This window comes from Kitasatospora sp. NPDC053308 (genome assembly GCF_055585785.1).
Window position 1 is genome coordinate 1,058,642 of record NZ_JBVJJY010000001.1, and the last position, 55,872, is coordinate 1,114,513.

Below are 55,872 nucleotides of genomic sequence, written 5' to 3' on the forward strand. Positions count from 1 at the left end.
GCGGCTGGTCCGCGCCGAAGGACCTCGGCGCGCTCCGCTGACGACCACGAAGGCCCCCGCCCGATCCTCGGATCGGGCGGGGGCCTTCGGGTTGTCGGGCGGTGATCAGAAGCGGCGGGTGACCAGCGCCCGCTTCACTTCCTGGATCGCCTTGGTGACCTCGATGCCACGCGGGCAGGCCTCGGAGCAGTTGAAGGTGGTGCGGCAGCGCCACACGCCCTCGCGGTCGTTGAGGATCTCCAGGCGCTGCTCGGCGCCCTCGTCGCGCGAGTCGAAGATGAAGCGGTGCGCGTTGACGATGGCGGCGGGGCCGAAGTACTGGCCGTCGTTCCAGAACACCGGGCAGGACGACGTGCACGCGGCGCACAGGATGCACTTGGTGGTGTCGTCGAAGCGCTCGCGGTCCTCGGCGGACTGCAGGCGCTCGCGGGTCGGCTCGTTCCCCTTGGTGATGAGGAACGGCATGACGTCCTTGTACGCCTGGAAGAACGGGTCCATGTCCACGACCAGGTCCTTGAGGACCGTCAGGCCCTTGATGGCCTCGATCGTGATCGGCTTCTCCGGGTTGACGTCCTTGATCAGGGTCTTGCACGCCAGCCGGTTGCGGCCGTTGATCCGCATGGCGTCGGAGCCGCAGATGCCGTGCGCGCAGGAACGGCGGTAGGTGAGGGTGCCGTCCTGCTCCCACTTGATCTTGTTGAGCGCGTCCAGGACGCGCTCCTTCGGGTCCATCTCCAGCTGGTAGTCGACCCACACCGGGTCCGGGTGCTCCTCCGGGTTGAACCGGCGGATCCGGAAGGTGACGGTGATCAGCTGCGTGCCGCCGGCCTCGGCCGCGTCCAGAGCGGCCGAGTGCTTCTCCACGGTCGGAGTGCTCATCAGTACTTACGCTCCATCGGCTGGTAGCGGGTCGTGACGACCGGCTTGTAGTCGAGGCGGATGGAGGTGCTGCCGTCGGCGGCGACCTCCTGGTACGCCATGGTGTGCTGCATGAACTTCACGTCGTCGCGGGTCGGGAAGTCCTCGCGGTAGTGGCCGCCGCGGGACTCCTCGCGGGCCAGCGCGGAGACGGCCAGCACCTCGGCCAGGTCGAGCAGGTTGCCCAGCTCGATGGCCTCCAGGAGGTCCGTGTTGTAACGGAAGCCCTTGTCCTGGATGGAGACGTTCTTGTAGCGCTCCTTCAGCGCGGCGATGTCCTCGACCGCCTGCTTCAGGGTGGCGCCGGTGCGGTACACCATCGCGTTGGCGTCCATGGTCTCCTGCAGCTCCTTGCGGATCTGCCCCACGGACTCGGTGCCGGTGGACTCGCGCAGCTGGTCCACCATCTGCTGGACGAGCTGCTCCGGGTTCTCCGGGAGCGGCACGAACTCGTTGGCGTTGGCGTAGTCGGCGGCGGCGATGCCCGCGCGACGGCCGAACACGTTGATGTCCAGCAGCGAGTTGGTGCCCAGGCGGTTGGCGCCGTGCACGGACACGCAGGCGACCTCGCCGGCCGCGTACAGGCCCGGGACGATGTCCGTGTTGTTGCGCAGGACCTCACCCTCGACGTTGGTCGGGATGCCGCCCATGGCGTAGTGCGCGGTGGGCTGGATCGGGATCGGGTCCGTGTAGGGCTCGATGCCGAGGTAGGTGCGCGCGAACTCGGTGATGTCCGGGAGCTTGGCGTCCAGCTGCTCCGGCGGCAGGTGGGTGAGGTCCAGGTAGACGTGGTCGCCGTCCGGACCGCAGCCGCGGCCTTCGCGGATCTCGGTGTAGATCGCGCGGGAGCAGACGTCACGGGACGCGAGGTCCTTCATGACGGGGGCGTAGCGCTCCATGAAGCGCTCGCCGTCCTTGTTGCGCAGGATGCCGCCCTCGCCGCGGGCGCCCTCGGTGAGCAGGATGCCCATGCGCCAGATGCCCGTCGGGTGGAACTGGAAGAACTCCATGTCCTCCAGGGGCAGGCCGCGGCGGTAGGCCACCGCCTGGCCGTCACCGGTGAGGGTGTGGGCGTTCGAGGAGACCTTGAACATCTTGCCGGTGCCGCCGGAGGCGAACACGACCGACTTGGCCTGGAAGACGTGGATCTCGCCGGTGGCCAGCTCGTAGGCGACGACGCCGGCGGTCTTGCCCTCGTTGATCAGCAGGTCGAGGACGTAGAACTCGTTGAAGAACTCGACGCCGTGCTTGACGCAGTTCTGGAACAGCGTCTGGAGGATCATGTGGCCGGTGCGGTCGGCCGCGTAGCACGAGCGGCGGACCGGGGCCTCGCCGTGGTTGCGGGAGTGACCGCCGAAGCGGCGCTGGTCGATCCGGCCCTGCTCGGTGCGGGAGAAGGGCAGGCCCATCTTCTCCAGGTCGAGGACGGCGTCGATGGCCTCCTTGCACATGATCTCGGCGGCGTCCTGGTCGACCAGGTAGTCACCACCCTTGACCGTGTCGAAGGTGTGCCACTCCCAGTTGTCCTCCTCGACGTTGGCGAGGGCGGCGCACATGCCGCCCTGGGCCGCGCCGGTGTGGGACCGGGTGGGGTAGAGCTTGGTCAGGACCGCGGTGCGGCTGCGCTGCGTGGACTCGATGGCCGCGCGCATGCCGGCGCCGCCGGCGCCGACGATGACGGTGTCGTACTGGTGAATCTGCATGGGGGGTTAACTCGCCTCTGGCCTCTGCCGATGGTCGATGGTGCTCGCGGCTCAGATGTTGGGGTCGAAGGTGAAGATCACCAGGGTGCCCAGCAGCACGGTGAAGACCGTGGCGGTACCCATGAGCCCCTTGAGCCAGAGCCGGGTCGAGTCCTTCTCGGCGTAGTCGTTGATGACCTGACGCATGCCGTTGGCGCCGTGCAGCATGGCGAGCCACAGCATCAGGAGGTCCCAGCCCTGCCAGAACGGCGAGGCCCAGCGACCGGCCACGAAGGCGAAGCCGATCTTGGACACGCCGCCGTCGAGGATCAGCATGATGATCAGGTGGCCGAGGATCAGCGCGACCAGGACGACGCCGGACAGGCGCATGAAGAGCCAGGCCAGCATCTCGAAGTTGGTGCGGGTGCGGCGCGGGGTCTTCGCGGTCCGCTTGCGCGGCGGCTCGATGACGAACGCGTCGGCCGGGTTGCCGGTGCCGAGGCCCTTGCCGGTGTGCGCCTGCTTCGAGGGGACGACGACGGCGTCGGAGATTTCCGTGCTCATGTCTCAGCTCACTTCCCGAACCAGGAGATCAGCGTGTGCTGCAGGATCCCGTAGAAGGAGCCGGCCATCAGGACGACCCAGACGCCGACGACGGTCCAGAGCATCTGCTTCTGGTACTTCGGGCCCTTGGACCAGAAGTCCACCGCGACGACCCGCAGGCCGTTGAGGGCGTGGAACAGGATGGCGGCCACCAGGCCGTACTCCATCAGGTTCACGAGGGGAGTCTTGTACGTCTGGATGACGGTGTCGTAGGACTCCGGCGACACCCTCACCAGGGCGGTGTCGAGGACGTGGGCGAACAGGAAGAAGAAGATGAGGACGCCGGTGACTCGATGAGCCACCCAGCTCCACATGCCTTCCCGGCCGCGGTACAGCGTTCCAGCCGGCACGGAAAAACCCTCCGGAAGCGATTGGGGGCTCGGCCGGCTTCGGTGTCGGTCAGCCCGGCCGGGTACGGTCCACCGGCCGCGAGCATCCTATCGACGCCTTCTCGCGTACCGCCTCCGGGGGCCCCAGGTGTGATCAATCAGGCACTTCTGGCCTAGTGGGGCGGGAACCGAACCGGAATTCGCCACGGGGGGTGACGGCGCGACCGCGCCCCGCACCGGTGGGTGCGGGGCGCGGGGGTCGGCCTTCATCCGTCCGGGCGGATCACTCGCACGGATGAACGGAGGGCGAGGGGGGCCGGTTCAGCGGGCCCCGGCCTCCGAATGGGTGGCGACCAGGTGCTCCAGGCGGGTGAGGGCGATCCGGCGGAGCTCGTCCGCCGCGATCAGCCGTTCCTCGTCCGGGTCGTTGGCCAGCCGGGTGCGGATGGAGGAGAGCACGGCGTCGAGCATCTCCTCCGGGGCGACGCCCTCCAGGCAGACCACGAAGACGTGGCCGAACCGGGCCTCGTACGCGGCGTGCGCCGCCCGCAGCGCGGTGTGCGCGGCCTGGCTTCCGGGGGCCCGCATGCCGAGCAGCGGCTGCGGCATCCAGCTCTCGTCGGCCAGCGCCTCGGCGAGGTCGGCCGGGCGGAGGTCGTAGGAGGCCTCGCTGGCGGCGGCCAGCAGGGACTCTATGTCGGGGTACGGCCGGTGCGCGGTGAGCCGCAGGGCCCAGCGGTGGCTGCCGCAGCAGGCCAGCAGGGCCTCCTCGGCGGCGCCGGGGTCGGCCTCGTTGAAGCGGTGCAACCCGAGGAGGGTCGGCTCCGTGCTGACGTCGAGCCGCTGTGACGGGATGTCGCTGGCCAGCGGGTCCTCCTCGTGAGGGCGGGAAGGTGCCGGTGGGGTGGGGTGGTGGGGCAGCTGAAGTATGGGGCTGCGGGGCGGCGCCCGACGCCGGTCGGGCTGCGCCTCCAAGGTAGTTGAGGCGTCATCAGTTGGGGAGGGCGCGCGCCGAATTCATCCGGACGAGCTATCAAGTTGTGACGTTGACACCTTCGCGTCAGCGCCCTCCCCGCGTTCATCTGCTAACCGCCGGTGCCGCCGGGCCGGGCCGGTTCAGGAGCAGCGGGTGCCCGCGGCCGGCATCGTGCCCTCGGTCAGGTAGGCCTCCAGGGCCCGGTCGATGCAGACGTTGCCCTTGCCGAAGGCGCCGTGGCCCTCGCCGACCCGGGTGAGCAGGGTCGCGTCGGCGAAGCCCTTGGCCAGCGACTCGGCCGAGGCGTACGGGGTGGCCGGGTCCCCGGTGGTGCCGACCACCAGGATCGGGGCGCTGCCCTCGGCCCGGATGGTGTGCGGCTTCTCCGACGTCTTGAACGGCCAGTAGGCGCAGCCGGGCTCGCTGTAGTCGTCCACCGTGACGCCCTTGGACAGCAGCGGCGCCTCGGCGAGCAGCCGGTCCACGGCGGCCTTGGCGTGCTCGGGGGTGGGCGCGGGGCGGGCGGCGTCGGCGCAGCTGATCGCGCTGTTGGCCTCCTCGATCGGGCTGTAGTGGCCGTTCGCGTCGCGGCCGTTGTAGTCGTCGGCGAAGGCCAGCAGCAGGTCGCCGCGCTTCGCCTGCATCGCCATGACGAGGGCGGCCCGCAGGTACGTCCAGGAGGTCTTCTCGTCGCCGTAGAGCGTCTGGATGGTGCCGGTCCAGGCCTGGTCGCTGCCGAGCTTGCGGCCGTCCTTGGTGGGCAGCGGGCCGTCGCGCAGGCCGTCCAGGAAGTCGGCGGCCTTCTTGGCGGCCGCGGACCTGTCCTTGCCGAGCGGGCACTCGTCGGCGTGGTTCTCCACGCAGTCGGCGGCGAAGCGCTCGAAGGACTTCTCGAAGCCGATCTGCTGGTCGACGCCGTGGTCCAGGGTGTCCTGCGCGGGGTCGACGGCGCCGTCCAGGACCAGTCGGCCGGTGTTCTTCGGGAACTCCTCGGCGTAGAGGGCGCCGAGGTAGGTCCCGTAGGAGATGCCGAGGTAGTTGAGCTTCCGGTCGCCGACCACGGCGCGCAGCACGTCCAGGTCGCGGGCGGTGTTGCGGGTGCCGACGAAGGGCAGCAGCTTGCCGGACTTGGCCTGGCAGGCGGCGGCGTGCTCGGTGGACTGCTTGATGTGCGCGGCCTTGCGCTCGGCCGGGTCCAGCGGTTCGTCCTGCTGCTCGGCGGCGTCGTGCTGCTTGTCGTCGTAGCAGACGACCGGCGAGCTGTCGCCGGTGCCGCGGGGGTCGAAGCCGATCACGTCGAAGCGGTTGTGCAGGGCGCCGACGAAGTCCTTGGCGCCGTACTTGACCATCTCGACGCCGGAGCCGCCGGGGCCGCCGGGGTTGACCATCAGCGAGCCGATCCGCTGGTTCGGCTTGGCGGCCGGGTACTTGATCAGCGCGAGGTCGATCGCGTCGTTGCCGGGGTTGGCGTAGTCGAGCGGGACGTGCAGCTTTCCGCAGGTCATCGCGGAGGTGTCGACCCTGGCCTGGCCGGCCTGGGGGTCGGCCGGGCAGGCCGCCCAGGTGATCTGCTGGCCGTAGAAGGGCTTGAGCGCCGGGTCGGCCTCGCCGCCGGGCCGGGTGGTCGCCGTCGGGGCGGCCGCGCTGCTCGCGGCGGCGGGCGCCGAGGCGCCGGCGGCCTTGTCCTGGGCCGGGGCGCTGGTGCCGTCGCAGGCCGTGGCGAGGAGGAGGGTGCCCGCCGCGGCCGCGGTCAGCAGGACTCGTGGGCGGGCGGCCCGGAAGGTTCTCATCGCACGTGTGTACCACCGGGTGGTGACGCGTTCGATCTTGACCCCCCGCGGGGCCCGCCCGCCCGGCCGGGCTCAGCCGCGGTGGACCTTGTGGTTGGCGGCCTGCGCCCGGGGGCGGACCACCAGCAGGTCGATGTTGACGTGCGAGGGCCGGGTGACCGTCCACGCCACGGTGTCCGCGATGTCCTCCGAGGTCAGCGGCTCGGCCACGCCCGCGTACACCGCGGCCGCCTTCTCCTCGTCGCCGCGGAAGCGGGTGACCGCGAAGCCCTCGGACTTCACCATGCCGGGTGCGATCTCGATCACCCGGATCGGCTCCCCGCACAGCTCCAGCCGCAGGGTGGCCGCGATGGTGTGCGCGGCGTGCTTGGCGGCGACGTACCCACCGCCGCCCTCGTACGCGGCCAGGGCGGCGGTCGAGGAGAGCACCAGCACCGTGCCGTCGCCGGTGGCCCGCAGGGCCGGCAGCAGCGCCTGCGTCACGTGCAGCACGCCGAGCACGTTCACCTCGTACATGGCCCGCCAGTCGGCCGGGTCGCCCTGCTCGACCGTCTCGGCGCCGATCGCGCCGCCGGCGTTGTTCACCAGGACGTCCACCCGGCCGACCTCGGCCGCGAAGGCGTCCACGGCGGCCCGGTCGGTGACGTCCAGCGTGACGGCCCGCGCCGAACCGCCCCGGTCGGCGATCTCCTTGGCCAGCGCCTCGATCCGCTCGGTGCGGCGGGCGGTCAGCACCACGTCGAAGCCCTCGGCGGCCAGCCGGCGGGCGGTCGCCGCGCCGATTCCGCTGCTGGCACCGGTGACCACGGCCACCTTCTGCTCGGTCATTGCCACTCCCTGGGGCTCATCGGTCGTTCACCCGATCATCTCAACCGCGTCGGCGCCCCCGCCGCCCGGTCGCGCTCTACATTGCGAGGACCGCCTCCCTCCCCCGCCGACCCGTGGAGAGACCCATGGCCGCCGCAGAATCCGCCCGCCGTTCGGAGTCGGGCCTCCCGATCGAGCCCCTGTACGGCCCCGAGGCGCTGGCCGACTGGGACCCGGCGACCCGCCTCGGCCGGCCGGGGGAGTACCCCTTCACCCGCGGCGTCCACCCGACGATGTACACCGGCCGGCCCTGGACGATGCGCCAGTACGCGGGCTTCGGCACCGCCGCCGAGTCCAACGCCCGCTACCGGCAGCTGATCGCGGGCGGCGGCACCGGCCTGTCCGTCGCCTTCGACCTGCCCACCCAGATGGGCTACGACTCGGACGCCCCGCTCGCGGCCGGGGAGGTCGGCAAGGTGGGCGTGGCGGTGGACAGCGTCGAGGACATGGCGGTCCTGTTCGACGGCATCCCGCTCGGCGGGGTGTCCACCTCGATGACCATCAACGCGCCCGCCGCGCTGCTCCTGCTCCTCTACCAGCTGGTGGGCGAGGCCCAGGGCGTGGCGCCGTCCGCGCTGACCGGCACGGTCCAGAACGACGTGCTGAAGGAGTACATCGCCCGGGGCACGTACATCTTCCCGCCGCAGCCCTCGCTGCGGCTGGTCGCCGACCTGTTCCGGTACTGCCGGGCCGAGATCCCGCGCTGGAACACCATCTCCATCTCCGGCTACCACATGGCCGAGGCCGGGGCCGATCCCGCGCAGGAGATCGCCTTCACCCTGGCCAACGGCATCGCCTACGTCCGTACCGCGATCGCCGCCGGGATGGCGGTGGACGAGTTCGCGCCCCGGCTCTCGTTCTTCTTCGTGGCCCGCACGACGCTCCTGGAGGAAGTGGCCAAGTTCCGTGCCGCGCGCAGGATGTGGGCCAGGATCATGCGCGAGGACTTCGGTGCGCGGGAACCCCGCTCGCAGATGCTGCGGTTCCACACCCAGACCGCCGGGGTGCAGCTCACCGCCCAGCAACCCGAGGTCAACCTGGCCCGGGTCACCGTGCAGGCGCTCGCCGCCGTGCTCGGCGGCACCCAGTCGCTGCACACGAACAGCTACGACGAGGCGATCGCGCTGCCCACCGAGAAGGCCGCCCGGTTGGCCCTGCGGACCCAGCAGGTGCTCGCCCACGAGACCGACGTGACCGCCACCGTCGACCCGTTCGCCGGTTCGTACGCCGTCGAGTCGCTCACCGACGGGCTGGAGGCCGCCGCGCTGGCGCTGATGGCCCGGATCGAGGACCAGGGCGGCGCGGTGGCGGCGATCGAGCGGGGGTTCCAGAAGGGCGAGATCGAACGCACCGCCTACCGCGTCCAGCGGGAGACCGACGCCGGGGAGCGGACCGTGGTCGGCGTCAACCGGTTCCGGTCGGACACGGAGGAGCCGTACCAGCCGCTGCGGGTGGACCCGGCGATCGAGCGGCAGCAGGCCGGACGGCTGGCCCGGCTGCGGGCCGAGCGCTCCGCCGGCGAGGTGGCCCGGGCGCTGGACGCGCTGCGCCGCGCGGCCGAGGGCCCGGCGAACGTGCTGTACCCGATGAAGGAGGCGCTGGCCGCCCGTGCGACCGTCGGCGAGGTGTGCGACGCGCTGCGCGGGGTGTGGGGGACGTACGCTCCGGTGGAGCGCTTCTGATCACCGCCTGAACGGCCGTCAACGCCCGGGAGGCGCCGAGGTGGTGGTGGCCGTGACCACCGCCCGGGGGGATCGTTGCACAGGGCAAGCAACCCCGGGGAAGGCGGCTGAAACGAGATGTCATACCCACCTGTCCGGCCGGTATGCGCCCATCCGGGGACTGGTTTTCCGGAAGTCGGGCCAAATCCCCCCAACAGGCCTACGATTAGCGGGATGAACCGTCCTGAGCCCGCTCAGCCGGGCGCCACTCTCGCCGACGCACGCCCCGCCGTCGAACTGCGCGACCGGGTGCGGGCGCTGGAGCCCGAGCTGATCGCCTTCCGCCGTGATCTGCACCGGCACCCGGAGCTGGGCCGCCAGGAGTTCCGCACCACCGGGCTGCTGCGCGACCGACTGGTGGCGGCCGGCCTCGACCCCCGGGTGCTGCCCGGCGGCACCGGCCTGCTCGTCGACATCGTCCCGGCCGGCACCGCCCCGGACGCCCAGATCCTGGCCTTCCGCGCCGACATCGACGCACTGCCCATCGACGACGCCAAGACCGACGTGCCCTACCGCTCGACCGTCCCCGGCCGGGCCCACGCCTGCGGCCACGACGTGCACACCGCGGTGGTGCTCGGCGCCGGCCTGGTGCTGGCGGAGGCCGCCCGCACCGGCGAGCTGCGCCGCCCCATCCGACTGGTCTTCCAGCCGGCCGAGGAGGTCATGCCGGGCGGCGCGCTGGACGTGATCAAGGCGGGCGGGATGGACCGCGTCGGGCGGATCTTCGCGGTGCACTGCGACCCCAAGGTGGAGGTCGGCCGGATCGCGCTGCGCACCGGGGCGATCACCTCGGCCTGCGACCGCCTGGTGCTGCACCTGGACGGCCCCGGCGGGCACACCGCCCGCCCGCACCTGACCACCGACCTGGTCACCGCGGTGGCCCGGATGGCCGCCGACCTCCCCGGCGCGCTGGCCCGCCGGATGGACCCGCGCTGGGGGGTCAGCCTGGTCTGGGGACGGATCGCCTCCGGCTCCGCGCCCAACGTCATCCCGCAGCACGCCGAGCTGGAGGGCACCGTCCGCTGCCTGGAGCTGGACGGCTGGCGCGAGGCGCCGGACCTGCTGCACGAACTGATCGCCAAGCTGGCCGAGACCTACCGGGCCAAGTGGACGCTGGACTACCACCGAGGGGTGCCGCCGGTGGTCAACGAAGCGGTCTCGGTCGCGCGACTGGACGAGATGATGCACGCGCGTTTCGGGTCCGACACGGTGGAGGGGACCGAGCAGAGCCTCGGGGGCGAGGACTTCTCCTGGTACCTGGAGCACGCCCCGGGCGCGCTGGCCCGGTTGGGCGTCCGCGCCCCCGGTGACACCACCGTCCGGGACCTGCACCAGGGCCGGTTCGACGTGGACGAGCGGGCGATCGGCATCGGTGCCGAACTGTTCGCGGCGCTGGCCCTGGAGGCGCCGGGCGACTGACGCAAGACCGGCGGGTCGGGCGCCGACACGTGGGCGGACGGTGGGCCTCCGGGGTTCAAGGGTGGTTCCGTAAACTGGGGCGCACCGACCTCGGACCACCGTCGTGCAGGGGAGAGAGCCTCGGGACGACCGTCAGACCACGGTTTGATAACAACCCGAATGCTCTGGCACCCCGTAACCCAACCGTGTTCTACGCGCGTTACGGTGGCGTCCGACCACGCCAAACGGTTGCGTGTCAGAAGGAGAAACTCCCTTGCGCCGTTCAATGAAGCTCGCCGCGGTTGTGCTCTCGGGTTCCCTGGGCATCGCCTCGCTCGCCGCTTGCGGCGCAAAGAGCACCGACAGCACCTCCTCCTCCGCCTCGGGCGACGGCTCGCTCAAGGTCGGCATGGCCTACGACATCGGCGGTCGCGGCGACCAGTCGTTCAACGACTCCGCCGCCCGTGGTCTCGACAAGGCCAAGGCCGAGCTGGGCGCCTCCGTGACCGAGGCCGAGGCCAAGGCCGGCGAGGCCGAGGCCGACAAGGAGACCCGCCTCAAGAACCTGGTCGACGCCGGCTACAAGACCATCATCGCGGTCGGCTTCGTCTACCAGCCGGCGGTCGACAAGGTCGCCAAGGACAACCCGAACGTCAAGTTCGCGATCATCGACTCGAACGACAAGGACCAGCCGTCCAACGTCACCTCGCTGCTCTTCGCCGAGCAGGAGGGTTCGTACCTGGCCGGTGTCGCCGCCGCCAACAAGTCGAAGGCCCACCACATCGGCTTCATCGGTGGTGTGCAGTCCGAGCTGATCAAGAAGTTCGAGGCCGGTTACAAGGCGGGCGCCAAGTCCGTCGACCCGAACATCGTGATCGAGACCACCTACCTGACCACGCCTCCGGACTTCACCGGCTTCAACTCGCCCGACAAGGGCAAGGAGGCCGCGCAGGGCCAGCTCGACAAGGGCGCGGACATCATCTACTCCGCCGCCGGTTCCTCCGGTGCCGGCGCCATCGAGGCCGTCGCCAACAAGCCGGGCGCCCTGGCCATCGGTGTCGACTCCGACCAGGCCAGCCAGCCGGCCCTGGCGAAGTACAAGAACAGCATCATGACCTCGATGGTCAAGAACGTCGACAACGCGGTCTACGCGTACATCGACTCGGTCAAGAAGGGCAACGCCTTCACCGGCATCAAGCTCTTCGACCTGAAGGCCGACGGTGTCTCGCTCGCCACCACCGGCGGCAAGATCGACGACATCCAGCCGCAGCTGAAGGCCGCCGCCGACGCCATCAAGAGCGGCGCCACCACCATCCCGACCGCGCCGGCCCAGTAAGGACCGCGCGTCTCGGACGCGACAGCGCCTGCCGACTGCCCGGCAGCGCGATGATCGACACACGGGAGGGGCCCGGCAGGGTGCGCTCAACGCGTACCCCCGGGCCCCGTCCCGTCCCCCCGTTCCCCCCTTGGCCCTCCGAGCGCAACGACGCGCCTCCAGACCACCAGGAGATCGCCATCACCGCATCCGATCCCGTCCCCCTGCGCAAGGACGGCACCCCCAGCGCGGGGACGGCGACACCGGCCGTCGAACTGCGCGGCATCACCAAGCGCTTCCCCGGTGTCGTGGCCAACCACGACATCAACCTCACCGTCCGCACCGGCACGGTGCACGCCCTGATGGGCGAGAACGGCGCCGGCAAGTCGACGCTGATGAAGATCCTCTACGGCATGCAGAAGCCGGACGAGGGCACCATCGCGATCAACGGCGAGCTGTGCGAGTTCAACACCCCCGGTGACGCCATCGACCGCGGCATCGGCATGGTGCACCAGCACTTCATGCTGGCCGACAACCTCACGGTGCTGGAGAACGTCGTCCTCGGCGGCGAGAAGATCCACGGCATCGGCGCCAAGGCCAAGGCGAAGATCAAGGAGATCTCCGACCAGTACGGTCTGGGCGTGCGCCCCGACGCCCTGGTCGAGGACCTCGGCGTCGCCGACCGCCAGCGCGTCGAGATCCTCAAGGTGCTGTACCGCGGCGCCAAGATCCTGATCCTCGACGAGCCCACGGCCGTCCTCGTCCCGCAGGAGGTCGACGCGCTGTTCGACAACCTGCGCGAGCTCAAGTCCGAGGGCGTCACCGTCATCTTCATCTCGCACAAGCTGCACGAGGTGCTGGCGGTGGCCGACGCGATCAGCGTCATCCGACGCGGCACCACGGTCGGCGACGCCGACCCGAAGGCCGTCACCGCCCGTCAGCTCGCCGAGATGATGGTCGGCGCCGAGCTTCCCTCCCCGGAGAGCCGCGAGTCGACCGTCACCACGACGGAGATGCTCGACGTCAAGGACCTGCGGATCGCCAAGACCGACGCCGAGGGGATCGAGCGCGTCGTCCTGGACGACATCTCGCTGCGCATCCACAAGGGCGAGATCCTCGGCATCGCGGGTGTCGAGGGCAACGGCCAGGCCGAACTGGTCGAGGCCATCATGGGCATGCTGCCGCTGGACGGCGGCACCGTCACCCTGGACGGCAAGGACCTCTCCGGCACCCTCACCCGCGGCCGCCGCGAGGCCGGCATCGGCTACATCCCCGAGGACCGCCACAAGCACGGCCTGCTGCTGGAGGCCCCGCTCTGGGAGAACCGGATCCTCGGTCACGTCACCGAGGCGCCCAACTCCAAGGGCGCGCTGCTCGACCCGGCCGCGGCCCGCACGGACACCTGGCGGATCGTCGAGGAGTTCGACGTCCGCACCCCCGGCATCGAGGTCACCGCTGCCTCGCTGTCCGGCGGCAACCAGCAGAAGCTGATCATCGGCCGCGAGATGAGCCACCAGCCCAAGCTGCTGATCGCGGCCCACCCCACCCGTGGTGTGGACGTCGGCGCGCAGGCCCAGATCTGGGAGCACATCCGCAACGCCCAGCGGGCCGGCCTGGCCGTCCTGCTGATCTCCGCCGACCTGGACGAGCTGATCGGGCTCTCCGACACCATCCGGGTCATCTACCGCGGCCGTCTGGTCGCCGACGCCGACCCGGCCACCGTGACCGCCGAGGACCTGGGCACCGCGATGACCGGTGCCGCCAGCGGCCACATCGAGTCCGAGCCGGAGGCCGTCGAGGAGTTCCACGAGACGCTCGTGGAGGGCACCGAGGCCGAGCGCACCGACCCGTCCGACACCGCCGACGACCCGCAGGCGGGGGAGTAACCACATGACCAGTCCCAACCCCGCCGCCAAGCGCAGCCTGGCGCAGCGGATCAGCGGTGAGCGGATCGTGCTCGCACTGGCGGCGCCGGTGCTCGCGGTCGTGCTCTCCGTCGCGATCTGTTCCGTCCTGCTGGCGACCTCGGGCAAGAACCCGTTCGACGCGTGGAACGTGATGATCACGTACGCCACCAAGTCGGACGGCCAGGTGGCGATTCTCAACCGGTCCACCACGTACTACCTGGCCGCCGCGGCCGCCGCGTTCGGGTTCCGGATGAACCTGTTCAACATCGGCGTCGAGGGCCAGTACAAGGTCGCGGCGCTGTTCGCGGCCTACATCGGCGCCCAGATCGACCTGCCGGCGTTCATCCAGATCCCGCTGCTGCTGGTCACCGCCATGCTGGTCGGCGGTCTGTACGCGAGCATCGCCGGTCTGCTGAAGGTCTACCGCGGCGTCAGCGAGGTCATCGCGACCATCATGCTGAACGCCATCGCGCTCGCGATCGTCGGTCTGCTGCTCGTCCCGGGCGTCTTCGCGCCGAAGGTCAGCGGCACCAGCAACTCGATCCAGACCGAGCCGATCTCGCAGTCCAGCCACTTCTTCGGCATCGAGACGGCCGGCGGCACCCTCTGGGGCTTCCTCTTCATCGCGATCCTGGTCGGTGTGCTCTTCCAGTTCACCCTGACCCGCACCCGGTTCGGCTTCGACCTGCGCGCCACCGGCCGCTCGGAGTCCGCCGCGACCGCCTCCGGCGTGAACGTCAAGAAGATGGTCGTCATCTCGATGTTCGTCTCCGGTGGGATCGCCGGTCTGATCGGCATGCCCGAGCTGCTGCAGAACTCCTTCAACTACGGCCAGAGCTTCCAGCCCGGCCTGGGCTTCCTGGGCATCTCGATCGCGCTGCTCGGCCGGAACAGCCCGGTCGGCATGGCCTTCGCGGCCCTGCTGTTCGCCTTCCTGGACGCCACCGGCGCGCAGCTGCCCCTGCAGGGCGGCTTCCCGTCCGAGATCGTCGCGGTCATGCAGGGCACCATCGTCATCTGCGTGGTCGTCGCGTACGAGCTGGTGCGACGCTACGGCCTGAAGCGCCAGCAGCAGAAGGTCGGCGCCCAGCTCGCCGCCCAGCTCGCGGCCACTGAGAAGAAGGAGGTGTCCGCCGCATGAGCACCGCTACCGCCGCTCGTCCGAAGGCGCCGGGCGCGCCTGCGAAGAAGCGCAAGCTGTCCTGGCCCGTGGTGCTCCTGCTGATCGCGGGTGCCCTGGTGCTGTTCTCCGCCGTGGGCATGGCCACCGGCAACCACTCGCTGACCTCCTCCGGTCAGGTCACCGCCGCGCTCAGCGCCGCCGTGCCGATCGGCATGGCCGGTCTCGGCGGTCTCTGGTCCGAGCGGGCCGGTGTGGTCAACATCGGTCTCGAAGGCATGATGGTCGCCGGCACCTTCTGCGGTGCCTGGGCGGGCTACCTGGTCAATCCGTGGGTCGGTCTGCTGGCCGGCATGCTCGGCGGGGCGCTCGGCGGCCTGCTGCACGCGATCATCACCGTCACCTTCGGCGTGGACCACATCGTGTCCGGTGTCGGCATCAACCTGCTGATCCCCGGCATCTGCGCGTACGTCAACCGGATCTACTACAAGGACTACATCTCGGCCGGTGCCGGGGCGAACCAGTCCCCGCCGGCGGATCCGCTGCCGTACATCACCATCCCGGGGCTGTCCTCGGCCCTGAAGGACATCGAGAACCACCACTGGTTCTTCGTCTCGGACGTCGCGGGCGTGCTGGGCGGCCTGGTCACGAACATCTCGGTGGTCGTGATCCTGGCGGCCGCTCTGATCGTGGCCAGCTACTTCGCGCTCTGGCGCACGGTCTTCGGCCTGCGACTGCGCTCCTGCGGTGAGAACCCGACCGCGGCCGAGTCGCTGGGCGTCAACGTCTACAAGTACAAGTACCTGGCGGTCATCGCCTCCGGCGCCTTCGCGGGCCTCGGCGGCGCGTACCTCTCGCTGGTCTCCGCGCACTTCTACAAGGACGGCCAGACCCTGGGCCGCGGCTTCATCGGCCTCGCGGCGATGATCTTCGGCAACTGGATGCCCGGCGGTCTCGCCATGGGCGCCGGCCTGTTCGGCTTCACCGACAGCCTCCAGCTGCGCGACCCGGAGTCGGTGCACGTGCTGATCCTCGTCGTCGGCGTCGCGATGGTCCTGCTCGCCCTGTGGCAGCTGTACCGGCGCAAGTACACCGCGACGGTGATCTCCTTCGTGATCGCCGGCGGCCTGATCGCCTGGTACTCGCTGACCGACCAGGTGCAGCGCCCGCTGATCGTCGCCACGCCGTACGTGATCACCCTGGTGGTGCTCTCGCTGGCCTCGCAGCGACTGCGGATGCCCAAGGCGGACGGCCAGGTCTACCGCAAGGGCCAGGGCAAGTGACCGCCCCGGACGCCTCCGCGGTCGACTGGGAGGCGCTGCGCCGGGCGGCGCGCGAGGCGATGGGCCACGCGTACGCCCCGTACAGCAGGTTCCCGGTCGGTGCGGCCGCGCTGGTGGACGACGGACGGGTGGTCACCGGCTGCAACGTCGAGAACGCCTCGTACGGGCTCGGGTTGTGCGCCGAGTGCGGGCTGGTGTCCGCGCTGCACGCCACCGGCGGCGGCCGGCTGACCGCGTTCACCTGTGTGGACGGCGCCGGCGAGCTGCTGATGCCGTGCGGGCGCTGCCGGCAGCTGCTGTACGAGCACGGCGGTCCGGAGCTGCTGGTGGACCTCGCCTCCGGCGTGAAGCCGATGAGTGAGGTCCTGCCCGACGCGTTCGGGCCGGAGCGGCTCTAGCATCTGCATTTGTTACGCGCGTAGAGTGTCGCGAGTGGGCCGTAACCCGGTCATTTCGCGGCACTCTTCGCATTTCACGCACCAAGAACCCCACGCTTTAGAAACCGCACTGGGAGCACGCATGGACGCCATCTCCGTCATCAGGACCAAGCGCGACCGCGGAGAGCTGAGCGACGCTCAGATCGACTGGGTCATCGACGCCTACACCCGCGGCGAGGTCGCCGACGAGCAGATGTCCGCCCTGGCCATGGCGATCCTCCTGAACGGCATGCAGCCGCGCGAGATCAGCCGCTGGACCGACGCCATGATCCGCTCCGGCGTCCGGATGGACTTCTCCTCGCTGCCGCTGCCCACCAGCGACAAGCACTCCACCGGCGGCGTCGGCGACAAGATCACCCTGCCGCTCGCCCCGCTGGTCGCCGCCTGCGGCGCCGCCGTCCCGCAGCTCTCCGGCCGCGGCCTCGGCCACACCGGCGGCACCCTGGACAAGCTGGAGTCCATCCCCGGCTGGCGCGCCCTGCTCTCCAACGACGAGATGATGGACGTCCTGCGCGACGCCGGCGCCGTCATCTGCGCGGCCGGTGACGGCCTGGCGCCCGCCGACAAGAAGCTGTACGCGCTGCGCGACGTCACCGGCACCGTCGAGGCGATCCCGCTGATCGCCTCCTCGATCATGTCCAAGAAGATCGCCGAGGGCACCGGCGCGCTGGTCCTGGACGTCAAGGTCGGCTCCGGCGCGTTCATGAAGAACCTGGACGACGCCCGCGAGCTCGCCCGCACCATGGTCGGCCTGGGCACCACGGCCGGGGTCAACACCGTCGCGCTGCTCACCGACATGTCCACCCCGCTCGGGCTCACCGCCGGCAACGCGCTGGAGGTCCGGGAGTCCGTCGAGGTCCTGGCCGGCGGCGGCCCGGCCGACGTCGTCGAGCTGACCCTCGCGCTCGCCCGCGAGATGCTCGCCGCGGCCGGCGTGCACGGCAAGGACCCGGCGGACGCGCTGCGCGACGGCTCCGCGATGGACCACTGGCGCCGCATGATCGCCGCCCAGGGCGGCGACGTGGACGCCCCGCTCCCGGTCGCCCGCGAGCAGCACGTCATCCCCGCGCCCGCCTCCGGCGTGCTCACCGAGCTCGACGCCTACGCCGTCGGCGTCTGCGCCTGGCGCCTGGGCGCCGGCCGCGCCCGCAAGGAGGACCCGGTGCAGGCCGGCGCCGGCGTCGAGATGCACGCCAAGCCGGGCGACACCGTGGTGGCCGGCCAGCCGCTGCTGACTCTGCACACCGACACCCCGGAGCGCTACGACTACGCCATCGAGGCCCTGGCCGGCGGCATCACCGTCGCCCCGGCCGGCACGGAGTTCACCCCGAACCCGATCGTGCTGGACCGCATCGCCTGATGCCCGTCCCCTGCGGACGTACGCTCAGGCGTACGTCCGCAGGACGCTGGTGTCGAGTTTCCACGGGCCGACGGTGACCGTGTCACCGAAGACGAAGTCCTTCCGGTGGGTGTAGCCGGGCCCGTCGTGGACGATGCCGGTGCCCGTCCGGGGATCGACCAGAAGGTACAGCGGAATGCCTGTCGTTCTCAGGGTCGGCCTCGGAGACGACCTCCACCACCAGGAGAATCTCGTGGGGGAGGAAGGCGGGCTCGTCGTCGCCCAACGCCTCCTCGGGGAAGACCATCAGGTCGGGGGTCCGGAGCCGCCCGAGGCCGACGTCCTCCACGTCCGCGCCCCCGTGGGCGATGTAGCCGGGATGCGTCGTGGGCAGTTGGGCGTTGAGCTGCTGCGCGAGGCGGAGGACGGCCAGTTCGTGGCGCTTCACGGGCGACAGCGCCATGACGATCCGACCGTCGGCGATCTCGATCATCCCGATCCCCGGCACCTTCGGCAGCTGATCCGCGATCTCGCGCAGCCGGGCGTACTCGGCTGGATCGGCGCTCATGTTCCGGAGGCTATCGGCGCCCGCCGTCAAGCGTCCGCGAGTGCTCGCCGGCTGGTGTGGGCCCGGTGGGTGGCGTAGAGGGTGACGGCGGCGGCGAGGGTCATGGCGGTGAGGCCGACGGTGGCGGCGCCGGGCCAGCCGGTGGCGTGGTAGGCGTCGGCGCCGAGGGTGCCGCCGAGGCTGTTGCCGAGGTAGTAGGCGATCAGGTAGAGCGCGGAGGCCTGGGCGCGCCCCTCGGTGGCGGTGCGGCCGACCGCGGAGGAGGCGGTGGCGTGGCCGGCGAAGAAGCCGGCGGTGATCAGGACCAGGCCGAGCAGGGCGCAGACCAGGGACTCGGCGAGGGAGAGCAGCAGGCCGGCCGCCGTCACGCCGATGGCGGCGTAGAGGGCGCCGCGGCGGCCGAGCCGGCCGCAGAGGCGTCCGGCCGCGGCGGAGGTGCCGGTGCCGACCAGGTAGACCACGAAGATCGAGGCGGCGACCGACTCCGGCAGGTGGAACGGCGCGCCGATCAGCCGGTAGCCGACGGTGTTGTAGACCGCGCCGAACACGGCCATGAACAGCAGTCCGAGCGCGTACAGCCGCAGCAGCAGCGGGTTGCGCAGGTGCCGTCCGACGGTGCGGGCGAGCGCGCGGGCGTCCACCGGGGCGGGGGTGAAGTGCCGGGCGGCGGGGATCAGCAGCCGGAAGGCGAGGGTGGCGAGCAGCGCGAGGGCGGCGGAGGCGGCGAGGCCCCAGCGCCAGCCGAGGGCGGCGGCGGTCCACCCGGAGACCAGCCGGCCTCCCATGCCGCCGATGCTGTTGCCGGCCACGTACAGGCCCATCGCGGAGGCCAGGGCAGTGGGGTGGACCTCCTCGGCGAGGTAGGCCATCGCGGTGGCGGGGAGCCCGGCGAGGGCGGCGCCCTGGAGGACCCGTAGCGCGACGAGGGTGGTCAGGTCGGGCGAGAAGGGCAGGGCGAGGGCGAGGGCGGAGGCGGCCAGGGTGGAGGCCGTCATCACCGCGGTGCGGCCGTAACGGTCGGAGAGCGCGCTCGCCGGGAGCAGGCCGAGGGCGAGTCCGAGCGTGGCGGCGGAGGCGGTCCAGCTGGCCTGGCCGGGGGTGAGTCCGAGGTCGTCCGAGAGGACCGGCAGCAGGCCCTGGGTGGAGTAGAGCAGGACGAAGGTCGCGATCCCGGCGGCGAACAGGGCGAGGTTGGCGCGGCGGAAGTCGCGCCCGCCGGGGCGGTGGCGGTCGTCCCCGGCGGGGCGGTCGACGGGGGTGGTGGCGTGGGCATCCGGGGCGGGCGCGGATGCCCTGGTACTGGAGGGCTGCATGCCGTCGACCGTAGGCCCGGCCCGGTTGATGCGTCCAATGCATGAAGCAGGGATGATCGATGCAATGGCGTATGAGTCGAGGTGGTGGCGGAATGGCGGTGGCCGAACCGGCGGACGGCGGGGACCAGCGGTACCGGGCGGCGGAGTTGGGAGCGGACGAACCGGCCGTCCTGCTGGCGCCCCGGTTGGCGCAGTTCGCGGCGGTGGCCCGGCTGGAGCACGTGACGCAGGCGGCCGCACTGCTCGGGGTGCCGCAGCCGACGCTGTCGCGCGCGGTGGCCCGGCTGGAGGAGGAGCTGGGCGTCGGCCTGTTGGCCCGTCAGGGCCGTACGGTGCGGCTGACCAGGGCGGGCCGGCTGCTGCTCGCCTCGGTGGAGCGGGCGCTGGCCGAGGTCGAGCGCGGCGCGCGGGCGGCCCGGGCGGAGGCGGACCCGGAGGTGGGGCTGGTCGCCTTCGGCTTCCTGCACACGATGGGGCCGGACGCGGTGCCGGCGCTGCTGCGCGGCTTCCGCGCGGAGCACCCGCGGGTGCGGTTCCAGCTCGTGCAGGACTACGGCGCGGCGATGCTGGAGCGGCTGCGGGCCGGTGAGCTGGACCTCTGCCTGGTCGCGCCGCTGCCGGACGATCCGGCGTACACCGCCCGTCCGCTGGACGAGCAGCGCCTGAACCTGGTCGTCCCGGCGGACCACCGGCTGGCCGGGCGGCGGCGGATCCGGCTGGCGGAGGTGGCCGAGGAGCCCTTCGTCGGACTGGAGCACGGGTACGGGCTGCGCGCGATCACGGACGGGTTCTGCGCGGAGGCCGGGTTCGTCCCCCGGCTGGCGTTCGAGGGCGAGGAGGCGGAGACGCTGCGCGGGCTGGTGGCGGCGGGGCTGGGGGTGGCGCTGCTGCCGCCGGCCCTGGTGCCGCGGCCGGGCGTGGTGGAGCTGGAGGTGACGGCGCCGCGCACCCGGCGGGCGATCGGGCTGGCCTGGATGACGGGGCGGCCGCCGGCCCCGCCGGCGGCGGCGTTCCGGGACTTCGTGCTGTCCCGGCGCGGACGGCTGCTCCAGCACGACTGACCCGCCGTTGCGGAGAGCTGCCGGGGGCTCCGCAAGTGCCGGGGCTTTGGCGGATCGTATGGACCGGTCGGTGGAATTCCGGGCGGAGTTTGGACCATCCGGTGGTGCCCGCGGTGGTGGGTCTACGCGCGTAGGGGCTATATTTCCGCAATGGAAACGCAGATCCCCGTCACCACCGCGGGCACCGGCCCGCGGATCCCCACCGCCGACCAGATCCGCCGCGCGCCGAAGGTCCTGCTGCACGACCACCTCGACGGCGGGCTGCGCCCGGAGACCGTGGTCGAGCTGGCCGCCGCCGTCGGCTACCAGGGGCTCCCCACCACCGACCCCAAGGAGCTCGGCGAGTGGTTCCGTGAGGCCGCCGACTCCGGCTCGCTGGTCCGCTACCTGGAGACCTTCGCGCACACCTGTGCCGTGATGCAGACCCGCGAGGGCCTGGTCAAGGTCGCCGCCGACTGCGCCGAGGACCTGGCCGCCGACGGCGTCGTGTACGCCGAGGTCCGGTACGCCCCCGAGCAGCACCTGGAGGCCGGCCTGACCCTGGACGAGGTCGTCGAGGCCGTCCAGGAGGGCTTCCGCCTCGGCGAGGCCAACGCCCGTGCGGCCGGTCACCGGATCCGCATCGGCACCCTGCTGACCGCGATGCGGCACGCCGCCCGCTCCACCGAGATCGCCGAGCTGGCCAACCGCCACCGCGACCAGGGCGTGGTCGGCTTCGACATCGCGGGCGCCGAGGCCGGCTACCCCCCCACCCGCCACCAGGCCGCCTTCGACTACCTCAAGGGCGAGAACAACCACTTCACCATCCACGCGGGCGAGGCCTTCGGCCTGCCGTCGATCTGGGAGGCCCTGCAGTGCTGCGGCGCCGACCGGCTCGGCCACGGCGTGCGGATCGTGGACGACATCACGGTGGGCGAGGACGGCTCGGTCGAGCTGGGCCGGCTGGCCGCGTACGTGCGCGACAAGCGCGTCCCGCTGGAGATGTGCCCCACCTCCAACATCCAGACCGGCGCGGCCACGTCGTACGCCGAGCACCCGATCGGCCTGCTCAGCCGGCTGAAGTTCCGGGTCACCGTGAACACCGACAACCGGCTGATGAGCGGCACCAGCATGAGCCAGGAGTTCGGCCACGTGGTGGAGGCCTTCGGCTACACGCTGGGCGACCTGGAGTGGTTCACGGTGAACGCGATGAAGTCCGCGTTCCTGCCGTTCGACGAGCGGCTGGCGATGATCAACGACGTGATCAAGCCGGGCTACGCCGAGCTGAAGGCCGAGTGGCTGTTCAGTGCGGGCACCGGGGGCAACTGAGCCGCGGGGGAACACGGTGTCGAAGGTCGGATGAACGGCCTTCTCCGGTAAGGAAGTTGGCGTTCATCCGACTAGTCACTCGGGTGAGTGAACGCCCTTTGGTTCTCACGCGACCGGGTCACTACGGTGTGCCAGTCATTGCCGATCAGACACGGTGGCGGTCGCCCGTTCGCCGCTCCCGTGCACGAGGTCGGCCACCGACGAGGACCCAAGGGGACGAACCATGAAGCAGGCTCTCAAGGCCGCCGGCACCGCGGCGCTCGGCATCGCCATCGCGGCGGTCGGCGCCGGCACCGCCTCCGCCGACGCCGCCCCGGCGCCCGGCGGCCTCGGGCTGCCCACCGGCGCGGTGACGAACCCCGCGGTGACCGGGGCGGTCACCGACACGGCCACCAAGCTGCCCGGCGGCGACAAGGTCACCGGCGCGCTGGGCACCCTCGCCCCGACCGCCGGCCACGCCGCCGCCCCGGTCGCCGACGCGGCGCCGCTCGCCGGCGTCACCCAGCAGCGCGGCGCGGTCCCGAGCGTCCCGGGCCTGGACAAGACCCCGATCGGCGGGCTGACCAACACCCTGCCGCTGCCGGGCCTGACCGGCTGATCCGAGCCCTCGGCGCGACGACGGGCCGCCCGCCCCCGGTGATCCCGGGGACGGGCGGCCCGTCGCTGTTCCCGCCGCCGGCTCACGGCTCCTGGGGGAGGAGCAGCCACAGGGCCAGGTAGATCAGGAACTGCGGACCCGGCAGCAGGCAGGAGAGCAGGAAGATCAGCCGGACGGTCCAGGGGGTCAGTCCGAAGCGGGCGGCGATCCCGGCGCAGACGCCGGCGATGACGCGGTTGTGGCGGGGGCGGGCGAGGCGAGCGCTCATGCCGCCACCTCGCTGCGCTCGGCGCGGGCGTCGGCCCACACGCGCCCCTTGATGATTCGTTCGCTTCGCTCTCGCATGGTCGACTCCTGATCTCTCCGCACGGTGGCGGCCCGGACCGGCCGGTCCGGCGGGGTGTTTCCATACTCCGCCGCCGTCGGCCCGTTATCCTCCGCCCGGCAGGTGATTCCCCACCCCGAAGGCTCACCGGGGAGGCGTACCCGGACGTCGGGGTCGTTCTCGGGGTCGCCCCTGAGGACGGGGTGCCGTCGGGCCCGCCGAGGGGCCGCGCATCCCGACACGAGGGCGTCGGAACGGCTCGATATGATGCCGCAGTCGCTGTTGGTCGGGGGGCGGAACATCGGCGCACATCGCCTGGAAAAGGCCTCTCGCGCAAGCGATTTCACGTTCTGGTGGGTTCTGTCCGCATTCTCCCGTGGGGTTACCTTGCGCACTCGGCACCGCAGATTCCTGGCCGTGGCCGCCGCGGTCACGCTGGCCTCCGGCCTGACCGCGGTCGAGGCCCCGGGCGTCTTCGCCGCCTCGGGGACGGCCACGGCGGCCCAGGACCCCAAGGCGCAGTCCTCGCCGGTCACGGTGGCCTTCGGCGGCCTGCCCGGCACCGTCGGGGCGGGCGGCGCACCGGTGGAGTTCACCGCGACGCTCAGGAACACCGCCGACCACCAGGTGGACCTGCTGCCCTCCACCGTCGTCCTCGGGGACACCGGCACCGGCGCCAAACCCAGCCGGTTCACGCTGGAGTACCAGGCGCCCGGCGGGACGCAGTGGCAGGACGCCAAGGTGACCGCCACCGTCGCCGGCGGCCTCTGGCAGCTCGACCCGCCCGCCGTGCCGCACGTCGCGGCCGGTGCCGAGGCGGTCTACCGGCTGCGCCTCACCGTCGCCGCCGACACCCCGGGCGGCCGGGTCACGCCGGGCTTCAACGCCATCGTCTCGGACCCCACCCTGCCGCCGGAGCAGCGGATCTCCTCCGCGCTGAGCGGCTTCCCGGACCTGCTCGTCACCCCGGCGGTCACGCCGACGGCGGTCGCGCCCACGCCCGCCGCCACGGCCGAGGCCAGGCTCGACGGGGTGCCCGCCGCCTTCACGGCGGGCGGCGGACCGAAGCCGTTCACGCTGGTCTTCACCAACACCAGCGGCAAGGACCTCCGCGTCCTGCCCGCGATCGTGTTCCTGGGGGCGGCCGAACTCCCCTCCGAGGTGGTCCGGTTCGAGTTCCGGAAGCCCGACGGGAGCTGGCTGGGGGGCACCCCCGGCGGCGACTCCGAGCACCCGGGCCGGCTGTGCTTCGGGCTGCGGACCGGTGACAGCAGCACCGAGGTGATCGCCCTGCCGAAGGGGGAGACCCGCAGGGTCGACGTCCGGCTGGCCTTCACCGCGGACGCCCCGGCCGTCGCCCAGTCGCTGGCGGCCCTGGCGGGCAGCCTGCCCGGCGAGGGGGAGCGCGGGAGCGAGGCGTCCAGCCCGGAGGCCGACTTCACGATCGCGGCCGCGGCGGTCCCCACCGCCGCCACCCCGGCTCCCGCTGCCCCGACCGCCCCGGCGCCGGCCGAGGCCCCGCCGTCCACCGCTCCGGTCGTCCCGGTCGCCGGGCCCACCGGTGCGGCGCCGAGCCCCGCCGCGGAGCGCTCCAAGGCCGTCACCGTCCCGGCCCCGGCCCCGGACACCCGCCTGGCCTCCACCGGCGACGGCGCCCCAGCGGAGCCGATGGCGATCACCGGGGCGGTCGCGATCGCCCTCGGCCTCGGCACGCTGGTCGTGGCGCGCCGACGCAAGGGCGGGTAGGGCCGGGACGCGCGGAAGGCCCGTCCGCCACCTCCTGGGTGACGGACGGGCCTTCCTGCGTTCGTGCGGGGCGCGGCCCGATCAGCCGGCCGGCTGCTGCGGCGGCTGCGGCTGGGCGTACGGGTTGTCCGCCACCGGCTGCGGCGGGACACCCGGCTGGTAGGGCGAGGCGGCCGGCGGGACGGGGGCACCGGCCTGCGGCGGCACGGGCGCGCCCGGCTGCGGGGCGTTCGGGTTGTACGGCGCCTGCGGGGCGTTCGGGTTGTACGGCGCCTGCGGGGCGTTGGGGTTGAACGCGGCGGCCTGCGCGGCGGCCTGCTGCTTGGCGTTGCCGCGCTCGACGATCGCCTTCACCGAGTACACGATCATCGCGACCGGCAGGATGAACACCTTGAAGAAGATGTAGTACGTGCCGCCCTCGAAGACGAACACGAGGTAGTAGGCGTACCCCAGGAAACCGAGGCCGATGAGGACGTTGAGGACTCGCAGACCGGCCTTCAGCCCGCCGGCGACGGCGCCGAGGCCCACCATGAGGACGCCGCTGACGGCGAGCAGGACGGCGTACCAGGAGAACAGCGGTTCGGCGCTGAAGTCGAGATTGTTCAAGGGGGGTTTCCTGTGGGAGGGAAGTACGAACGGCACAGCCGTTCGGGGACGAGAGCGCACAGTACTGGAGACGGCCGACATTCGTCGCCGCCTTTACGTCACGGTGTCGTTGCGCTCCGCCGGAACGGCGATTGACGCGGCGGGAAATGACTGGATATGAGGCTCTGCGCGTCTTTTGGCCCTGCGGCTCAGCGGCCGGGCGGCGTCGGTTCGGCGTAGGCGCGCGGGCGGCCGACGGGCGCGACGGCCGCGACCCGGGTGACGGCGGCCACCGGCGGGACGGCCGGCACGGACACCCGGGGGGCCCGCGGCCGGCGTTCCCGCAGCAGGTGCCGCAGGCCGGGGACCAGCGCGAGGTGGACGGCGGCCACGCCGATCACGGCGAACAGGATGTGGTCCACGTCGAGGACGTGCCCGGGCGTCCAGGAGGAGAGGAACTCCAGCCCGGTCGCCAGCAGCGCCGAGACGCCGGTGGTGCGCAGGAAGGAGGGCAGCCAGGGGGCCCGGAGCCGACCGCCGGCCAGCGGCAGCAGCACGCCGAGCGGGGCCAGCAGCAGGAGCTCGCCGACCACCTGCCAGGCGGTGGCGGAGCGGAGCGAGGCCAGCGGTGTCAGGTTGGCGTCGTACACCCAGGCGACCGGCAGCGGTCTCAGCACCAGCCAGAGCACCAGCGCCAGGTGGCAGGCCAGGCCCGCCAGTCCGGTCAGCCGGAGGGAACGGTGGACGGCCGTCGCCGGCCCGGTCTCGGTCCCCGTGCCGGAACGCTCGTCGCGTGTCCCGGTGCCATGTCGCTGCACGGGGGGAAGGACGTGAGCCGGTGGCACGGCGGTTCCACGCCGGGCGTGAACATTCCCCGCCGCGCCCCCGCCGCCCACCGCTCCTCGTCCGCGGGGGCCGTCACTTGCACGGGGCCGCGGTCGGCACCGCGCCGAACACGTTGTCCGGCGGCGGGCTGCCCGGGGTCACCGGGGTGGGCGAGGGGCTCGGGCTCGCGGCGCCCTTGGCCGGGCCGCGGCTCGGTGTCGCGACCGGTCCGGGGCCGGTCGGGGTGGTCAGCGCGGTCGGTACGCGCGGGGTGGTCGGGCAGGCCGTCCGGCTGGCCGGGGCACCGGCGTCGACCGGTACGGCGGTCGGCCGGATGCCGCAGCCGGAGGCCAGCGCGAGCAGGAACACCACGCCGGCGGCGCGGCGCAGGGCGGTACGGGTGGGGGCGGTCACGTGGCGTCCTTGTCGTCCTCGGCGGCGTCGCGGCCGGGGCCGCCCTCGCCCGCGGACGGCGGAGGCGGCGGGGCCAGCGGCAGTGTCAGGGTGAACACCGCGCCGACCTCCCCGTTGGCCGCCGTGATCGTCCCCCCGTGTATCCGGGCGTTGGCCATCGCGATCGACAGGCCCAGTCCGCTGCCCTCCGAGCGGGCCCGCCCCCGGTCCGCCTTGTAGAACCGGTCGAAGACGTGCGGCAGCACGTCCTCGGGGATGCCCGGGCCGCTGTCGGAGACCTCGACCACGACCGACTCCCCGGCCTGCCGGACCTTGACCCGCACCGGCGAGCCGCCGTGCTTGAGGGCGTTGCCGATCAGGTTGGCGAAGACCACGTCGAGCCGGCGCGGGTCGACCACGGCCAGGATGCCGCGCGGGGCGTCGACCTCGACGGCGTCGTACCAGGCCCGGCCGTCGATGCAGGACATGATCAGGTCGGCGATGTCCACCTCGTCGGCGACCAGCTTGGCGGTGCCGGCGTCGAAGCGGGTCACCTCCATGAGGTTCTCCACCAGGTCGGACAGCCGCCGGGTCTCGCTGACCACGAGCCGTACGGCCGGCTCGATCATCGGGTCCAGCGACTCGGCCTCGTCCTCCAGGATGTCGGTGACCGCCGTCATCGCGGTCAGCGGGGTGCGCAGCTCGTGCGACATGTCGGCGACGAACCGCCGGCTCTGCGCCTCGCGTGCGCTCAGCTCCTCGACCTGCTCGTGCAGCGACTCCGCGGCGCGGTTGAACGTCCGGGCCAGATCGGCGAGTTCGTCCGATCCCTCGACTTCGAGCCGGGTGTCCAGGTGCCCCTGGCCGAGCCGCCGGGCGGCGTCGCCGAGCCGCTTGACCGGCCGCAGCACGGTGGCCGAGGCGGCCTGGGCGAGCAGCGCCGAGCCGATCAGCGCGAGCAGCGTGGCGATGGCCAGCGACCAGCCCAGCGTGTTGAGGTCGGCCCGCTCGGTCTCCAGCGACTTGAACATGTACGCCGTCGGGCCGTTCGGCACCACCTTGGTGCCGCCGATCACGAACGGCCGGCCCTCCAGGTTCTGGCGCTGCCAGTACAGGTGGTACGGGTACGGGTTGCTCTCGGAGACCTCGCGCGGCTTGGCGACCGTGGACTGCAGCGCGGCCGGTACGTCGGCCAACGTGAAGTGCGTGGGGTCGGAGGAGGTCGCCGGGCACTCCGGGCGCGCCGGGTCGACCACCACCACGTCGTAGTTCAGCCCGGAGCTGGCCACGTTGGACGCCAGCGCGGCCAGCTCGGGGCAGCCGGCGTCCAGCGGCAGCGCGGAGACGTTGCGGCCGAGCGAGACCCGGAAGTCGTTCAGCGCCGTGTTCTGGGCGCGTTTGAGCACCGCGTCGCGGTTCAGCCAGTACGCGATGCCGGAGGCCGAGACGGCGGCGAGCAGCGCCACCGCCGCGAACACCGCGATCAGCCGCACCCGCAGCGAGCGCAGCCGGCGCCACCAGTCCGCCGGGAAGCGCAGCGCGGTCTTCTGATGATCGGTCACAGGAGCCTGTCGTGGTACGGGAGTTCGGGATTCGGAGCGTCCGGGGGCGGCGGGGTCAGGCCGGTGGGTCCAGCCGGTAGCCCACCCCGCGCACGGTGCGGATCAGCGTCGGCGCGGACGGCACGTCCTCGACCTTGGCCCGCAGCCGCTGGACGCAGGCGTCCACCAGGCGCGAGTCGCCGAGGTAGTCGTGCTCCCAGACCAGCCGCAGCAGCTGCTGGCGGGAGAGCGCCTGCCCGGGGCGGCGGCTGAGTTCCAGCAGGAGCCGCAGCTCGGTCGGGGTGAGTTGGAGGTCCTGACCGTCCTTGGTGACGGTCATCGCCGCCCGGTCGATGACCACGCTGCCGTACGCCGAGGAGTCCGAGCTCTCCCGCTCGCCGCGCCGCAGCACCGCACGGATCCGGGCGTCCAGCACGCGCGGCTGCACCGGCTTCACCACGTAGTCGTCCGCTCCGGACTCCAGGCCCACCACCACGTCGATGTCGTCCGAGCGGGCGGTCAGCAGGATGATCGGCAGCTGGTCGGTGCGGCGGATCCGCCGGCACACCTCGAAGCCGTCGATCCCGGGCAGCATCACGTCGAGCACGATCAGGTCGGGCCGCTGCTCCTTGAAGAGCCTCAGACCGTCCTCGCCGGACGCGGCGGTGGCCACGCGGTGGCCCTGGCGGGTGAGAGCGAGTTCGAGGCCGGTCCGGATGGCGTCGTCGTCCTCGATCAGTAGGAGGAAAGGCACGGCCCCATTTTGGCCCACCCGCAGCCCCGAATCACCCCCCGGACCGATCACCGCCCGCACGGGAACCGGAAGGAGAGCCCCCGGCGTCCGGAACGGAGGAAGGCGGACCGGGACGAAAGGCCCCCGCCTGTGACACCCCTGTGACAGTCGGCGGACAGCGCCATCACAACCGGCGGGCAGGATTTTCCATGTCGCCGCAGGACAGCGGGCCGCAAGGCCGGCTGGAGGGCGGCTACCGGAACCGCTCGAACCGCAACAAGGGGGCGCACGATGAACGCCATGCTTCAGACCCGGACCAACCCGGCTGTCCGCACCGCGCGTTCGTCAGCCACCGCCCACCGCACCCGGTACGAGATCAGGACCGACGAGAACTCCGGTGCCGTGACCGTACGGGGGTGCGCGCACAGCACCGGTGGAAACCCTGCCGCACGCCGGGTGAGCGGCGGCGGCAGGACGGGGGAGCTGTACGGGATCGGCCGGCTGGGGAGTTCGGTCGACTCCGCCAACACCCTCACGCTGCGGGGGATCCTCCCCGTCCGCGTCGAGGGCACGGACACCCCGGGGGGGAACCGGGGTACCGGGGGGAACGGTCTGCGCACGGTCGGTTCGGGGGAACCGTCCGGTCGCGAGGCCGCCGGTGCGACGCTGCTGCGGCTGAACCCCGCCGCGGCCCGCACCGCCGAGGCCGGACAGGGAGGCGCGCAGGGGGAGCACTCGGCCGCCGCGGAGGACCACATCACGGAGTTCACCGCGTACGTGCGCGAGCGCCGCGCCTCCCTGTACGCCACGGCCTACCACCTCACCGGCGACCGCTACGAGGCCGAGGACCTGCTGCAGAGCGCGCTCTTCAGCACCTACCGGGCCTGGGGCCGGATCACCGACAAGGCCGCGGTCGGGGGCTACCTCCGCCGCACCATGACCAACCTGCACATCTCCGCCTGGCGGCGCCGCAAGGTCAACGAGTACCCGACCGAGGAGCTGCCGGAGACGGCCGGCGACACCGACGCGATGGGCGGCACCGAGCTGCGCACCGTGCTCTGGCAGGCGCTGGCGAAGCTGCCGGAGAACCAGCGGACCATGCTGGTGCTGCGGTACTACGAGGGCAAGACCGACCCGGAGATCGCCGACGTGCTGGGGATCAGCGTCGGCACGGTCAAGAGCAGCATCTGGCGCGCCCTGCGCCGGCTGCGCGACGACGAGCACCTGAACAAGTCGGGCGACACCGTCCGGGCGTTCGGCGAGCTGGTCGCGTAGCGCGGCCGTCCGCACGGCGCGGCGAAGGACTCCCGTCGGGGGACGGGAACGGACGGTCACGGTCCGGGGGCAGCGGCTCGGGGGAGCATGCCCGTGGGGGAGCCGAGGACCGTTCGGGAAGGGCGAAGGGCCCGGTGCGGGGGAGACGCACCGGGCCCTTCGTCGTGTTCCCGTTCAGACGGCGGAGAGCTCCCGCTGCCCGGCCGCGGCGCGGATCCGCCGGGCGGCCTCCGGGCCGGCGCACGCGTACGAGCCGAGCGCGACCTGCCGGCCGACGATGGAGCGCTCGGCCCGCATCAGCCGGAAGCCCCGGCGCAGCAGCACCGGCAGCGACTTGCGGCCCTCCCGGACGTCCCGGCGCAGCCGGCGCCAAGCCGTGGTGAGCGCACCGTTGCGCAGGCACAGGGCGTCGCCGAGCAGGTCCTCCGCGGCGCACTCGGCGGTGATCTCGGCGGCGAAGATGCCCTCCGCGATGAAGGCCCCGGCGCCGTCCAGGTCCAGGACGCGGGTGCCGATGCGGCCGTTGTCCGGGATCGAGTACACCGGCACGTCGGCGCGGCCGTGCTCGTGCAGGGCGCGGATGACGGCGACGGCCTGGTCGCGGTGCCAGGCGAGCGGGGAGTCCCAGTCGACGGCGCCGTCGGGCAGCCGCGGCAGCGTGGGGTCGTCCCCGTCCTTGTAGAAGTCGTCGAGCTGGAGCACCGGCAGGCCGCTGAGCTCGGCGAGCGAGGACTTCCCCGACCCGGAGGGCCCGGAGAGCAGGATCACCCGGGCGGGCCCGGTCGGTGCGGGGTTCATGGGGGAGTCACTCACGGGACACCAGTCTGACGCATCGGGGCCGGTTACCGAAACCGGTCGGCGCGGACTTCTACGCCGGGTGCGCCCGCGACCGCGGACCGGCGAGGGCGGTGTGGAGTACCGGCAGGTAGCGGCTGTCCACCTGGAGGTAGACCGGGCCCTCGGCCCCGGGCGGCAGGTAGGCGGTGGCGGCCCAGTCCTGGCTGTGCCAGGCGTCCGGCTCGGGCTCGTGGAGGGCGCCCCCGGTGGGCAGTTCGAGCCGGCCGGCGTCGCGCGTGACGAGGACCACGGCCGCGGCCCCGGGCGTGATGTGCAGGCTGCCGTTGGCGTAGTGGGGCTGCCGGTCGGTCCGGGCCGAGCAGGGCACCCGGACCGGACGGCCGGCGGCCAGTCGCCGCGTGGTGCGGGCCACGTGCCACCTGCGGTGGAAGCCGTCCGCGAGGAGTGCCGTCAACTCGCCGATCAGCTCGCCCATGCGTCCCCCTTCGTCCGTCCCCGTCAGCGCTGATCCTGGCCCGGCGGGGCGGGCGGGCGGGAGCGGCGGAAGTCGTCGGTGGCGGTGACGAAAGTCGTTGCGTGACGGCCGGGATCCGGCGGAACGCCGACGGACCCGCGCCAGGGGGGGAGAGGCGCGGGTCCGTCCTGTGACCGTCCGGGCCCTGGGGGGGTGAGGGCACTGGGGACGGCCAGTCTGTGGAGTTGTGACGCGGTGGCGACGGAGGGTCAGATCCCCATCGGGTGCCAGACCGTCTTCGTCTCCAGGAAGGAGAGTAGCCGGTCCGTACCGGGCGCATTCGTCCAGTCCTGGGCGAACGGGTCCAGCTCCGGACGGAGCACCCGCTTGAGGGTATCGGCGGCGGCCGCCTCCAGGGCCCGCGCCGCGCCGGGGCCGTCGGCGGCGATGGCCCCGGTGAGGTCCAGCGCGTTGACGTCCTGGTGCGAGGCCAGGGTGGGGGCGATGTCGGCCGTCCGGCCCGAGATGATGTTGACCACGCCGCCCGGGACGTCCGAGGTGGCGAGCACCTCGCCCAGCGACAGCGCGGGCAGCGGGGCGTCCGCGGCGGCCGCGACCACGACCGTGTTGCCGGTGGCGATCGCCGGGGCGATCACCGAGACCAGGCCGAGCAGCGAGTGCCCGTACCCGGCCTGCGGGGCGACGATCCCGACCACGCCGGTCGGCTCGGGGGTCGACAGGTTGAAGTACGGGCCGGCGACGGGGTTGGCGCCGCCCGCGATCTGGGCGACCTTGTCGGTCCAGCCCGCGTACCAGACCCAGCGGTCGATCGCGGCGTCCACCAGCGCGGCGGCCTTCTTCGGGCCGATGCCCTCGGAGAGCGCCACCTCGGCGGCGAACTGCTCGCGGCGGCCCTGCAGCATCTCGGCCACCCGGTACAGCACCTGGCCGCGGTTGTACGCGGTGGTGCCGGCCCAGCCCTTGACCGCGGCGCGGGCGGCCACGACGGCGTCGCGGGTGTCCTTGCGGGTGCCCAGCGGCGCGTTGGCGAGCCAGTCGCCCTTCGAGTCGGTCACCTCGTACACCCGCCCGCTCTCGGAGCGCGGGAACTTCCCGCCGACGTACAGCTTGTAGGTCTTGAGGACGTCAAGACGCTGGATGGTCGTGTCAGACATCTCGGGCCTCGACATTCAGGTAGGGCTCCAGACCGTGGCGGCCACCCTCGCGGCCGTAGCCCGACTCCTTGTAGCCGCCGAACGGCGAGGTCGGGTCGAACTTGTTGAAGGTATTGGCCCAGACCACGCCGGCCTTGAGCCGGTTCGCGGTCCAGAGGATCCGCGAGCCCTTCTCCGTCCAGATGCCGGCGGAGAGGCCGAACGGGGTGTTGTTGGCCTTCGCGACCGCCTCTTCGGGGGTGCGGAAGGTCAGCACGGAGAGCACCGGGCCGAAGATCTCCTCCTGGGCGATCCGGTGGGCCTGGCTGACGCCGGTGAAGATGGTCGGCTTGAACCAGAAGCCGCTGCCCGGCAGTTCGCACTCCGGGGACCAGCGGTCCGCGCCCTCGGCCTCGCCGGCGTCGGTCAGCTCGGTGATCCGGGCCAGCTGGGCGGCGGAGTTGATGGCACCGATGTCGGTGTTCTTGTCCAGCGGGTCGCCGACCCGCAGGGTGGACATCCGGCGCTTCAGGGCGTCCAGCAGCTCGTCCTGGATCGACTCCTGGACCAGCAGGCGGGAGCCCGCGCAGCAGACGTGGCCCTGGTTGAAGAAGATGCCGTTGACGATGCCCTCGACGGCCTGGTCGATCGGCGCGTCGTCGAAGACGATGTTGGCGGCCTTGCCGCCCAGCTCCAGCGACAGCTTCTTGCGGCTGCCGGCCAGCTGCTTGGCGATCGCCCGGCCGACCGGGGTGGAGCCGGTGAAGGCGACCTTGTCGACGTCCGGGTGCGCGGTCAGCGCGGCGCCGGTGCGGCCGTCACCGGTGACGATGTTGACGACGCCCTTGGGCAGACCGGCCTGGCGGCAGATCTCGGCGAAGCGCAGCGCGGTCAGCGGGGTGGTCTCGGCCGGCTTCAGGACGACCGTGTTGCCGGTCGCCAGCGCGGGCGCGATCTTCCACGCGAGCATCATCAGCGGGAAGTTCCACGGGATGACCTGGCCGGCCACGCCCAGCGGCTTCGGGTTCGGGCCGAAGCCCGCGAAGTCCAGCTTGTCCGCCCAGCCGGCGTAGTAGAAGAACCACGCGGCGACGGTCGGGATGTCGAAGTCGCGGGTCTCGCGGATCGGCTTGCCGTTGTCGATCGACTCCAGCACGGCCAGCTCGCGGCCGCGCTCCTGGATGATCCGGGCGATCCGGAACAGGTACTTGGCGCGCTCGCTGCCCGGCAGCGCCGACCAGTCGCCGAAGGCCTTGCGGGCGGCGGCGACGGCGCGGTCCACGTCCTCGTCGGTGCCCTGGGCGAACTCGGCGAGCACCTGCTCGGTGGCCGGGTTGACCGTCTTCAGGGCCTCGCTGCCGGAGGAGTCGACGAACTCGCCGCCGATGAAGTGGCCGTAGGAGCTGGCGATGTCGCCCGCGGCGGCGGGGGACTCGGGGGCCGGCGCGTACGTGAAGAGGCCTCCGGCCGGCGTGGCCGCGGGCTCCTCGATGTTCTTCTTCTTGGCCATGGTGATCAGTCCACCGTCACGTAGTCGGGGCCGGAGTAGCGGCCGGTGGCCAGCTTCTGGCGCTGCATCAGCAGGTCGTTGAGCAGGCTGGAGGCGCCGAAGCGGAACCAGTGCGGGGTCAGCCAGTCGTCGCCGAGGGTCTCGTTGACCATCACCAGGTACTTCATGGCGTCCTTGGTGGTCTTGATGCCACCGGCGGGCTTCACGCCCACCTGGACGCCGGTGGCCGCGCGGAAGTCGCGGACCGCCTCCAGCATCAGCAGGGTGACCGGCGGGGTCGCGTTGACGGCGACCTTGCCGGTGGAGGTCTTGATGAAGTCGGCGCCGGCCAGCATCGCCAGCCAGGAGACCCGGCGGACGTTGTCGTAGGTCTGCAGCTCGCCGGTCTCGAAGATCACCTTGAGGTGGGCGTAGCTGCCGTCGGGGCGCTTGCACGCCTCCTTGACGGCGACGATCTCGTGGTAGACGTCGGAGTAGCGGCCGGAGAGGAAGGCGCCGCGGTCGATCACCATGTCGATCTCGTCGGCACCCGCGGCCACCGCGTCGGCGGTGTCGGCGAGCTTGACCGGGAGGGCGGCGCGGCCGGCCGGGAAGGCGGTGGCCACCGAGGCGACCTGGATGTCGGTGCCCTTCAGGGCGTCCTTCGCGGTGGCGACCATGTCCGGGTAGACACAGATGGCGGCGACGCGCGGGGTGGTCGGGTCGGTCGGGTCGGGGGTCCTGCCCTTGGCGCACAGCGCGCGCACCTTGCCGACCGTGTCCGCGCCCTCCAGCGTGGTCAGGTCGATCATCGAGATGGCCAGGTCGATGGCGTACGCCTTCGCCGTGGTCTTGATGGAGCGGGTACCGAGGGTGGCGGCACGCGCCTCCAGGCCGACCTGGTCGACGCCGGGCAGGCCGTGCAGGAAGCGGCGGAGCGAGGCCTCGGACGCCGCAACGTCCTGAAGGCCGCTGCCCGCAACGCCGGGGGCATTGGCTGCAACAGTGGACATAGTCACCAGACCAGCATATCTACGCGCGTAGCCGTCCGCCAGGGTGCCGACTTTTCGTGGCCGGACCGAGACCTCGGGGTGAGGGGCATGGGGCAGAATCGACGCCATGACCGATTCCGACGGCAAGCCCCACCAGGGCCCGGCCGCCCCCGACGGGGAGCCCGCGTACGCGGACCGCGTGTACCGCTCCGTCCCCGGCGTGATCTCCGGCGTGTTCCTGCTGGCCGTCGCCGCCTGGCTGATCGGCGACGCGGCGTTGACCGGCACCGGGAAGACCCCGTACGTCGCCCTCGCCGCGCTGCCGGTGTTCGCGTTCCCGGTGATCGCCTACACGCTCCGCCCGGTGGTGCGGGCCTCCGCCGACCGGCTGGTGGTGCGCAACCCGTGGCGGACCGTCACCGCGCCCTGGGCCTCGGTGGACGCGCTGCGCGCCGGGTACTCGGTCGAGCTGCTCGCGGGCGGCAAGAAGTACCAGGTCTGGGCGGTGCCGGTGTCGCTGCGCCAGCGCAAGCGGGCCACCCGGGCACAGAGCCGCGGCAACGCCGAGCACGCCTCCCGGACCGGACTCGGGCTGGGCCTGGCCGCACGCACCAACCCGGTGGTCCAGGGCTCGCCGGACCCCACCCGCGCGTGGTCCGACCAGGTGACCGACGTGCTGCAGGAGATGGCCGAGCGCAACGCCCGCCGCCCCGAGGCGGCCGGTCCGGTCGAGGTGCGCTGGTGCTGGTGGGTGATCGCCCCCGCGCTGGCCGGCCTGGTCGCGCTGATCGCGGTCATCGCCGCCTGAGCGGCGCCCCGGACGAGGAGGCCCGCCGGTCACGTACCGGCGGGCCTCCTCGTGCCGCGGACCCGGCCGCGCGGCCGTGCCGTGCCGGCGGGTCAGCGCTTCAACTGGGCGGCCAGGGCGTCGACCGCCTTCTTCGCCTCGGCCAGGCCGGCCCCCGTCCGCTCGCGGTAGGCCTTGATCGCGCTGATCTGCTTGCCGCGCCGCACGTGGTCGACCACCTCGGGCATCGTGCGGGGATCGCGGGACGGTACGGCCGGCGGCAGGCCCTCGGGGCGGGGGTAGGGGATGCCGAAGTGGCTGATGATGGCGTCGAGTTTGGCCTCGATCGCCGCGAGTCGCTGTTCCGCGCTCACCTTGTCGAACATGTCCATGGGACGAGAGCCTATGCCGGGCGGCCGGCCCGGACGCGGCGCGAGCGCCCCCCGGACGGGAGGCGCTCGCGCGGGCGGCGGACGGGCCGTCAGCCGTCGATGCCGGCGGCCGCGGCCAGGTCCCGCTTGACGGTGTCGAGCAGGGCGGCGGCGCGCTCGCGGGTCCGGGCGAGGTCCGCGGCGGAGCCGACCGGGAGGACGACCTCCAGGTAGCACTTGAGCTTGGGCTCGGTACCGGAGGGGCGGACCACGATCCGGGCCGAGCGGACGCCCTCGCCGGACAGGTAGTAGCGCAGGCCGTCGGTGGGCGGCAGGTCGGCGGAGCCGGCCGCGAGGTCGTCGGCGCGGGTGACGGACAGGCCGGCCAGGACGGTCGGCGGCTGCTCGCGCAGGCGGGCCATGGCGTCGGCGATCAGCGACAGGTCCTGGACCCGGACGGAGAGCTGGTCGGTGGCGTGCAGGCCGTGCTCCAGCGCCAGGTCGTCCAGCAGGTCGGACAGGGTGCGGCCGGACTGCTTGAGGGTGGCCGCGAGCTCGGCCACCAGCAGGGCGGCGGTGATGCCGTCCTTGTCCCGGACGCCCTGCGGGTCGACGCAGTAGCCGAGCGCCTCCTCGTAGCCGTAGCGCAGGCCCTCGGCGCGGGAGATCCACTTGAAGCCGGTCAGGGTCTCCTCGTAGCCCAGGCCGGCGGCCTCGGCGATCCGGCCGAGCAGGGTGGCGGAGACGATCGTGGTGGCGAAGGTGCCCTCGGCCTTCTTCGCGACCAGGGCGGAGCCCAGCAGCGCGCCGACCTCGTCGCCGCGCAGCATCCGCCAGCCGACCGCGCCGTCGCCGCTGCCGGCCGCGTTGCCGTTGGTGGGGACGGCCACCGCGCAGCGGTCGGCGTCCGGGTCGTTGGCGATCACGATGTCCGGGCCGACCGAGGCGGCGGTGCGGAAGGCGAGGTCCATCGCCCCCGGCTCCTCCGGGTTGGGGAAGACCACGGTCGGGAAGTCCGGGTCGGGCTCGGCCTGCTCGGCGACCACGGTGGGCGCCGGGAAGCCGGCCCGGCGGAAGGCGGCGACGAGCGTGTCGCGGCCGACGCCGTGCATCGGGGTGTAGACGACGTCCAACTCGCGCGGGCTGTGCGGGTCCACGATGGACACGGCGCGGGACAGGTACGCGTCGACGACGTCCTCGCCGAGCACCTCCCAGCCGTCCTCGGCGCGCGGGACCTCGTCCAGCGAGCCGATCGCGTCGATCTCGGCGGCGATCCCGGCGTCGGCCGGCGGGACGATCTGCGAGCCGTCGCCCAGGTAGACCTTGTAGCCGTTGTCCTGCGGCGGGTTGTGGCTGGCGGTGACGGTGACGCCGGCGGCCGCGCCCAGGTGGCGGATGGTGAAGGCGAGCACCGGAGTGGGCAGCGGGCGGGGCAGCAGCGCGGCGCGCAGGCCGGCGCCCACCACCACGGCGGCGGTGTCCCGGGCGAAGTCGTACGACTTGTGGCGGGCGTCGTAGCCGATGACGACCAGGTCGCCGAGGCCCTGCTTCTTGACGTACGCGACCAGGCCGGCGGCGGCCCGGATCACCACGGAGCGGTTCATCCGCATCGGGCCGGCGCCGATCTCGCCGCGCAGGCCGGCGGTGCCGAACTGGAGGCGGTCGGCGAAGCGCTCGGCGAGCTCGGCCCAGGCGAGCTTGCTGTCCGACTCGGCCTGCGGGCCCTCGGCCCGGGCCAGCAGGGCGGTGAGCTCCTCACGGGTCTGCGGGTCGGGGTCCTCGGCCAGCCAGGCCCGGGCCCGGGCGAGGAGGTCGGTGGTGGGTGCCTGCGTCATGGTGCCTGCTCCATCGGAAGATGCGTCGGTGCGTCGGCCGGAGGGTTCCGCGCGGGGGTGAAGGGGTGTGCACACGCGGACGGGGCCCGCCGGCGGGTGTGATCAGCGGATCACGACCGCCTGGGGGCCCCGTCACTCATGATTCTGCGCCTGGTGGGCGTCAGATCCGCTCAAGGACCTTCGCCAGCAGCTCGCCCATGCGCTCGGCGGAGGCCTTGCCGGCCTCCAGCACCTCTTCGTGGTTGAGCGGCTCGCCGGTCATGCCGGCGGCCAGGTTGGTGACGAGGGAGATGCCGAGCACCTCGGCGCCGGCCTCGCGGGCGGCGATGGCCTCCAGGGTGGTGGACATGCCGACCAGCTCGCCGCCGATCACCCGGGCCATGTTGACCTCGGCCGGGGTCTCGTAGTGCGGGCCGCGGAACTGCACGTAGACGGCCTCGTCCAGGGACGGGTCGACCTCGCGGCAGAGCGCGCGCAGGCGCTTGGAGTACAGGTCGGTGAGGTCGACGAAGTTGGCGCCGACGATCGGGGAGTCCGCGGTCAGGTTGATGTGGTCGCTGATCAGCACCGGCTGGCCGGGGGTCCAGCCCTGGCGCAGGCCGCCACAGCCGTTGGTCAGCACGATGATGCCGCAGCCGGCCGCGGCGGCGGTGCGCACGCCGTGGACGACGGTGGCCACGCCGTGGCCCTCGTAGTAGTGGTTGCGGCCGAGGAAGATCAGGGCGCGCTTGTCGCCGATCTTCACGGAGCGGATCTTGCCGGCGTGGCCGGCGACGGCGGGGGCGGGGAAACCGGGCAGGTCGGTGACCGGGAACTCGGCCACGGTCTCACCCAGGGCGTCGGCGGCCGGCACCCAGCCGGAGCCCATCACCAGGGCGACGTCGTGCCGCTCGGCACCGGTCAGCTCGCGCAGGCGCTCGGCGGCGGCCTGGGCGGCGGCGTAGGGGTCGGTGGAGACGACCGACTGAGGAGAAGCGTTCACGGGTCCGAGGATAGACGGGAATCGGCTACGCGCGTAGAAAATTCGCCCGCGGCATGCCGGATCGTTACCCGGTTGACCCGAAAGCACAGCTCCGTGCCGCTTTTCGGGTGGCCTTGCTTGTCGATTTCCACACAGACGGGGTTTCCCACCTCCGGGGCGTCGAGGGGTCGCGCAGGGGGCGTGGGCGCGGCTCAGAGCCGCTTGGCGCTGCGCAGTCCCTTCGCGTACATGCCGTTGTCGTCGAGCCGGGCCGTGCCGCCCTTGTCCCCGAAGGTCGGGCCGTCCGCCTCCTCCCGGCTGGAGATGTACCGGGGATGGCCGTCGGTGTCCAGCCCCAGGTAGATGCCGGTGTGGTCGAGCCGGGCGCCGGTGCGGGCGTCGATCTCGAAGAACACCAGGTCACCGGGTTGCAACGGGTCGATCGAGGCCGGGCGCAGGGTGGTGTCCGAGCCGGCGGCGGTGGTCAGCGGGATCACCGGCACGCCCGGCCCGACCCGGGCCAGGCCGTTGGCGGTGCGGGGCAGCCCGTTGCCGGGCGCGTCCTTGGACAGCAGCGGGTAGCCGGAGCGGTAGCCGTACACCATCCGGACGAAGCCCGAGCAGTCGAAGGCGCCGTAGCGGGTCTTGTCGGGCTGCCGGGTCACCTTGTCGGCGAACGTGTACGGAATGCCGAGGTAGTCGAAGAAGTCGGTCTGCTCCAGCCGCAGGTCGTTGCCGACCGAACCGTTGGGGTTGAGCGGGCCGAAGGAGGCGTCGCCCTTGAAGCGCACGCCCTTGGCGTCCTTCTCGGCGGGCGCCCCGGCCACGTACTGGGTGGCCGCGGCCAGCACGTCGTCGGCGGTGGACCCGAGCGACTGTTGGAACCAGGTGCGGAACCAGCCCTCCTGCTCGGCGCCCGGCTTCCAGGGCTGCGGCATCAGCCGGACCCAGCTGTCGGTCACCACGGTGGCGGTGGTGGTGCCCGGCTCGGCGAAGGTGCGGCTCGGGCCGGCCAGGACGGCGGTGCGGGCGTTGTCGGTCAGCGTGGCGACCACGCCGCCGCGGGCGTCCCGGACCACCGTGCGGTCCGGCCCGGCCAGCCGCTCGTAGCGGTACTGGGCGGGCGCGGCGGCCCGGGCGGTGCCGGCGTCCCCGGCGGGAGACGCTGCGGCGGTGATCAGCGGCGCGCCGCTGCCGGCCGACGGCTGCCGGTCGCGGTCCCGCAGCTGGACGGTGAGGTAGCCGCTGGCGGCCAGCAGGGTCACGGCGAGGCCGCCGCTGAGCAGGGACTTGCGGGTCACTGGCATGGGGGTTCCCGTCGGGATCAGGTGCCGGGCAGGGCGCCGAGCAGGACGCCGGCGGTGAGGACGACGTAGTTGGCGAGCGTCACCGTGCTGGTGGCCATCAGCGTGGCCGCCCGGGGCTGGCGGACCAGCTGGTAGGCGATCAGGCCGGGCACGATGAAGCCGAGCGTCTGGTTGGCGTACAGGGTGGGCAGTTCGCGCTGCAGGACCAGCATCACGGTGGCCTGCAGCAGCACGCCGATCAGCACCACGGCGGCGAACAGCCGCTTGCCGTACAGGATCACCAGCTTCTGGACGACCCGGATGGCGAGGTAGGTCAGCACCGTCACCCCGATCACGATGGCCACCCGCTGGAGCGACTCGACCAGGGTGAGGGCCAGCCAGCCGGGGGTGATCATGCCGCCGGGGGAGAGGTTGGTGGTCAGGTAGCAGACCAGCGAGAAGACCAGGCCGAGCGCGATGCCGATGGCGGCGATCTCGGGGGTGAGCTCGGTGGGGATCACGGCTGGTCTCCGTAGGGGGCGGTGGTGCGGTGGTGGGGGTCGTACCAGGAGTCGGGGACCGGTTCGGGGTGGTGGACCGGCTCCGCGTACGGGGCCTGCCGCGGGTACGGGGCCTGCTGCGGGTACGGGTGCGGCCGGGGTTCGGCGTACGGCTCCGGGGCGGTGTACGGAGCCCGGGACGGGTACGGCTCGGGCTCCGCGGCGTACGGGGGCCAGGGGTGGTCCGGCTCCGGGTAGAGCGGCTCGGGCTCGTGGTAGGCGTACTCGGGCGCCGGCGGCCCGTCCGTGGCCTCGTCGGGTTCGAGCCGGGCGAGCTCCTCCAGGAACAGCTCGCCCTGGCCGTGGATGTTGCCGACGGCCACCAGCGAGGAGTCCGGCCCGAGTTCGGCCAGCAGCTCGGCGGTGAGCCGCTCCGGATCGCGCTTGTCGCCGCCGAGGTCGACCACCCGGCCCGACCAGCCGGCCGGGATGCCGTCGCGGGCGCTCTTGGTGGGGTGGCCGATCAGGAAGACCGTGTCCGGATCGAGGTCCGGGACGATCTGGCCCATCTGCCCGTTGCGTTCCACCCGGTCCGGGCGGCAGTTGACCACCACGTTGAGCGGGCGGTGGATCGCGCCGAGGCCCTCCAGCTGGCGGACGTTCATCAGGGTGGACTCGGGGTCGTTGGCGGCGAAGACGTTGGCGAAGCGCAGCCGCTTGCCGTCGGCGGTGCGGTAGCGCTCGACCGAGAGCACGCCCGGGTCCGGCGGGGCCGCCCACATGCCCTGCAGCGCGGTCTGCCGTTCCACGCCGAGGAGTTCGGCGACGGCGAGGGCGATCGCCACGTTCTCCTTGAAGGTGAACCAGCTGAACCCGCGCAGTTCCTCGTCGGTGACCGTCTCCGGGTCCACCACGATCAGCCGGCAGTCCCGCTTGGCCGCCTCCTCGCGCAGGATGTCCGCGCGCTCCCGCTCGGCGGTGACGCACACCCCGCCGACCGGCATCGAGCGCGACAGCGAGCGGGCGACGTCGTCCAGGGTCGGGCCCATCTCGGCCAGGTGGTCCTCGCGGACGTTGCACAGCACGCCGATGGTGGAGCGGATCAGCTTGGTCTGGTTGACCTCCTGGAGCGCCGGCATGACGGCCATGCACTCGATCACCAGGGCGTCCGGCCGGTACGTGGCGGCGCGGCGGACGATGCCGATCTGCTCCACCACGTTGGCGATGCCGAACTTGCGGTAGACCGGCTCCTCGGTGGCGTCCGGGTGGATGAACCGGGCCGCGGTGCCGGTGGTCTTGGCGACCGTCACCAGCCCGCCGCCGCGCAGCGCGCCCGCGCACAGCCGGGTGATCGAGCTCTTGCCGCGGATGCCGTTGACCAGGACCCGGGTCGGGATCTGCTCCAGCGCGGCGAAGTGCCGACGCTGCTCGACGATGCCGGCCACCAGCAGCACGGCGCAGCACACCAGCAGCACGACGTAGAGGAAGAGCACGGGAGGTCCTTCGGGCGGGGCTCGGCGGGCGGGCTCAGTGGGCGGAGGCGGGTGCGGACGCGGCGGTGCCGGCGGGGGCGCGGCGGACGGCGCGCTCGGCGAGTTCGGCGCGCACCAGCTCCTGGCGGATCAGCTCCAGGCTGCGGGCGACGGCGCCGACCTCGTCGTGGTGGACGGGGTAGAGCACCGTACGGCGGTCGCCGGCGGCCAGCGCCTCGGCGCTCGCGGCGAGCCGGCGCAGCGGCAGGCCGACGGCGATGTACAGCCAGCCGAGGCAGAGCGCGGCGGCGGCCAGGCCGAGCATGCCGGCCAGGACGGCGCGTCGGTCGGCCCGGTTCTCGTCGAGGTCCAGCCAGGCCACCGGGTGGGCGGTGACCACCGACCAGCCGAGCTTGGCGACGCCGCCGTTGCCGCCGAGCGGGGCGGCGGCGAGCAGGGCCGGCTCGCCGCCGTCGCGGACCACGTCGGCGGTGGCGGACTTCTTGGCGTCGTCGAGGAGCTTGCGGGCCCGGCCGTCCGGCAGGTCGCCGAAGGAGCTGTAGCCCTCGTTGGCGGCGAGCACCCGCTGCCGGTCGTCGACCAGCCAGACCCGGCCGAGACCGGGGCGGGCGAGCAGCCCGCTGAGGAAGCCGGTCTTGAACTCGCCGACCAGCACCGGCCCCCGGGGCTCCGGCGCGCCGGCCTCCTCGGCGTCGGCCGGTGCGCCGGTGAGGGCCGCGCGGGCGGCGATCCGGGGCTCCTTGCCGGAGCTGTTGAGCAGCAGGACGCCGCTCTCGCCGAGCGCCTCCGGCCCGGTGCGGTGCGGGGGCTCGCCGGCGTGGGCGAGCACCGCGCCGTCGGCGCCGAGGACGTAGAGCGAGCGGTAGCGGTCGTGCTCGGCGAGGGTGTCGCGCAGCAGGCTCCCGGCCTTGCCGACGGAGGCCTCGGCGAGTGAGGGGGCGAGCGCGCGCAGGTCCGCGTAGCCCTCGTTGAGGGCCTGGCGGATCCGGTCGGCGGCGGTGTCGGTGCGGTCCCGCTGCCCGGCCACGACCTGGCCGGGCACCCGTACGGTCGGGTCGTTGCCGCCGAGGAACAGCAGCGGGCCGGACCAGCCGAGCACCAGGACGGCGCAGAGCGCGAGCGGCAGGGCGGTGCCGGGGCGGCGCCGTGCGGCGGGCGCGGCGGCCGGCGGGCGGGCCGGGTCGAGGAGTTGGCGGCGCAGCTCCTCCAGGGCGCGCCCGATCCGCCCGGCCTCACCGCGCTTGGGCCCCGTCACCGGCCGCTCCAGCCGGTCGCCGCGGGTGAGCCGGCGGGACTCCAGGAACAGCCCCAGCAGCGGGCGCTGCAGGCTGCGGACCAGGTACCAGGCGAGCAGTAGGGCCAGCACCAGCAGGGCGCCGGCGGCGGCCAGGCCGAGCAGGGGGTGGCGCAGGTTGCCGGGTTTGCCGTCGACGGTGCTGGTGGAGACCACGGTGAGGCCGAGCGGGGTGGCCTGGTCGTGGCCGCCGGGCGCGGCGACGGAGGCCCAGCCGGCGACCCGGCGCAGGCCCTTGTCGTCCGGGGCGCCGGCCAGGCTGCCGGAGGCGGTCTCGCCGGGAGCCGGGCGTTGCCGGGCGGCGCGCTCGCGGGCGGTGGCCACCACCCGGCGGTCGCCCTCGGCGGTGAGCGGGGCGCCGGTGGTGTCCAGGACGGCGCCGCCGGCGTCGAGGACCTGGATGGTCTGTTCCTTGCGGGTGGCGATCCCGGGCAGCCGCAGGTTGTCGGAGGCGACCAGCAGGGCGCGGCCCTCGCCCTTGGTGGCGACCAGCGCGAAGGTGAGCAGTCGGGTGCCGGCGGCGGAGGGCACCAGGACGGGGGCGGGCGCGGTGTCGGTGACCTTGGTGAGGTCCAGGCCGGCCAGCGGGACGGTCTCGCCGCGGGCGGCCAGCAGCCGGCCGGTGTCGGGGCGGACCACGACCGTGCCGCGCCACTTGCGGTACGCCTGGCCGAGCGCGGTCAGCACGGCGGCGGGCTCGGCGGGCGCGCTCTCGTAGCGGGCGGCGGCCCGGGCCAGGTCGGTGGCGCTCTCGTGCAGTCCGGCGCGCAGCGAGGCGGCGGTGTCCTCGGCGGCGTACTGGTGGGACTCGCGGACGGCCTGGGGGGTGTCGTCGACGCGCAGTCCGCCGACGGCCAGGGCGGTGATCGCGGCGACCGCGAGCAGCAGGACCAGCAGCAGGGCGATGGGCGGACGGATGCCCCCGAGCAGCGGCATGTCGGCCCGGCGGCGGTAGCGGTGCTGCCGCGGCGGGTTGGGTGCCGTGCTCACGCGGGGCCTCGTTCTCCTCCGGGCTCGCCGTGCCGGCTCCGGGATGGCGGTGGCCGGCCTGCCCGGTCAAGCGATGATCAAGAGTTGGTCAAGCCGAACCAGCGTACGAAGCGGTTCACCGAAAGCTGTCACGTATCGGTGTCGATCCGATGGCGCTTGGGTCTCGATGCCTTCGAACCCGGCGCGGATCATGGTCAAGGCGCTCGGCACGGTAGGTTCGACCGCCATGGAGACTCGGGGTTCGCGACGCAGAGCGCTGCCGCTGGCGGTGCTGCTGGTGCTGGCGGCGCTGGCCGGGGTGCTGACCCTGGCCGTGCGCGGCGGGCAGGACCGGCCGCGGGCCCTCCCGGTGCCCTCCGGCCCGGCGCCGGTGGACCTGGCGGCCCGGGTGGACGCGTACACCGCGGATTTCTCGCCGTCCGGTCCGTACACCGCGCCGGACGCGGCGCAGCGCCGGGCGGTGGCCGACGGCGTGCTCGGCGCGCTGGACGGGCAGTCCGAGCAGGCGGGCCGGGAGCTGGCCCGGGCCGGCTACCGGCTGACCGGCTTCACCGAGGCCGCGACCGGCCGCCGGGTGGGCGAGATCGCCGAGATCGCCGGGGCGGGTGGCGACGGCGGGGCGGGCGGGGACGGCGGCCGCGGCTGGGGCCGGATCTACCTGGACCTGTCGACGCGGCCGACCTGGACCGTCCAGGTGCCGCACCCGGTGTCGGACGCCCGTACCGAGGCGCTCGGCGTGGAGCTGTTCCGGGCCGCGCCGGGCGGCGTGCTGGTGCTCGCCGGGGCGCACCGCCGGGCCGGGGCGGACGGCTCCTCGGACGTGGCGCACCGCTCCGACACGGTCTTCGCCGCCGTGGTCGAGGCGCTCACCGGGCGCGGGCTGCCCGGGATCCAGGTGCACGGCTTCGACGAGGGCAGCCTGCCCGGGCAGGACGCGGTGGTCTCCAGCGGCGCCGGGCAGGCCGGCCCGGCCGCCGAGCTCACCGCCGCCGGGCTGGGCCGGGCCGGGTACGCGGTCTGCCGGGCCTGGCGGGAGAAGTGCGGTCAGTTGGAGGGCACCACGAACGTGGAGGGCCGGTTCGCGGCCGGTGTCGGGGTGCCGTGGCTGCACGTCGAGCTGGGCAACGGGCTGCGCACCGAGCCGGCCCGGCGCGCGGTGGTAGCCGGGGTGCTGGCGGAGACGGCGCGCGGCTGGAGCGTCAGGCAGCCCTGAGGCCACCGGTCGGCGGGGCCACCGGTCGGCGGGGGCGACGGCCGGTGGGGACGACGGGCGGCCAGGGGTGACGGTCAGCAGGGGCGGCGGCGCAGGTCCATGACGTAGTCGTCCGGGGCGCCGGCGCTCTCGGCGGCGTCGGCGATCAGGCCGAGGTAGCGGGCCGCCGGCAGGCCGCCCTCGTAGTCGTTGAGCACGTACGTCCAGACCGGGATGGAGCCGTCCAGGGTCTGCGCCCGCAGCTTGATCTTGCGGTAGATGCCGAGCTGGACGCCCTCCCAGCGGTCCAGGCCGTCCTCGTCCATCGGCGAGACGTCGTACAGCGAGACGAAGACCTGGTCCTTCTCGTCCTCGACGACGGTGGCCAGCGAGCCCTCCCAGCCGAGCTGCTCGCCGCCGAAGGTGAGCCGCCAGCCGTCCAGCCACCCCGTGCCGCGCAGCGGGGAGTGCGGGGCTCGGCGAGTCATCTGCCGGGCATCGAGGTTGGTGGCATACGCGGCGTAAAGGGGCATGGGTGCCAGCGTAGCCCGGGCGGCGGGCGGACCGGGGCGACCGGGCGATCCCGCGGAGGCCGGACCCCGGCGTGGCGGCGCTCTCGGCGTGCGGGACAATGGGGAGCGTGACTCGGATCGTGATCATCGGTGGCGGACCCGGCGGCTACGAGGCGGCTCTCGTCGCCGCACAGCTCGGCGCGGAGGTGACCGTCGTCGACCGCGACGGTCTGGGCGGATCGGCGGTGCTCACGGACTGCGTTCCGTCGAAGACCCTGATCGCGACCGCGGAGGTGATGACCACCTTCGACAGCTCGTACGAGGAACTCGGCATCATCGTCGCCGACGACACGCCCCCGAACGAGCAGGCCGCCAAGGTCGTCGGCGTGGACCTGGGCAAGGTCAACCGCCGTGTGAAGCGCCTGGCGATCGCCCAGTCCCACGACATCACCCAGTCCGTCACCCGCGCCGGGGTCACCGTGCTGCGCGGCCGTGGCCGGCTCGGCACCGGCGGGCAGGCCGTGGACGGCTCCCGCGAGGTCCTGGTGGACGCGCCCGACGGCACCGTGCAGTCGCTGCGCGCCGACGCGGTGCTGATCGCCACCGGCGCCCACCCGCGCGAGCTGCCGGACGCCCAGCCGGACGGCGAGCGGATCCTGACCTGGACCCAGGTGTACGACCTGGAGGAGCTGCCCCGCGAGCTGATCGTGGTCGGTTCCGGCGTGACCGGTGCCGAGTTCGCCGGCGCCTACCAGGCGCTCGGCTCCAAGGTCACCCTGGTCTCCAGCCGCGACCGGGTGCTGCCGGGCGAGGACCCGGACGCCGCCGAGGTGCTGGAGGACGTCTTCCGCCGCCGCGGCATGAACGTGATGGGCCGTTCGCGCGCCGAGAGCGTCAAGCGGATCGGCGACCGGGTCGAGGTGACCCTGGCCGACGGCAAGGTCATCGAGGGCTCGCACTGCCTGATGGCGGTCGGCTCGATCCCCAACACCTCCGAGATGGGCCTGGAGGAGGCCGGGGTCAAGCTCAACGACTGGGGCCAGATCCAGGTCGACCGGGTCTCCCGGACCACCGCCCCGGGCGTCTACGCGGCCGGCGACTGCACCGGCGTCTTCATGCTCGCCTCGGTGGCGGCCATGCAGGGCCGGATCGCCATGTACCACGCGCTCGGCGACGCGGTGCAGCCGCTGAACCTCAAGACCGTGGCCTCCAACGTCTTCACCGACCCGGAGATCGCCACCGTCGGCTACACCGCCGCCGACGTCCAGTGCGGCAAGATGGACGCCGTCGTGGTCAAGCTCCCGCTGCGCGGCAACCCGCGGGCGAAGATGCAGGGCATCCGGGACGGCTTCGTGAAGCTGTTCTGCCGCCCGGGCACCGGCATCGTGGTGGGCGGCGTGGTCGTCGCCCCGCGTGCCAGCGAGCTGATCCACCCGATCTCGCTCGCGGTGGACGCCAATCTGACGGTCGAACAGGTGGCCAGCGCGTTCACCGTCTACCCGTCCGTCTCCGGCTCGACCGCCGAGGCCGCCCGGCAGCTGCACATCCGCAAGCGGGCCGACGGCGAATCCTGAGCTCAAGGCGCGGAGTTGAGGGCGGTCACCGATCGGTGGCCGCCCTTCGCGCAGGGATGATCGTCACCCGGACGGCGGGCGCAGTCCCGGGTTGTTGACGGCGCGTATTGTACGGTCACGCGCCGCTCGTGCGTGAGCAATTCCAGCTACCAGCTGCAAACGCCTGAAAGCAGACGGTCACGCAGGTTACCGTCGGTTCTGTGTTTGCTGCAGAACGTCGCCAGTTGATCCTCGAAATGGTGCGCGCCAACGGAGCCGTCTCGCTCCGGGAGTTGGCCCGCGTCGTCCAGACCTCCGAAGTGACCGTGCGCCGTGACGTGCGGGCGCTGGAGGCAGAAGGGCTCCTCGACCGCCGGCACGGCGGCGCGGTGCTCCCCGGCGGCTTCAGCCGCGAACCCGGCTACCCACAGAAGACGCACCTGTCCGCGGCGGAGAAGAGCGCCATCGCGGACCTCGCCGCCGGCCTGGTGGAGGAGGGTGACGCGGTGGTGGTCGGCGCCGGTACCACCACCCAGGAGCTGGCCCGCCGGCTCGCCCGGGTGCCCGGGCTGACGGTGGTCACCAACTCGCTGCTGGTCGCCCAGGCGCTGGCGCACGCCAACCGGGTCGAGGTGGTGATGACCGGCGGGACGCTGCGCGGCTCCAACTACGCCCTGGTGGGCAGCGGCGCCGAGCAGTCGCTGCAGGGGCTGCGGGTCACCAAGGCCTTCATCTCCGGCAGCGGGTTGACCGCCGAACGCGGCCTGTCGACCGCGAACATGCTGTCCGCGAGCGTGGACCGGGCACTGGTGCAGTCGGCCGCCGAGGTCATCGTCCTCGCCGACCACACCAAGCTCGGCACGGACAGCATGTTCCCGACCGTCGCCACCGAGACGATCACCCGCCTGGTCACCGACGAGCAGGCCACCGCGGACGACGCCACCGCCCGCGAACTGGACGCGCTCGCCGACTGCGGGGTGCAGATCGACCTGGCGCCGATCGGGGCCGCCCCCAGCGGGGACGCCCCGGTGCACGGCACCGGCAGCGGGCCGGTCCACCAGACCCAGCCGGGCCCGATGGCCCGCCGCGGCGCCCCGCCCCCCGGCGGCACCCCGCTGCCCGGCCAGCGCCGTCCCGGCGCCCACGGCGGCCCGGGCAGCCCGGGCGGGCCGGTCGGCCACGGCGGGATGCCGGTCCGGCTGGCCGAACTGGGCCTCCCGCGCGGACGCTGAGCGCGGACGCTCCCCGGACGAGCTGGAAACACGACCGGTCCGCACACCCCGAAGGGCGTACGGACCGGTCGAAGGATTGACGGCCCCCGACGAGGGCGGGGGTCAGTCCTTGATCTCGCAGAGCGCGGCGCCGCTGCTGACGCTCCCGCCCACCTCGGCCTTGAGGCCGACGACGGTGCCCGCCTTGTGGGCGTTCAGCGGCTGCTCCATCTTCATCGCCTCCAGGACCACGATCAGCTCGCCCTCGGCGACGACCTGGCCCTCCTCGACGGCGACCTTGACGATGGTGCCCTGCATCGGCGAGGCCAGGGTGTCACCGCTGACGGCCGAACCGGCCTTCTTGGCGCCCACCCGGCGCTTGGCCTTGGCGGCACCCGCGGCGCCGGCCGCCGGGGCCGACGCGACGCCCAGCGAGGACGGCAGCGAGACCTCGATCCGCTTCCCGCCGACCTCGACCACGACGGTCTCGCGGCCCTCGGCCTCCTCGCCGTCACCGGCCGCGCCGCTGAACGGCGGGATGGTGTTGTCGAAGTCGGTCTCGATCCACCGGGTGTAGACCTTGAACGGCTCGTCGCTGCCGTGCACCTCGGGCGCGAACGCCGGGTCGGTGACGACCGCCTGGTGGAACGGGAGGGCGGTGGCCATGCCCTCCACCTTGAACTCGCTCAGCGCGCGGCGGGCCCGCTCCAGGGCCTGCTTGCGGTCGCGGCCGCTGACGATCAGCTTGGCCAGCAGGGAGTCCCAGGCCGGGCCGATGACCGAGCCGGTCTCCACGCCGGAGTCCAGGCGCACGCCCGGGCCGCTCGGCGGGGAGAACAGCGTCACGGTGCCGGGCGCGGGCAGGAAGTTGCGGCCCGGGTCCTCGCCGTTGATGCGGAACTCGAAGGAGTGACCGCGCACCTCGGGGTCGTCGTAGCCGAGCTCCTCGCCGTCGGCGATCCGGAACATCTCGCGGACCAGGTCGAGGCCGGTGACCTCCTCGGTGACCGGGTGCTCCACCTGCAGACGGGTGTTCACCTCCAGGAAGGAGATCGTGCCGTCCTGCGCCACCAGGAACTCGCAGGTCCCGGCGCCCTGGTAGCCGGCCTCCTTCAGGATGGCCTTGGACGCCCGGTACAGCTCGGCGTTCTGCTCGGGGGTCAGGAACGGCGCGGGCGCCTCCTCGACCAGCTTCTGGTGCCGGCGCTGCAGCGAGCAGTCACGGGTGGAGACGACCACCACGTTGCCGTGCTTGTCGGCGAGGCACTGGGTCTCCACGTGCCGCGGGTTGTCCAGGTAGCGCTCGACGAAGCACTCGCCGCGACCGAAGGCGGCGACCGCCTCGCGCACCGCGGAGTCGTACAGCTCCGGGATCTCCTCCAGGGTGCGGGCGACCTTGAGGCCGCGGCCGCCGCCGCCGAAGGCCGCCTTGATGGCGACCGGCAGGCCGTGCTCCCGGGCGAACGCGACGACCTCGTCGGCGCCCGAGACCGGGTCCGGCGTACCGGCGACCAGCGGCGCACCGGCGCGCTGCGCCACGTGCCGGGCGGTGACCTTGTCACCGAGGTCGCGGATGGCCTGCGGCGGCGGGCCGATCCAGATCAGACCCGCGTCGAGGACGGCCTGGGCGAAGTCGGCGTTCTCCGACAGGAACCCGTAGCCGGGGTGGACGGCGTCCGCGCCGGAGTCGGCGGCCGCCTTCAGGACCTTGGCGATGTCCAGGTAGCTGGTGGCGGGGGTGTCACCGCCCAGCGCGTAAGCCTCGTCGGCCACGCGGACGTGCAGCGCATCCCGGTCCGGCTCGGCGTAGACGGCGACGCTGGCGATACCGGCGTCCGAGCAGGCCCGGGCGACGCGGACGGCGATTTCCCCGCGGTTGGCGATGAGCACCTTGCGCACTGTGGCTCCCTTCTTGAACCTCGTTGAGTTTATGGATTCCTGGGCAGTACCGGCGAGTAGCCCCCGGTTGTGAACTATCCCACACGCTCGGTGATGGGATCGCGGCCCCCGCTACCAGCCGGTACGAAGACTTCGTAGGTCGCGCGTGGTGGGGTCACGGCGGTGGGGGCCACGGCGGGTGACGGGGCGACGGCGTGGCGGGACGGTGGCATGGGCCACACTCTCGCGCGGACCGCTCAAGCGGCGCCGGAGCGGACGCCGGGCCGCTGCACGGCCTCGGCCGTCACGTCCGCCGCCAGCTCCACCATGTCCGGCCCGTACGCCTCCGGCTTGACCACCCGCAGGACGAGCGCGAAGGTGCTGTCGCGGCCGTGCGTGCGGGCCAGCTGACGGTGGTGGGACACCAGGTAGCGCACGCCGGCCTGGTTGGCGACGCCGGTCTGGCCGGCGACCAGGAACACCGGCCGGCCGCCGTCCGGGGTGGCGATGCGGGCCAGCAGGGCGTGCGCCTGGTCGCGGTCGGCGGTGAACTCGCGCTCGCCCACCACCAGGACGTTGCTGCCAGGCCCGGGGCCGGAGGTGACCAGCACCCCCGGCAGGCCCCAGGCCAGGTGGGCGGCCATCCGCTCGTTGGCGACCGGGCCGCCCAGGCAGAGCTCGGTCTTGGCGCCCAGGCCCCGGTGCGCGGCGTCGTGCGCGATCAGTTCGGGCCGCGCCCCGCACTCCTCGACCAGACCGGCCAGCCACATCAGGGCGTAGGCGTCCCGGCGGGTCACGGTGTGGGCGTGCGAGCCGGTGCCGACGCTGCGCGGCACCACGATCAGGCACTCGCTGTCGGCCGGCAGGCCGAAGAACTCCCGCACCCGTTCGACCCTGCGGCGGCGCCGCAGGGCCTGCGCGAGCCAGCCGAGGCCGGCGCTGATGGCGCTGGCCACCAGGCCCAGCACCACGTTGAGCACGCTGTCGGTCATCCCCGCGTTCCCTCCCCGGTCGAAACGCCCGTCAGCTTAGAGGGACAACCGGCGGGTGCGGCAGGTCGGTTGGCGCACGGATCGAGCGGGCGAGGGGCGTACGGGGAGCGGGTCGCCCGGCGTCGGGCCCGGTGTGTGGCTCGGGCCCGGCGTTCGTCTCGGGCCCCGAGGTGCTCTCGGGGACGGCGGTCGTCTCAGGCCCAGAGGTCGACGATCCGGACGTCCAGGTCGGCGAGCAGGCGGCGCAGCAGCGGCAGGGAGAGGCCGATGACGTTGCCCGGGTCGCCGTCGATGCCCTCGATGAACGGTGCCGAGCGGCCGTCCAGGGTGAACGCCCCGGCCACGTACAGCGGTTCTCCGGAGGCGACGTACGCGGCGACCTCGTCGTCGTCGGGGGTGCCGAAGCGGACGGTGGTGGAGGCGGTGGCCGAGGACTGCCGGCCCGTCACCGTGTCGATCACGCAGTGGCCGGTGCGCAGCACCCCGGAGCGGCCGCGCATGGACTGCCAGCGGGCCACCGCCTCGGCGGCGTCGGCGGGCTTGCCGAGAGCCTGGCCGTCCAGCTCCAGGACGGAGTCGCAGCCGATCACCAGCTCGCCGCCGGCGAGTTCGGCGGCGACGGCCTTCGCCTTGGCCTCGGCCAGCACGAGCGCGAGCTCGGCGGGGGAGGCCGCGCTGATCGCGTCCTCGTCGACGCCGCTGACCACCACGCGCGGGTCGAGACCCGCCTGGCGCAGCAGTCCGAGGCGGGCGGGGGAGGCGGAGGCGAGGACGAGGGCGCGTCGGTCGGTCATGCCCACCAGACTAGGGGGTCGCGGTGTCCGCCGTTCAGGTGAAGTACCGCGTGACCATGATCAGGGCGGAGCCCACCAGCACCAGGGCGAAGAGCACCCGGCCGGCCCGCTGCATCCGCTCCTGCATCCGACGGGCCTCGGGCGAGGGCTCGTCGCGGGGGTCTGACCAGAGCACCCGTCCAGAGTGCGCCGCGCCCGGGGTCGGGCGCCTGAGTATCCGTACTCAGGTTTCGGACGTTCCGGCGAGCTCCCCGCTTCGTGCGGCGCCGGGAGGGGGCGAGCGGAGGAGCGGGAAGTCGGGCGGGCCGACTTCCCGCTCCTCCTACGGTCGGCTCAGTGCGCCCAGCCCGAGGTCCGCCAGGCGTTGACGCCGGGGTGGAGGGTGGGGCGGAGCAGGCGGGAGCGGTCGTTCCAAGGGGAGGCCGGGCCGGCGCCGGCCTGACGCGCCGCCTCGGCGGCGGCCTGCGCGGCGGCGGCCCGGGCCTGGACCACCGCCAGAACGGTGGCCAGCTCCTCGGGGGTCGGCTGCCCGTGCAGCACGTGGATCGGGGACATGGCTGGTTCTCTCCCGACAGGGACGGGGCCTACAGGGGGATGTTTCCGTGCTTCTTCGGCGGCAGCACCTCGCGCTTGCCGCGCAGCGCCCGCAGACCCCGGACGATGTGCCGGCGCGTCTCGCTCGGCGCGATGACGGCGTCCACATAGCCGCGTTCGGCCGCCAGGTACGGGTTCAGCAGGGTGTCCTCGTACGAGGCGATCAGCTCGGCCCGCTTCGCCTCGACGTTCCCGGCCGCCTCGGCCTCGGCGATCTCCCGGCGGTGCAGGATGTTGACCGCGCCCTGCGCGCCCATGACGGCGATCTGGGCGGTCGGCCAGGCCAGGTTGAGGTCGGCGCCCAGGTGCTTGGAGCCCATGACGTCGTACGCGCCGCCGAAGGCCTTGCGGGTGATCACGGTGATCAGCGGGACGGTCGCCTCGGCGTAGGCGTAGATCAGCTTGGCGCCGCGGCGGATGATGCCGTCCCACTCCTGCTCGGTGCCGGGCAGGAAGCCGGGCACGTCCACGAAGGTCAGCACCGGGATGTTGAACGAGTCGCAGGTGCGGATGAAGCGGGCGGCCTTCTCGCTGGCGTTGATGTCCAGGCAGCCGGCCAGGTCCATCGGCTGGTTGCCGACGATGCCCACCGACTGGCCCTCGACCCGGCCGAAGCCGGTGATGATGTTGCCCGCGTACAGCGGCTGGGTCTCCAGGAACTCGCCGTCGTCGACGATGTGCTCGATGACCTTGCGCATGTCGTACGGCTGGTTCGCCGAGTCCGGCACGATCACGTCGAGTTCGAGGTCCTCGTCGGTGAGCGTGAGGTCGGCCTGCTCCGGGTAGGACGGCGGGTCGCTCAGGTTGTTGGAGGGCAGGTACGAGAGCAGGCTCTTGACGTACTCGACCGCCTCCTTCTCGTCCGAGGCCAGGTAGTGCGCGTTGCCGGACTTGGTGTTGTGGGTGCGGGCGCCGCCCAGCTCCTCCATGCCGACGTCCTCACCGGTGACGGTCTTGATGACGTCCGGGCCGGTGATGAACATGTGCGAGGTCTGGTCGGCCATCACCACGAAGTCGGTGATCGCGGGGGAGTACACCGCGCCGCCCGCGCAGGGGCCCATGATCAGCGAGATCTGCGGGATGACGCCCGAGGCGTGCACGTTGCGGCGGAAGATCTCGCCGTACAGGCCGAGCGAGACCACGCCCTCCTGGATCCGGGCGCCGCCGGAGTCGTTGATGCCGATGACCGGGCAGCCGGTCTTCAGCGCGAAGTCCATCACCTTGACGATCTTCTCGCCGAAGACCTCGCCGAGGGAGCCGCCGAAGACGGTGAAGTCCTGGGCGAAGACCGCGACCTGGCGGCCGTCGACGGTGCCGTAGCCGGTCACCACGCCGTCGCCGTAGGGGCGGTTCCTCTCCTGGCCGAAGTTGGTCGAGCGGTGCCGGGCGAACTCGTCGAACTCCACGAAGGAGTCCTCGTCCAGCAGCTCCACGACGCGTTCGCGGGCGGTCAGCTTGCCCTTGGCGTGCTGCTTCTCGACGGCCTTGGCGGAGCCGGAGTGCACCGCCTCGTCCAGCCTGCGCCGCAGGTCGGCGAGCTTGCCGGCGGTCGTGTGGGGGTCGTACGGCGCCTCGGTCATCCGGTGGCTCTCCCTGATCCATGGCCGCGACCTGTTCGAGTGCGCGCGGACCGGATCGGTGGGGCCCGCGCATGAGGGCAGGGCGGCGCTACGAACTACCGCTGGGTAGCGTAGCCAGCGCGGAGGGCTATCCGTCATGTCCCGGCGTTATGGCCATCGACACAGTTTTGCTGACGCCCGATCTGCGGGACGATGGGTCGGCCTACGCCCCCCGGCTGCGCTCACACCCTAGGGTCTTCCCCATGACCGCACCCGAGACTCCCCGCCGCAGCGGACTGCGCGGCTTCGGCCACACCGGACCGTCCCCCTGGACCGACCTGGACCGGCCGCCGCTCGACGACGAGGCGCTGCGCCGCGACCTGCTCGTGCCCGGCGGCCTCTGGACCTCCCTGGACGTCGTCTCCGAGACCGGCTCCACCAACAGCGACCTCGCCGCCCGCGCCAAGGACGGCGCCCCCCAGGGAGCCGTGCTGGTCGCCGAGGCGCAGAGCACCGGGCGCGGCCGGATGGACCGGCAGTGGACCGCCCCGGCCCGCTCCGGTCTGTTCCTGTCGGTGCTGCTGCGCCCCGAGGAGGTGCCGGTCGAGCGCTACGGCTGGCTGCCGATCCTGGTCGGGTTGGCCGCCGCCAGTACGCTCGGCCGGGTCGCGGAGGTCGAGGTCGGCCTCAAGTGGCCCAACGACCTGCAGGTGGAGGTCGACGGCGCGGAGCGCAAGATCGGCGGGATCCTCACCGAGCTGGCCGGCGGCGCGGTGGTCGTCGGCCTCGGGCTCAACGTCACGCTGCGGGCCGAGGAGCTGCCCGTCCCGACCGCCGCCTCGCTCGCGCTGGCCGGCGCCGCCACCACCGACCGCGGCACCCTGCTGCGCGCCCTGCTGCGCGAACTCGCCGAGCTGTACCGCGAGTGGACGGCCGCCGCCGGGGACCCGCACGCCAGCGACCTGCTGCGCGCCTACGTCGACCGCTGCACCACGCTCGGCCGCGACGTGAGGGTCCACCTGCCCGGTGACACCGAGCTGTTCGGCGAGGCGGTGGCGATCGACGGCGACGGGCGGCTGGTGGTTCGTACGCCCGACGGCGCACGCCGGGCGGTCGGCGCGGGCGACGTCGTGCACGTGCGCCCCGAACCCCGCTGAACGGCAGTCTTCACCTCTCCTTGACCCGGGCGGATGCCCCGGATCCGGCGATTCCGTGCGAACATTCCAC

General features: G+C 72.9%; 53 protein-coding genes (1 of these 53 running past the window's edge). 19 read left to right on the top strand and 34 right to left on the bottom strand.

Going from position 1 to position 55,872, the window contains the following annotated elements; genetic code table 11:
• On the top strand, positions 1-41 hold the 3' end of the coding sequence (locus tag ACZ6Y7_RS04895) for a hypothetical protein (RefSeq protein WP_465756388.1). Its footprint begins 1,609 nt before the window's first position; only the last 41 of its 1,650 coding nucleotides appear in the window; the start codon falls outside the window, past its left edge; it ends in the stop codon at positions 39-41.
• A gap of 64 nt (positions 42-105) precedes the next feature.
• On the opposite strand, the gene ACZ6Y7_RS04900 is transcribed toward ACZ6Y7_RS04895, so the two are convergent.
• The 7 genes from ACZ6Y7_RS04900 to ACZ6Y7_RS04930 form a co-directional block, all read right to left on the bottom strand.
• Positions 106-879 carry a succinate dehydrogenase iron-sulfur subunit gene (locus tag ACZ6Y7_RS04900; RefSeq protein WP_402222455.1) on the bottom strand — a complete coding sequence of 258 codons (774 nt, stop codon included), beginning with the start codon at positions 877-879 and terminating at the stop codon, positions 106-108.
• Entirely contained in the window at positions 879-2,621 is a 1,743-nt protein-coding gene (gene sdhA, locus ACZ6Y7_RS04905; protein WP_465756389.1) for a succinate dehydrogenase flavoprotein subunit, read from the bottom strand. The genes ACZ6Y7_RS04900 and sdhA overlap by 1 nt, the downstream gene beginning before the upstream one ends.
• Before the next feature lie 51 nt (positions 2,622-2,672).
• A complete protein-coding gene (gene sdhD / locus ACZ6Y7_RS04910) occupies positions 2,673-3,164 on the bottom strand; it encodes a succinate dehydrogenase, hydrophobic membrane anchor protein (protein WP_465756390.1) in 492 nt (163 codons plus the stop codon).
• Between the two features lie 8 nt (positions 3,165-3,172).
• Entirely contained in the window at positions 3,173-3,553 is a 381-nt protein-coding gene (gene sdhC, locus ACZ6Y7_RS04915; protein ID WP_033332398.1) for a succinate dehydrogenase, cytochrome b556 subunit, read from the bottom strand.
• Between the two features lie 300 nt (positions 3,554-3,853).
• Positions 3,854-4,339: a 2-oxo-4-hydroxy-4-carboxy-5-ureidoimidazoline decarboxylase gene (locus ACZ6Y7_RS04920; RefSeq protein ID WP_465756391.1), complete on the bottom strand. Its 486-nt coding sequence runs from the start codon at positions 4,337-4,339 to the stop codon at positions 3,854-3,856.
• A gap of 309 nt (positions 4,340-4,648) precedes the next feature.
• Positions 4,649-6,298, bottom strand: coding sequence for an alpha/beta hydrolase (locus ACZ6Y7_RS04925; RefSeq protein WP_465756392.1), 1,650 nt, complete (start codon positions 6,296-6,298; stop codon positions 4,649-4,651).
• A 72-nt stretch (positions 6,299-6,370) separates the two neighbouring features.
• On the bottom strand, positions 6,371-7,126 hold the full coding sequence (locus ACZ6Y7_RS04930; RefSeq protein ID WP_465756393.1) for an SDR family oxidoreductase: 756 nt from the start codon (positions 7,124-7,126) through the stop codon (positions 6,371-6,373).
• Between the two features lie 125 nt (positions 7,127-7,251).
• Here ACZ6Y7_RS04930 and ACZ6Y7_RS04935 point away from each other — a divergent pair, with 125 nt between their 5' ends.
• From ACZ6Y7_RS04935 to ACZ6Y7_RS04970, 8 genes are all read left to right on the top strand, one after another.
• Positions 7,252-8,847 (top strand): acyl-CoA mutase large subunit family protein, encoded by a 1,596-nt coding sequence (locus ACZ6Y7_RS04935; protein WP_465756394.1) that lies wholly within the window; start codon positions 7,252-7,254, stop codon positions 8,845-8,847.
• Positions 8,848-9,060: 213 nt separating this feature from the next.
• Positions 9,061-10,305, top strand: coding sequence for an amidohydrolase (locus tag ACZ6Y7_RS04940; protein WP_465756395.1), 1,245 nt, complete (start codon positions 9,061-9,063; stop codon positions 10,303-10,305).
• A gap of 253 nt (positions 10,306-10,558) precedes the next feature.
• A complete protein-coding gene (locus ACZ6Y7_RS04945; RefSeq protein WP_465756396.1) occupies positions 10,559-11,620 on the top strand; it encodes a BMP family lipoprotein in 1,062 nt (353 codons plus the stop codon).
• Between the two features lie 341 nt (positions 11,621-11,961).
• A complete protein-coding gene (locus tag ACZ6Y7_RS04950; RefSeq protein ID WP_465756477.1) occupies positions 11,962-13,485 on the top strand; it encodes an ABC transporter ATP-binding protein in 1,524 nt (507 codons plus the stop codon).
• Positions 13,486-13,489: 4 nt separating this feature from the next.
• Positions 13,490-14,647: an ABC transporter permease gene (locus ACZ6Y7_RS04955; protein WP_465756397.1), complete on the top strand. Its 1,158-nt coding sequence runs from the start codon at positions 13,490-13,492 to the stop codon at positions 14,645-14,647.
• On the top strand, positions 14,644-15,909 hold the full coding sequence (locus ACZ6Y7_RS04960; protein ID WP_465756398.1) for an ABC transporter permease: 1,266 nt from the start codon (positions 14,644-14,646) through the stop codon (positions 15,907-15,909). Before ACZ6Y7_RS04955 ends, ACZ6Y7_RS04960 begins: the two co-directional genes overlap by 4 nt.
• Positions 15,906-16,307 (top strand): cytidine deaminase, encoded by a 402-nt coding sequence (locus ACZ6Y7_RS04965; RefSeq protein ID WP_465756399.1) that lies wholly within the window; start codon positions 15,906-15,908, stop codon positions 16,305-16,307. The genes ACZ6Y7_RS04960 and ACZ6Y7_RS04965 overlap by 4 nt, the downstream gene beginning before the upstream one ends.
• A gap of 121 nt (positions 16,308-16,428) precedes the next feature.
• A complete protein-coding gene (locus ACZ6Y7_RS04970; protein WP_465756400.1) occupies positions 16,429-17,706 on the top strand; it encodes a thymidine phosphorylase in 1,278 nt (425 codons plus the stop codon).
• Positions 17,707-17,788: 82 nt separating this feature from the next.
• On the opposite strand, the gene ACZ6Y7_RS04975 is transcribed toward ACZ6Y7_RS04970, so the two are convergent.
• Positions 17,789-18,253 (bottom strand): Uma2 family endonuclease, encoded by a 465-nt coding sequence (locus ACZ6Y7_RS04975; protein ID WP_465756401.1) that lies wholly within the window; start codon positions 18,251-18,253, stop codon positions 17,789-17,791.
• A 26-nt stretch (positions 18,254-18,279) separates the two neighbouring features.
• The gene (locus ACZ6Y7_RS04980) at positions 18,280-19,566 is read right to left on the bottom strand and encodes an MFS transporter (RefSeq protein ID WP_465756402.1); all 1,287 of its coding nucleotides are present in this window, start codon (positions 19,564-19,566) and stop codon (positions 18,280-18,282) included.
• A 92-nt stretch (positions 19,567-19,658) separates the two neighbouring features.
• Between ACZ6Y7_RS04980 and ACZ6Y7_RS04985 the strand changes: the two genes are divergently transcribed.
• The 3 genes from ACZ6Y7_RS04985 to ACZ6Y7_RS04995 all read left to right on the top strand — a co-directional run bounded on the left by ACZ6Y7_RS04985 (position 19,659) and on the right by ACZ6Y7_RS04995 (position 22,533).
• Positions 19,659-20,627 carry a LysR family transcriptional regulator gene (locus ACZ6Y7_RS04985; RefSeq protein WP_465756403.1) on the top strand — a complete coding sequence of 323 codons (969 nt, stop codon included), beginning with the start codon at positions 19,659-19,661 and terminating at the stop codon, positions 20,625-20,627.
• 150 nt (positions 20,628-20,777) lie between these two features.
• Positions 20,778-21,935: an adenosine deaminase gene (locus ACZ6Y7_RS04990; protein ID WP_465756404.1), complete on the top strand. Its 1,158-nt coding sequence runs from the start codon at positions 20,778-20,780 to the stop codon at positions 21,933-21,935.
• A gap of 223 nt (positions 21,936-22,158) precedes the next feature.
• Entirely contained in the window at positions 22,159-22,533 is a 375-nt protein-coding gene (locus ACZ6Y7_RS04995; RefSeq protein ID WP_465756405.1) for a hypothetical protein, read from the top strand.
• Between the two features lie 82 nt (positions 22,534-22,615).
• Here the strand turns inward: ACZ6Y7_RS04995 and ACZ6Y7_RS05000 are convergent, their stop codons facing one another.
• The gene (locus ACZ6Y7_RS05000; RefSeq protein ID WP_402222406.1) at positions 22,616-22,801 is read right to left on the bottom strand and encodes a PspC domain-containing protein; all 186 of its coding nucleotides are present in this window, start codon (positions 22,799-22,801) and stop codon (positions 22,616-22,618) included.
• Between the two features lie 474 nt (positions 22,802-23,275).
• On the opposite strand from ACZ6Y7_RS05000, the gene ACZ6Y7_RS05005 reads away from it, so the two are divergent.
• The gene (locus ACZ6Y7_RS05005) at positions 23,276-24,604 is read left to right on the top strand and encodes a hypothetical protein (RefSeq protein WP_465756406.1); all 1,329 of its coding nucleotides are present in this window, start codon (positions 23,276-23,278) and stop codon (positions 24,602-24,604) included.
• 81 nt (positions 24,605-24,685) lie between these two features.
• Here the strand turns inward: ACZ6Y7_RS05005 and ACZ6Y7_RS05010 are convergent, their stop codons facing one another.
• The 5 genes from ACZ6Y7_RS05010 to ACZ6Y7_RS05030 form a co-directional block, all read right to left on the bottom strand.
• On the bottom strand, positions 24,686-25,210 hold the full coding sequence (locus tag ACZ6Y7_RS05010; RefSeq protein ID WP_465756407.1) for a hypothetical protein: 525 nt from the start codon (positions 25,208-25,210) through the stop codon (positions 24,686-24,688).
• Positions 25,211-25,398: 188 nt separating this feature from the next.
• Positions 25,399-26,007, bottom strand: a complete 609-nt coding sequence (locus tag ACZ6Y7_RS05015) for a VanZ family protein (protein ID WP_465756408.1) — start codon at positions 26,005-26,007, stop codon at positions 25,399-25,401.
• Positions 26,008-26,107: 100 nt separating this feature from the next.
• Complete coding sequence (locus ACZ6Y7_RS05020) at positions 26,108-26,428, bottom strand: hypothetical protein (RefSeq protein ID WP_465756409.1); 321 nt, start codon at positions 26,426-26,428, stop codon at positions 26,108-26,110.
• A complete protein-coding gene (locus tag ACZ6Y7_RS05025) occupies positions 26,425-27,969 on the bottom strand; it encodes an ATP-binding protein (RefSeq protein ID WP_465756410.1) in 1,545 nt (514 codons plus the stop codon). The genes ACZ6Y7_RS05020 and ACZ6Y7_RS05025 overlap by 4 nt, the downstream gene beginning before the upstream one ends.
• A 55-nt stretch (positions 27,970-28,024) precedes the next feature.
• A complete protein-coding gene (locus ACZ6Y7_RS05030) occupies positions 28,025-28,702 on the bottom strand; it encodes a response regulator transcription factor (protein ID WP_030257458.1) in 678 nt (225 codons plus the stop codon).
• Between the two features lie 354 nt (positions 28,703-29,056).
• Between ACZ6Y7_RS05030 and ACZ6Y7_RS05035 the strand changes: the two genes are divergently transcribed.
• On the top strand, positions 29,057-29,956 hold the full coding sequence (locus ACZ6Y7_RS05035) for a SigE family RNA polymerase sigma factor (RefSeq protein ID WP_465756478.1): 900 nt from the start codon (positions 29,057-29,059) through the stop codon (positions 29,954-29,956).
• A 174-nt stretch (positions 29,957-30,130) separates the two neighbouring features.
• On the opposite strand, the gene ACZ6Y7_RS05040 is transcribed toward ACZ6Y7_RS05035, so the two are convergent.
• The 5 genes from ACZ6Y7_RS05040 to deoC all read right to left on the bottom strand — a co-directional run bounded on the left by ACZ6Y7_RS05040 (position 30,131) and on the right by deoC (position 34,864).
• The gene (locus tag ACZ6Y7_RS05040; RefSeq protein ID WP_465756411.1) at positions 30,131-30,769 is read right to left on the bottom strand and encodes an ATP-binding protein; all 639 of its coding nucleotides are present in this window, start codon (positions 30,767-30,769) and stop codon (positions 30,131-30,133) included.
• 55 nt (positions 30,770-30,824) lie between these two features.
• A complete protein-coding gene (locus ACZ6Y7_RS05045; RefSeq protein WP_465756412.1) occupies positions 30,825-31,229 on the bottom strand; it encodes a hypothetical protein in 405 nt (134 codons plus the stop codon).
• A gap of 248 nt (positions 31,230-31,477) precedes the next feature.
• Entirely contained in the window at positions 31,478-32,383 is a 906-nt protein-coding gene (locus ACZ6Y7_RS05050) for an aldehyde dehydrogenase family protein (RefSeq protein ID WP_465756413.1), read from the bottom strand.
• Complete coding sequence (locus ACZ6Y7_RS05055; protein ID WP_465756414.1) at positions 32,376-33,872, bottom strand: aldehyde dehydrogenase family protein; 1,497 nt, start codon at positions 33,870-33,872, stop codon at positions 32,376-32,378. Before ACZ6Y7_RS05055 ends, ACZ6Y7_RS05050 begins: the two co-directional genes overlap by 8 nt.
• 5 nt (positions 33,873-33,877) lie before the next feature.
• A complete protein-coding gene (deoC, locus tag ACZ6Y7_RS05060; RefSeq protein WP_465756415.1) occupies positions 33,878-34,864 on the bottom strand; it encodes a deoxyribose-phosphate aldolase in 987 nt (328 codons plus the stop codon).
• 106 nt (positions 34,865-34,970) lie between these two features.
• Here deoC and ACZ6Y7_RS05065 point away from each other — a divergent pair, with 106 nt between their 5' ends.
• Positions 34,971-35,651: a PH domain-containing protein gene (locus ACZ6Y7_RS05065; protein ID WP_465756416.1), complete on the top strand. Its 681-nt coding sequence runs from the start codon at positions 34,971-34,973 to the stop codon at positions 35,649-35,651.
• Positions 35,652-35,743: 92 nt separating this feature from the next.
• Here the strand turns inward: ACZ6Y7_RS05065 and ACZ6Y7_RS05070 are convergent, their stop codons facing one another.
• The 7 genes from ACZ6Y7_RS05070 to ACZ6Y7_RS05100 all read right to left on the bottom strand — a co-directional run bounded on the left by ACZ6Y7_RS05070 (position 35,744) and on the right by ACZ6Y7_RS05100 (position 44,360).
• A complete protein-coding gene (locus ACZ6Y7_RS05070) occupies positions 35,744-36,022 on the bottom strand; it encodes a ribosomal protein L7/L12 (protein WP_465756417.1) in 279 nt (92 codons plus the stop codon).
• An 89-nt stretch (positions 36,023-36,111) separates the two neighbouring features.
• Positions 36,112-37,836, bottom strand: a complete 1,725-nt coding sequence (locus ACZ6Y7_RS05075) for a phospho-sugar mutase (RefSeq protein ID WP_465756418.1) — start codon at positions 37,834-37,836, stop codon at positions 36,112-36,114.
• Positions 37,837-37,996: 160 nt separating this feature from the next.
• On the bottom strand, positions 37,997-38,818 hold the full coding sequence (locus tag ACZ6Y7_RS05080; protein ID WP_465756419.1) for a purine-nucleoside phosphorylase: 822 nt from the start codon (positions 38,816-38,818) through the stop codon (positions 37,997-37,999).
• A gap of 191 nt (positions 38,819-39,009) precedes the next feature.
• The gene (locus tag ACZ6Y7_RS05085) at positions 39,010-40,104 is read right to left on the bottom strand and encodes an NlpC/P60 family protein (RefSeq protein ID WP_465756420.1); all 1,095 of its coding nucleotides are present in this window, start codon (positions 40,102-40,104) and stop codon (positions 39,010-39,012) included.
• A 17-nt stretch (positions 40,105-40,121) separates the two neighbouring features.
• On the bottom strand, positions 40,122-40,604 hold the full coding sequence (locus tag ACZ6Y7_RS05090; protein WP_189916166.1) for a poly-gamma-glutamate biosynthesis protein PgsC/CapC: 483 nt from the start codon (positions 40,602-40,604) through the stop codon (positions 40,122-40,124).
• A complete protein-coding gene (gene pgsB / locus ACZ6Y7_RS05095; RefSeq protein WP_465756421.1) occupies positions 40,601-42,076 on the bottom strand; it encodes a poly-gamma-glutamate synthase PgsB in 1,476 nt (491 codons plus the stop codon). Before pgsB ends, ACZ6Y7_RS05090 begins: the two co-directional genes overlap by 4 nt.
• A 34-nt stretch (positions 42,077-42,110) precedes the next feature.
• Positions 42,111-44,360 carry a HAMP domain-containing protein gene (locus ACZ6Y7_RS05100; RefSeq protein ID WP_465756422.1) on the bottom strand — a complete coding sequence of 750 codons (2,250 nt, stop codon included), beginning with the start codon at positions 44,358-44,360 and terminating at the stop codon, positions 42,111-42,113.
• A 166-nt stretch (positions 44,361-44,526) separates the two neighbouring features.
• Between ACZ6Y7_RS05100 and ACZ6Y7_RS05105 the strand changes: the two genes are divergently transcribed.
• Positions 44,527-45,573 (top strand): hypothetical protein, encoded by a 1,047-nt coding sequence (locus ACZ6Y7_RS05105; protein ID WP_465756423.1) that lies wholly within the window; start codon positions 44,527-44,529, stop codon positions 45,571-45,573.
• Between the two features lie 74 nt (positions 45,574-45,647).
• Here the strand turns inward: ACZ6Y7_RS05105 and ACZ6Y7_RS05110 are convergent, their stop codons facing one another.
• Positions 45,648-46,085 carry a gamma-glutamylcyclotransferase family protein gene (locus ACZ6Y7_RS05110; protein WP_402222358.1) on the bottom strand — a complete coding sequence of 146 codons (438 nt, stop codon included), beginning with the start codon at positions 46,083-46,085 and terminating at the stop codon, positions 45,648-45,650.
• 98 nt (positions 46,086-46,183) lie between these two features.
• On the opposite strand from ACZ6Y7_RS05110, the gene ACZ6Y7_RS05115 reads away from it, so the two are divergent.
• Positions 46,184-47,638, top strand: a complete 1,455-nt coding sequence (locus ACZ6Y7_RS05115) for an NAD(P)H-quinone dehydrogenase (protein WP_402222355.1) — start codon at positions 46,184-46,186, stop codon at positions 47,636-47,638.
• 236 nt (positions 47,639-47,874) lie between these two features.
• On the top strand, positions 47,875-48,849 hold the full coding sequence (locus ACZ6Y7_RS05120) for a DeoR/GlpR family DNA-binding transcription regulator (RefSeq protein ID WP_465756479.1): 975 nt from the start codon (positions 47,875-47,877) through the stop codon (positions 48,847-48,849).
• 102 nt (positions 48,850-48,951) lie between these two features.
• Here the strand turns inward: ACZ6Y7_RS05120 and ACZ6Y7_RS05125 are convergent, their stop codons facing one another.
• The 6 genes from ACZ6Y7_RS05125 to ACZ6Y7_RS05150 all read right to left on the bottom strand — a co-directional run bounded on the left by ACZ6Y7_RS05125 (position 48,952) and on the right by ACZ6Y7_RS05150 (position 54,666).
• Positions 48,952-50,727, bottom strand: coding sequence for an acetyl/propionyl/methylcrotonyl-CoA carboxylase subunit alpha (locus ACZ6Y7_RS05125; RefSeq protein ID WP_465756424.1), 1,776 nt, complete (start codon positions 50,725-50,727; stop codon positions 48,952-48,954).
• A 236-nt stretch (positions 50,728-50,963) separates the two neighbouring features.
• A complete protein-coding gene (locus ACZ6Y7_RS05130) occupies positions 50,964-51,698 on the bottom strand; it encodes a hypothetical protein (RefSeq protein WP_465756425.1) in 735 nt (244 codons plus the stop codon).
• 194 nt (positions 51,699-51,892) lie between these two features.
• Positions 51,893-52,492 carry a Maf family protein gene (locus ACZ6Y7_RS05135; RefSeq protein ID WP_465756426.1) on the bottom strand — a complete coding sequence of 200 codons (600 nt, stop codon included), beginning with the start codon at positions 52,490-52,492 and terminating at the stop codon, positions 51,893-51,895.
• Between the two features lie 34 nt (positions 52,493-52,526).
• Positions 52,527-52,667: a morphogenic membrane protein MmpB gene (mmpB, locus tag ACZ6Y7_RS05140; RefSeq protein WP_465756427.1), complete on the bottom strand. Its 141-nt coding sequence runs from the start codon at positions 52,665-52,667 to the stop codon at positions 52,527-52,529.
• Between the two features lie 158 nt (positions 52,668-52,825).
• Positions 52,826-53,047 carry an acyl-CoA carboxylase subunit epsilon gene (locus ACZ6Y7_RS05145; RefSeq protein WP_465756428.1) on the bottom strand — a complete coding sequence of 74 codons (222 nt, stop codon included), beginning with the start codon at positions 53,045-53,047 and terminating at the stop codon, positions 52,826-52,828.
• Between the two features lie 29 nt (positions 53,048-53,076).
• The gene (locus tag ACZ6Y7_RS05150) at positions 53,077-54,666 is read right to left on the bottom strand and encodes an acyl-CoA carboxylase subunit beta (RefSeq protein WP_465756429.1); all 1,590 of its coding nucleotides are present in this window, start codon (positions 54,664-54,666) and stop codon (positions 53,077-53,079) included.
• A gap of 242 nt (positions 54,667-54,908) precedes the next feature.
• Between ACZ6Y7_RS05150 and ACZ6Y7_RS05155 the strand changes: the two genes are divergently transcribed.
• Positions 54,909-55,802, top strand: a complete 894-nt coding sequence (locus ACZ6Y7_RS05155; protein ID WP_465756430.1) for a biotin--[acetyl-CoA-carboxylase] ligase — start codon at positions 54,909-54,911, stop codon at positions 55,800-55,802.
• Positions 55,803-55,872: the final 70 nt, after the last annotated feature.

Bases quoted from the DNA above. Each gene is read 5' to 3' on its own strand.
- ACZ6Y7_RS05070 (WP_465756417.1), bottom strand. From the start codon at position 36,022: ATGGACATGTTCGACAAGGTGAGCGCGGAACAGCGACTCGCGGCGATC.
- sdhD (WP_465756390.1), bottom strand. From the start codon at position 3,164: ATGAGCACGGAAATCTCCGACGCCGTCGTCGTCCCCTCGAAGCAGGCG.
- ACZ6Y7_RS04975 (WP_465756401.1), bottom strand. From the start codon at position 18,253: ATGAGCGCCGATCCAGCCGAGTACGCCCGGCTGCGCGAGATCGCGGAT.
- ACZ6Y7_RS04985 (WP_465756403.1), top strand. From the start codon at position 19,659: ATGGCGGTGGCCGAACCGGCGGACGGCGGGGACCAGCGGTACCGGGCG.
- ACZ6Y7_RS04995 (WP_465756405.1), top strand. From the start codon at position 22,159: ATGAAGCAGGCTCTCAAGGCCGCCGGCACCGCGGCGCTCGGCATCGCC.
- ACZ6Y7_RS04950 (WP_465756477.1), top strand. From the start codon at position 11,962: ATGGGCGAGAACGGCGCCGGCAAGTCGACGCTGATGAAGATCCTCTAC.
- ACZ6Y7_RS05150 (WP_465756429.1), bottom strand. From the start codon at position 54,666: ATGACCGAGGCGCCGTACGACCCCCACACGACCGCCGGCAAGCTCGCC.
- ACZ6Y7_RS04990 (WP_465756404.1), top strand. From the start codon at position 20,778: ATGGAAACGCAGATCCCCGTCACCACCGCGGGCACCGGCCCGCGGATC.
- ACZ6Y7_RS05120 (WP_465756479.1), top strand. From the start codon at position 47,875: ATGGTGCGCGCCAACGGAGCCGTCTCGCTCCGGGAGTTGGCCCGCGTC.
- ACZ6Y7_RS04935 (WP_465756394.1), top strand. From the start codon at position 7,252: ATGGCCGCCGCAGAATCCGCCCGCCGTTCGGAGTCGGGCCTCCCGATC.
- ACZ6Y7_RS05085 (WP_465756420.1), bottom strand. From the start codon at position 40,104: ATGCCAGTGACCCGCAAGTCCCTGCTCAGCGGCGGCCTCGCCGTGACC.
- ACZ6Y7_RS04955 (WP_465756397.1), top strand. From the start codon at position 13,490: ATGACCAGTCCCAACCCCGCCGCCAAGCGCAGCCTGGCGCAGCGGATC.
- ACZ6Y7_RS05110 (WP_402222358.1), bottom strand. From the start codon at position 46,085: ATGCCCCTTTACGCCGCGTATGCCACCAACCTCGATGCCCGGCAGATG.
- ACZ6Y7_RS05155 (WP_465756430.1), top strand. From the start codon at position 54,909: ATGACCGCACCCGAGACTCCCCGCCGCAGCGGACTGCGCGGCTTCGGC.
- ACZ6Y7_RS05050 (WP_465756413.1), bottom strand. From the start codon at position 32,383: ATGTCTGACACGACCATCCAGCGTCTTGACGTCCTCAAGACCTACAAG.
- ACZ6Y7_RS05045 (WP_465756412.1), bottom strand. From the start codon at position 31,229: ATGGGCGAGCTGATCGGCGAGTTGACGGCACTCCTCGCGGACGGCTTC.
- ACZ6Y7_RS05105 (WP_465756423.1), top strand. From the start codon at position 44,527: ATGCCTTCGAACCCGGCGCGGATCATGGTCAAGGCGCTCGGCACGGTA.
- ACZ6Y7_RS05055 (WP_465756414.1), bottom strand. From the start codon at position 33,872: ATGGCCAAGAAGAAGAACATCGAGGAGCCCGCGGCCACGCCGGCCGGA.
- ACZ6Y7_RS05145 (WP_465756428.1), bottom strand. From the start codon at position 53,047: ATGTCCCCGATCCACGTGCTGCACGGGCAGCCGACCCCCGAGGAGCTG.
- ACZ6Y7_RS04970 (WP_465756400.1), top strand. From the start codon at position 16,429: ATGGACGCCATCTCCGTCATCAGGACCAAGCGCGACCGCGGAGAGCTG.
- ACZ6Y7_RS04980 (WP_465756402.1), bottom strand. From the start codon at position 19,566: ATGCAGCCCTCCAGTACCAGGGCATCCGCGCCCGCCCCGGATGCCCAC.
- ACZ6Y7_RS04940 (WP_465756395.1), top strand. From the start codon at position 9,061: ATGAACCGTCCTGAGCCCGCTCAGCCGGGCGCCACTCTCGCCGACGCA.
- sdhA (WP_465756389.1), bottom strand. From the start codon at position 2,621: ATGCAGATTCACCAGTACGACACCGTCATCGTCGGCGCCGGCGGCGCC.
- ACZ6Y7_RS04960 (WP_465756398.1), top strand. From the start codon at position 14,644: ATGAGCACCGCTACCGCCGCTCGTCCGAAGGCGCCGGGCGCGCCTGCG.
- ACZ6Y7_RS04930 (WP_465756393.1), bottom strand. From the start codon at position 7,126: ATGACCGAGCAGAAGGTGGCCGTGGTCACCGGTGCCAGCAGCGGAATC.
- deoC (WP_465756415.1), bottom strand. From the start codon at position 34,864: ATGTCCACTGTTGCAGCCAATGCCCCCGGCGTTGCGGGCAGCGGCCTT.
- ACZ6Y7_RS05115 (WP_402222355.1), top strand. From the start codon at position 46,184: ATGGGGAGCGTGACTCGGATCGTGATCATCGGTGGCGGACCCGGCGGC.
- ACZ6Y7_RS05065 (WP_465756416.1), top strand. From the start codon at position 34,971: ATGACCGATTCCGACGGCAAGCCCCACCAGGGCCCGGCCGCCCCCGAC.
- ACZ6Y7_RS05130 (WP_465756425.1), bottom strand. From the start codon at position 51,698: ATGACCGACAGCGTGCTCAACGTGGTGCTGGGCCTGGTGGCCAGCGCC.
- ACZ6Y7_RS05000 (WP_402222406.1), bottom strand. From the start codon at position 22,801: ATGAGCGCTCGCCTCGCCCGCCCCCGCCACAACCGCGTCATCGCCGGC.
- ACZ6Y7_RS04900 (WP_402222455.1), bottom strand. From the start codon at position 879: ATGAGCACTCCGACCGTGGAGAAGCACTCGGCCGCTCTGGACGCGGCC.
- ACZ6Y7_RS05075 (WP_465756418.1), bottom strand. From the start codon at position 37,836: ATGACGCAGGCACCCACCACCGACCTCCTCGCCCGGGCCCGGGCCTGG.
- ACZ6Y7_RS04925 (WP_465756392.1), bottom strand. From the start codon at position 6,298: ATGAGAACCTTCCGGGCCGCCCGCCCACGAGTCCTGCTGACCGCGGCC.
- ACZ6Y7_RS05135 (WP_465756426.1), bottom strand. From the start codon at position 52,492: ATGACCGACCGACGCGCCCTCGTCCTCGCCTCCGCCTCCCCCGCCCGC.